Origin of the sequence: Streptomyces sp. NPDC006339, assembly GCF_040612775.1 — a bacterium.
GTDB lineage: Bacteria > Actinomycetota > Actinomycetes > Streptomycetales > Streptomycetaceae > Streptomyces.
The window spans coordinates 1-54,640 of the sequence record NZ_JBEXQW010000046.1 but is presented as its reverse complement, the minus strand read 5'-3'; the positions used below and the strand labels follow the sequence as shown (position 1 = coordinate 54,640).

General features: G+C 71.9%; 54 protein-coding genes, 1 tRNA gene and 1 riboswitch (1 of these 56 cut by a window edge). Of the genes, 23 read left to right on the top strand and 32 right to left on the bottom strand.

Going from position 1 to position 54,640, the window contains the following annotated elements:
• Together ABZ135_RS30330 and ABZ135_RS30325 are read right to left on the bottom strand one after the other, a co-directional pair.
• A protein-coding gene (locus ABZ135_RS30330; protein ID WP_356700115.1) for a hypothetical protein crosses the window boundary here: on the bottom strand, positions 1-463 show its 5' portion. It extends 38 nt beyond the left edge of the window; only the first 463 of its 501 coding nucleotides appear in the window; the start codon lies at positions 461-463; the stop codon falls past the left edge of the window.
• Positions 460-1,413 (bottom strand): LysR family transcriptional regulator, encoded by a 954-nt coding sequence (locus ABZ135_RS30325; protein WP_356700113.1) that lies wholly within the window; start codon positions 1,411-1,413, stop codon positions 460-462. Before ABZ135_RS30325 ends, ABZ135_RS30330 begins: the two co-directional genes overlap by 4 nt.
• Positions 1,414-1,597: 184 nt before the next feature.
• Here ABZ135_RS30325 and snpA point away from each other — a divergent pair, with 184 nt between their 5' ends.
• The gene (gene snpA, locus ABZ135_RS30320) at positions 1,598-2,236 is read left to right on the top strand and encodes a snapalysin (RefSeq protein WP_356700111.1); all 639 of its coding nucleotides are present in this window, start codon (positions 1,598-1,600) and stop codon (positions 2,234-2,236) included.
• Between the two features lie 50 nt (positions 2,237-2,286).
• Here the strand turns inward: snpA and ABZ135_RS30315 are convergent, their stop codons facing one another.
• The 4 genes from ABZ135_RS30315 to ABZ135_RS30300 all read right to left on the bottom strand — a co-directional run bounded on the left by ABZ135_RS30315 (position 2,287) and on the right by ABZ135_RS30300 (position 6,448).
• On the bottom strand, positions 2,287-2,706 hold the full coding sequence (locus ABZ135_RS30315; protein WP_356700110.1) for a DUF6304 family protein: 420 nt from the start codon (positions 2,704-2,706) through the stop codon (positions 2,287-2,289).
• Between the two features lie 440 nt (positions 2,707-3,146).
• Positions 3,147-3,734 carry a dihydrofolate reductase family protein gene (locus tag ABZ135_RS30310; protein ID WP_356700108.1) on the bottom strand — a complete coding sequence of 196 codons (588 nt, stop codon included), beginning with the start codon at positions 3,732-3,734 and terminating at the stop codon, positions 3,147-3,149.
• A gap of 103 nt (positions 3,735-3,837) precedes the next feature.
• The gene (locus tag ABZ135_RS30305) at positions 3,838-4,887 is read right to left on the bottom strand and encodes a family 2 encapsulin nanocompartment cargo protein polyprenyl transferase (RefSeq protein ID WP_356700106.1); all 1,050 of its coding nucleotides are present in this window, start codon (positions 4,885-4,887) and stop codon (positions 3,838-3,840) included.
• A gap of 145 nt (positions 4,888-5,032) precedes the next feature.
• Positions 5,033-6,448, bottom strand: coding sequence for a family 2B encapsulin nanocompartment shell protein (locus ABZ135_RS30300; protein WP_356700104.1), 1,416 nt, complete (start codon positions 6,446-6,448; stop codon positions 5,033-5,035).
• 273 nt (positions 6,449-6,721) lie between these two features.
• Here ABZ135_RS30300 and ABZ135_RS30295 point away from each other — a divergent pair, with 273 nt between their 5' ends.
• Both ABZ135_RS30295 and ABZ135_RS30290 read left to right on the top strand, forming a co-directional pair.
• Positions 6,722-7,312 (top strand): N-acetylmuramoyl-L-alanine amidase, encoded by a 591-nt coding sequence (locus tag ABZ135_RS30295; protein ID WP_356700102.1) that lies wholly within the window; start codon positions 6,722-6,724, stop codon positions 7,310-7,312.
• A 41-nt stretch (positions 7,313-7,353) separates the two neighbouring features.
• Positions 7,354-8,304, top strand: a complete 951-nt coding sequence (locus tag ABZ135_RS30290) for a pyridoxal-phosphate dependent enzyme (RefSeq protein WP_356700100.1) — start codon at positions 7,354-7,356, stop codon at positions 8,302-8,304.
• Here the strand turns inward: ABZ135_RS30290 and ABZ135_RS30285 are convergent.
• Positions 8,283-9,878, bottom strand: coding sequence for a Na+/H+ antiporter (locus ABZ135_RS30285; protein ID WP_356700098.1), 1,596 nt, complete (start codon positions 9,876-9,878; stop codon positions 8,283-8,285). The genes ABZ135_RS30290 and ABZ135_RS30285 overlap by 22 nt on opposite strands.
• A gap of 55 nt (positions 9,879-9,933) precedes the next feature.
• Between ABZ135_RS30285 and ABZ135_RS30280 the strand changes: the two genes are divergently transcribed.
• From ABZ135_RS30280 to ABZ135_RS30270, 3 genes are all read left to right on the top strand, one after another.
• Positions 9,934-10,194 (top strand): UBP-type zinc finger domain-containing protein, encoded by a 261-nt coding sequence (locus tag ABZ135_RS30280; protein ID WP_356700096.1) that lies wholly within the window; start codon positions 9,934-9,936, stop codon positions 10,192-10,194.
• 224 nt (positions 10,195-10,418) lie between these two features.
• The gene (locus ABZ135_RS30275) at positions 10,419-10,832 is read left to right on the top strand and encodes an anti-sigma regulatory factor (RefSeq protein WP_015036094.1); all 414 of its coding nucleotides are present in this window, start codon (positions 10,419-10,421) and stop codon (positions 10,830-10,832) included.
• Entirely contained in the window at positions 10,829-12,022 is a 1,194-nt protein-coding gene (locus tag ABZ135_RS30270; protein ID WP_356700094.1) for an RNA polymerase sigma factor SigF, read from the top strand. The genes ABZ135_RS30275 and ABZ135_RS30270 overlap by 4 nt, the downstream gene beginning before the upstream one ends.
• A 156-nt stretch (positions 12,023-12,178) precedes the next feature.
• Here ABZ135_RS30270 and ABZ135_RS30265 read toward each other — a convergent pair whose 3' ends face one another.
• Complete coding sequence (locus tag ABZ135_RS30265) at positions 12,179-12,619, bottom strand: hypothetical protein (RefSeq protein WP_356700092.1); 441 nt, start codon at positions 12,617-12,619, stop codon at positions 12,179-12,181.
• A 164-nt stretch (positions 12,620-12,783) separates the two neighbouring features.
• Here ABZ135_RS30265 and ABZ135_RS30260 point away from each other — a divergent pair, with 164 nt between their 5' ends.
• Both ABZ135_RS30260 and ABZ135_RS30255 read left to right on the top strand, forming a co-directional pair.
• The gene (locus ABZ135_RS30260) at positions 12,784-13,752 is read left to right on the top strand and encodes a diacylglycerol kinase family protein (protein WP_356700091.1); all 969 of its coding nucleotides are present in this window, start codon (positions 12,784-12,786) and stop codon (positions 13,750-13,752) included.
• 315 nt (positions 13,753-14,067) lie between these two features.
• Positions 14,068-14,325 (top strand): WhiB family transcriptional regulator, encoded by a 258-nt coding sequence (locus ABZ135_RS30255; protein WP_003953983.1) that lies wholly within the window; start codon positions 14,068-14,070, stop codon positions 14,323-14,325.
• Between the two features lie 202 nt (positions 14,326-14,527).
• Here the strand turns inward: ABZ135_RS30255 and ABZ135_RS30250 are convergent, their stop codons facing one another.
• Together ABZ135_RS30250 and ABZ135_RS30245 are read right to left on the bottom strand one after the other, a co-directional pair.
• The gene (locus ABZ135_RS30250) at positions 14,528-15,994 is read right to left on the bottom strand and encodes a PAS domain-containing sensor histidine kinase (protein WP_356700131.1); all 1,467 of its coding nucleotides are present in this window, start codon (positions 15,992-15,994) and stop codon (positions 14,528-14,530) included.
• A 330-nt stretch (positions 15,995-16,324) separates the two neighbouring features.
• On the bottom strand, positions 16,325-16,939 hold the full coding sequence (locus ABZ135_RS30245) for a TetR/AcrR family transcriptional regulator (RefSeq protein WP_356700089.1): 615 nt from the start codon (positions 16,937-16,939) through the stop codon (positions 16,325-16,327).
• A gap of 84 nt (positions 16,940-17,023) precedes the next feature.
• Here ABZ135_RS30245 and ABZ135_RS30240 point away from each other — a divergent pair, with 84 nt between their 5' ends.
• Together ABZ135_RS30240 and nagB are read left to right on the top strand one after the other, a co-directional pair.
• On the top strand, positions 17,024-17,776 hold the full coding sequence (locus tag ABZ135_RS30240; protein WP_356700087.1) for an SDR family oxidoreductase: 753 nt from the start codon (positions 17,024-17,026) through the stop codon (positions 17,774-17,776).
• Positions 17,777-17,969: 193 nt separating this feature from the next.
• Positions 17,970-18,755 (top strand): glucosamine-6-phosphate deaminase, encoded by a 786-nt coding sequence (gene nagB / locus ABZ135_RS30235; protein ID WP_356700085.1) that lies wholly within the window; start codon positions 17,970-17,972, stop codon positions 18,753-18,755.
• A 117-nt stretch (positions 18,756-18,872) separates the two neighbouring features.
• Here the strand turns inward: nagB and ABZ135_RS30230 are convergent, their stop codons facing one another.
• The 4 genes from ABZ135_RS30230 to ABZ135_RS30215 all read right to left on the bottom strand — a co-directional run bounded on the left by ABZ135_RS30230 (position 18,873) and on the right by ABZ135_RS30215 (position 23,615).
• On the bottom strand, positions 18,873-20,396 hold the full coding sequence (locus tag ABZ135_RS30230) for a glycoside hydrolase family 3 protein (RefSeq protein ID WP_356700083.1): 1,524 nt from the start codon (positions 20,394-20,396) through the stop codon (positions 18,873-18,875).
• Between the two features lie 10 nt (positions 20,397-20,406).
• The gene (locus ABZ135_RS30225) at positions 20,407-21,270 is read right to left on the bottom strand and encodes a carbohydrate ABC transporter permease (RefSeq protein ID WP_356700081.1); all 864 of its coding nucleotides are present in this window, start codon (positions 21,268-21,270) and stop codon (positions 20,407-20,409) included.
• Positions 21,267-22,259 (bottom strand): sugar ABC transporter permease, encoded by a 993-nt coding sequence (locus ABZ135_RS30220; RefSeq protein ID WP_356700079.1) that lies wholly within the window; start codon positions 22,257-22,259, stop codon positions 21,267-21,269. The genes ABZ135_RS30225 and ABZ135_RS30220 overlap by 4 nt, the downstream gene beginning before the upstream one ends.
• 75 nt (positions 22,260-22,334) lie before the next feature.
• Positions 22,335-23,615 carry an extracellular solute-binding protein gene (locus tag ABZ135_RS30215; RefSeq protein ID WP_356700077.1) on the bottom strand — a complete coding sequence of 427 codons (1,281 nt, stop codon included), beginning with the start codon at positions 23,613-23,615 and terminating at the stop codon, positions 22,335-22,337.
• A gap of 285 nt (positions 23,616-23,900) precedes the next feature.
• On the opposite strand from ABZ135_RS30215, the gene ABZ135_RS30210 reads away from it, so the two are divergent.
• Complete coding sequence (locus ABZ135_RS30210; RefSeq protein WP_345492086.1) at positions 23,901-24,665, top strand: GntR family transcriptional regulator; 765 nt, start codon at positions 23,901-23,903, stop codon at positions 24,663-24,665.
• 93 nt (positions 24,666-24,758) lie between these two features.
• Here the strand turns inward: ABZ135_RS30210 and ABZ135_RS30205 are convergent, their stop codons facing one another.
• The 6 genes from ABZ135_RS30205 to ABZ135_RS30180 are packed head-to-tail and all read right to left on the bottom strand — an operon-like array spanning position 24,759 to position 30,456.
• Entirely contained in the window at positions 24,759-24,965 is a 207-nt protein-coding gene (locus ABZ135_RS30205; RefSeq protein ID WP_356700076.1) for a hypothetical protein, read from the bottom strand.
• A 20-nt stretch (positions 24,966-24,985) separates the two neighbouring features.
• Positions 24,986-26,665, bottom strand: coding sequence for a monocarboxylate uptake permease MctP (mctP, locus tag ABZ135_RS30200; RefSeq protein ID WP_356700074.1), 1,680 nt, complete (start codon positions 26,663-26,665; stop codon positions 24,986-24,988).
• Positions 26,662-26,892: a DUF3311 domain-containing protein gene (locus ABZ135_RS30195; protein ID WP_356700072.1), complete on the bottom strand. Its 231-nt coding sequence runs from the start codon at positions 26,890-26,892 to the stop codon at positions 26,662-26,664. The genes mctP (ABZ135_RS30200) and ABZ135_RS30195 overlap by 4 nt, the downstream gene beginning before the upstream one ends.
• Before the next feature lie 21 nt (positions 26,893-26,913).
• Entirely contained in the window at positions 26,914-28,170 is a 1,257-nt protein-coding gene (locus ABZ135_RS30190) for an Nramp family divalent metal transporter (protein ID WP_356700070.1), read from the bottom strand.
• Entirely contained in the window at positions 28,167-29,156 is a 990-nt protein-coding gene (locus tag ABZ135_RS30185; protein WP_356700068.1) for an AEC family transporter, read from the bottom strand. The genes ABZ135_RS30190 and ABZ135_RS30185 overlap by 4 nt, the downstream gene beginning before the upstream one ends.
• Positions 29,157-29,163: 7 nt before the next feature.
• Positions 29,164-30,456 carry a hypothetical protein gene (locus ABZ135_RS30180; RefSeq protein ID WP_356700066.1) on the bottom strand — a complete coding sequence of 431 codons (1,293 nt, stop codon included), beginning with the start codon at positions 30,454-30,456 and terminating at the stop codon, positions 29,164-29,166.
• A 405-nt stretch (positions 30,457-30,861) separates the two neighbouring features.
• Here ABZ135_RS30180 and ABZ135_RS30175 point away from each other — a divergent pair, with 405 nt between their 5' ends.
• The 5 genes from ABZ135_RS30175 (at position 30,862) to ABZ135_RS30155 (ending at position 36,848) form a co-directional block, all read left to right on the top strand.
• Positions 30,862-31,077, top strand: a complete 216-nt coding sequence (locus tag ABZ135_RS30175) for a DUF3311 domain-containing protein (RefSeq protein ID WP_345485731.1) — start codon at positions 30,862-30,864, stop codon at positions 31,075-31,077.
• A complete protein-coding gene (gene mctP / locus ABZ135_RS30170; RefSeq protein WP_356700064.1) occupies positions 31,074-32,696 on the top strand; it encodes a monocarboxylate uptake permease MctP in 1,623 nt (540 codons plus the stop codon). Before ABZ135_RS30175 ends, mctP (ABZ135_RS30170) begins: the two co-directional genes overlap by 4 nt.
• 86 nt (positions 32,697-32,782) lie before the next feature.
• A riboswitch (cobalamin riboswitch) is annotated at positions 32,783-32,919 on the top strand.
• Positions 32,920-33,049: 130 nt separating this feature from the next.
• On the top strand, positions 33,050-35,419 hold the full coding sequence (locus tag ABZ135_RS30165) for a ribonucleoside-diphosphate reductase subunit alpha (RefSeq protein WP_356700062.1): 2,370 nt from the start codon (positions 33,050-33,052) through the stop codon (positions 35,417-35,419).
• On the top strand, positions 35,410-36,429 hold the full coding sequence (locus tag ABZ135_RS30160) for a ribonucleotide-diphosphate reductase subunit beta (protein WP_356700060.1): 1,020 nt from the start codon (positions 35,410-35,412) through the stop codon (positions 36,427-36,429). Before ABZ135_RS30165 ends, ABZ135_RS30160 begins: the two co-directional genes overlap by 10 nt.
• A 47-nt stretch (positions 36,430-36,476) precedes the next feature.
• Positions 36,477-36,848 carry a DUF2809 domain-containing protein gene (locus tag ABZ135_RS30155; protein ID WP_356700058.1) on the top strand — a complete coding sequence of 124 codons (372 nt, stop codon included), beginning with the start codon at positions 36,477-36,479 and terminating at the stop codon, positions 36,846-36,848.
• Here ABZ135_RS30155 and def read toward each other — a convergent pair.
• From def to ABZ135_RS30115, 8 genes are all read right to left on the bottom strand, one after another.
• Positions 36,824-37,453 carry a peptide deformylase gene (gene def / locus ABZ135_RS30150; RefSeq protein WP_345485737.1) on the bottom strand — a complete coding sequence of 210 codons (630 nt, stop codon included), beginning with the start codon at positions 37,451-37,453 and terminating at the stop codon, positions 36,824-36,826. The two genes, ABZ135_RS30155 and def, sit on opposite strands and share 25 nt — an antisense overlap.
• Positions 37,454-37,521: 68 nt before the next feature.
• Entirely contained in the window at positions 37,522-38,502 is a 981-nt protein-coding gene (locus ABZ135_RS30145) for a hypothetical protein (RefSeq protein ID WP_345485738.1), read from the bottom strand.
• 79 nt (positions 38,503-38,581) lie between these two features.
• Positions 38,582-39,781, bottom strand: coding sequence for an HD domain-containing protein (locus tag ABZ135_RS30140; protein WP_356700128.1), 1,200 nt, complete (start codon positions 39,779-39,781; stop codon positions 38,582-38,584).
• 44 nt (positions 39,782-39,825) lie between these two features.
• Positions 39,826-41,439: an HD domain-containing phosphohydrolase gene (locus tag ABZ135_RS30135; protein WP_356700056.1), complete on the bottom strand. Its 1,614-nt coding sequence runs from the start codon at positions 41,437-41,439 to the stop codon at positions 39,826-39,828.
• A 170-nt stretch (positions 41,440-41,609) separates the two neighbouring features.
• Positions 41,610-41,921 carry a mycothiol system anti-sigma-R factor gene (gene rsrA / locus ABZ135_RS30130; protein ID WP_356700054.1) on the bottom strand — a complete coding sequence of 104 codons (312 nt, stop codon included), beginning with the start codon at positions 41,919-41,921 and terminating at the stop codon, positions 41,610-41,612.
• Positions 41,918-42,574 (bottom strand): sigma-70 family RNA polymerase sigma factor, encoded by a 657-nt coding sequence (locus ABZ135_RS30125; protein WP_345485741.1) that lies wholly within the window; start codon positions 42,572-42,574, stop codon positions 41,918-41,920. Before ABZ135_RS30125 ends, rsrA begins: the two co-directional genes overlap by 4 nt.
• Before the next feature lie 253 nt (positions 42,575-42,827).
• Positions 42,828-43,460, bottom strand: coding sequence for an alpha/beta family hydrolase (locus ABZ135_RS30120; RefSeq protein WP_356700053.1), 633 nt, complete (start codon positions 43,458-43,460; stop codon positions 42,828-42,830).
• A 57-nt stretch (positions 43,461-43,517) separates the two neighbouring features.
• Complete coding sequence (locus tag ABZ135_RS30115) at positions 43,518-44,333, bottom strand: SOS response-associated peptidase (RefSeq protein ID WP_356700052.1); 816 nt, start codon at positions 44,331-44,333, stop codon at positions 43,518-43,520.
• Positions 44,334-44,383: 50 nt separating this feature from the next.
• Between ABZ135_RS30115 and ABZ135_RS30110 the strand changes: the two genes are divergently transcribed.
• The 4 genes from ABZ135_RS30110 (at position 44,384) to ABZ135_RS30095 (ending at position 47,908) form a co-directional block, all read left to right on the top strand.
• Positions 44,384-45,079 carry a M50 family metallopeptidase gene (locus tag ABZ135_RS30110; protein ID WP_356700050.1) on the top strand — a complete coding sequence of 232 codons (696 nt, stop codon included), beginning with the start codon at positions 44,384-44,386 and terminating at the stop codon, positions 45,077-45,079.
• 20 nt (positions 45,080-45,099) lie between these two features.
• Positions 45,100-46,428 (top strand): 3-phosphoshikimate 1-carboxyvinyltransferase, encoded by a 1,329-nt coding sequence (gene aroA, locus ABZ135_RS30105; protein WP_356700048.1) that lies wholly within the window; start codon positions 45,100-45,102, stop codon positions 46,426-46,428.
• A gap of 3 nt (positions 46,429-46,431) precedes the next feature.
• Positions 46,432-47,442, top strand: coding sequence for a ribosome small subunit-dependent GTPase A (gene rsgA, locus ABZ135_RS30100; RefSeq protein ID WP_356700046.1), 1,011 nt, complete (start codon positions 46,432-46,434; stop codon positions 47,440-47,442).
• Positions 47,443-47,584: 142 nt separating this feature from the next.
• Complete coding sequence (locus ABZ135_RS30095) at positions 47,585-47,908, top strand: multidrug efflux SMR transporter (RefSeq protein ID WP_356700044.1); 324 nt, start codon at positions 47,585-47,587, stop codon at positions 47,906-47,908.
• Here the strand turns inward: ABZ135_RS30095 and ABZ135_RS30090 are convergent.
• A complete protein-coding gene (locus tag ABZ135_RS30090) occupies positions 47,800-48,537 on the bottom strand; it encodes a TetR/AcrR family transcriptional regulator (protein ID WP_356700042.1) in 738 nt (245 codons plus the stop codon). The two genes, ABZ135_RS30095 and ABZ135_RS30090, sit on opposite strands and share 109 nt — an antisense overlap.
• Before the next feature lie 106 nt (positions 48,538-48,643).
• Here ABZ135_RS30090 and hisN point away from each other — a divergent pair, with 106 nt between their 5' ends.
• Both hisN and ABZ135_RS30080 read left to right on the top strand, forming a co-directional pair.
• Positions 48,644-49,456, top strand: a complete 813-nt coding sequence (hisN, locus tag ABZ135_RS30085; protein ID WP_356700040.1) for a histidinol-phosphatase — start codon at positions 48,644-48,646, stop codon at positions 49,454-49,456.
• A gap of 135 nt (positions 49,457-49,591) precedes the next feature.
• Positions 49,592-49,984, top strand: a complete 393-nt coding sequence (locus ABZ135_RS30080) for a CBS domain-containing protein (RefSeq protein ID WP_356700038.1) — start codon at positions 49,592-49,594, stop codon at positions 49,982-49,984.
• 78 nt (positions 49,985-50,062) lie between these two features.
• Here the strand turns inward: ABZ135_RS30080 and ABZ135_RS30075 are convergent, their stop codons facing one another.
• Positions 50,063-51,544 carry a catalase gene (locus ABZ135_RS30075; protein ID WP_356700036.1) on the bottom strand — a complete coding sequence of 494 codons (1,482 nt, stop codon included), beginning with the start codon at positions 51,542-51,544 and terminating at the stop codon, positions 50,063-50,065.
• A 123-nt stretch (positions 51,545-51,667) separates the two neighbouring features.
• On the opposite strand from ABZ135_RS30075, the gene ABZ135_RS30070 reads away from it, so the two are divergent.
• Complete coding sequence (locus ABZ135_RS30070) at positions 51,668-52,087, top strand: Fur family transcriptional regulator (protein WP_356700034.1); 420 nt, start codon at positions 51,668-51,670, stop codon at positions 52,085-52,087.
• A gap of 159 nt (positions 52,088-52,246) precedes the next feature.
• Here the strand turns inward: ABZ135_RS30070 and ABZ135_RS30065 are convergent.
• Positions 52,247-52,320: transfer RNA gene (locus tag ABZ135_RS30065), tRNA-Met, on the bottom strand.
• A gap of 116 nt (positions 52,321-52,436) precedes the next feature.
• On the bottom strand, positions 52,437-54,398 hold the full coding sequence (locus tag ABZ135_RS30060; RefSeq protein WP_356700032.1) for a tetratricopeptide repeat protein: 1,962 nt from the start codon (positions 54,396-54,398) through the stop codon (positions 52,437-52,439).
• Positions 54,399-54,640 lie beyond the last annotated feature (242 nt).

Genomic DNA, 54,640 nt, shown 5'->3' with positions numbered 1-54,640 from the left:
CGGCCAGGCGGTCGTCGGCCGGGCCCGTGCCGTCGAGGAGGTGGCGGACGAAGGCCCCGCGCTCGTGGGAGAGGACCGCGGCCTCCCAGACGCAGGGAGCGAGCCCGGCCCGGCCCGGGCGCAGGGCGTCGGGGCGGCCGGCCGGGCCGGTCCAGATGGCGAGGTCGGACATGTGGCCCTCGATCCAGGTGTGGACGAGGACGTAGTCACCGTCGCCGCCCGCGTGCACCAGCACCACCGCGAGGCCGAGCGAGCCCCGGTGGCGGCCGGCGGCGAGGTGGTCGGCGGCGAGCGCCAGCGCGGGGGCCGCGTCCGCCTCGCCGACCGTACGGCCGGGGGCCTCGATCCCGTACACCTTGACGTAGTGGCCCGCGAGTTCCCGCGCGCCGAACGGCCGTACCGTACGGGCGTGGTGGCCCTCCCCGAGCGCCATGACGGCGTCCCACTTCCCTTGGATCCTCATGCCGTCATCATGCACGGACCCGCCGTCCCGCCCGCACGCAGCCACCGGCGGTACGGAGCGGCGCTCAGGGCCGCCTCCCGGTACGCGGCGGCCAGGTCCGCGTACGGCCGGTCGAGCGGCACGCCCGGGGCGGCGTACAGCAGCAGCCGGACGGCCAGCGGGTCGCCGCGCAGGGGGCGGACGGCCATGTCGTCGCGCCCGCCGGAGGTGGGCTGGCAGGGGGCGACGGCCTCGCCGAGGACGATGAGGGAGGCGGCGGTGTGATAGTCCGCGTGCAGCATCGGCGGGTCGAGGCCCGCCGCGCCCAGGACCCGCCGCAGCCCGTCCCATTCGCCGTCGACGGCCGGGTCGACGGCCCACCGGTCGTGGGCGAGGTCGGCCAGGTCCACGACCTCGCGCGCCGCCGCCGGGTGGTCCCGGGCCATGGAGACGAACTGCGGCTCGCGTTCGACCAGGACGCGTCCCCGCAGTCCGTCCGGGACGCGCAGCGGGCAGCCCTCGACCTCGTGGACGAAGGCCACGTCGAGCTGCCCGGCGGCGACGGTGCGCAGCAGGGCGTGGGCGGAGACGTCGACGCGCAGCGCGATGTCGGTGTCGGGCCGGCTCTGGCGGAGGCGGCGCAGCCAGCCCGGCAGGGCCCGGCTGGCGGTGGAGCCCACGCGCAGCGCGGGCCCGCCGGTGCGCGCTGCGGCGGCCCGGGCCTCGCTGATCAGCGCGGTCATGCCGTCGACGAGCGGGCGGGCCCGGCTGAGGACGGACCGGCCGAGCGGGGTGGGGTGGCAGCCGGTGCGGCCGCGGGAGAAGAGTTCGGCGCCGAGGGCGTTCTCGATGCGGCGCAGTTGGGTGGTCAGGGAGGGCTGGCTGACGCCGAGTTGGCGGGCGGCCTTGTGCAGGCTGCCGGTGTCCGCGATGGCGCAGAGCGCCCGCAGGTGCCTCACCTCCAGCTCCATGGTCCGAGGTTAGGGCGGAGGCCGCCCACCGCACCAGACGGGCGGCGCGCCCCGAGCGGGACCGCATCGGCCCGCTCCGGGCGCCAACAGGGCGGTGATATCGCCGCGTTATCGGCGGATGGCATCATTCCCCACCCGCCCCGGCTCCCCCGACACTCTCCTCAACCCCACAGGAGGAGCCCCCATGAGACACCCGAAGATCCTCACGTCCTTACTGACCGCCACCCTCGGTGCCGGCCTCACCCTCTCCCTCGGAGCCGCTCCCGTCGCCGCGGCCCCCGCCCCCGCCCCCGCGGTGGCCTACGCGGGCTCCGCCGAGGAGGCCAAGGCCAACCAGGCGTTCTTCGAAGCCGTCGTCGCGTCGGTCGCGAAGAAACGGGCCGCCACGCCTGGTGCCACCGCGGTCACCGTGGTCTACAGCGCCGCCAACGCGCCCACCTTCCGCACCCAGATCTCGCGCTCGGCGCAGATATGGAACAGCTCCGTCGTCAACGTCCGCCTGGTGGAGGGGTCGAACCCCGACTTCCGCTACTACGAGGGCAACGACTCCCGGGGCTCGTACGCGAGCACGGACGGGCACGGCAACGGCTACATCTTCCTCGACTACCGGCAGAACCAGCAGTACAACTCCACTCGCGTCACCGCCCACGAGACCGGGCACGTGCTCGGCCTCCCCGACCACTACAGCGGCCCGTGCAGCGAGCTGATGTCCGGCGGCGGGCCCGGCACGTCCTGCACGAACGCCTACCCGAACTCCCAGGAGCGGGCGCGCGTCGACCAACTGTGGCGTTACGGGCTGGCGTCGGCGTTCAAGGTGGGCTGAGGGCGGTACGGGGGTGAGGGACGGAGCCGCTCCTCGCCCCCGTCATGTGGTCAGGCCGCCTGGGGCAGCCTCCGGCCGAACTCGGTGCCCGGCGGAAGCTGCCGCCGGACCCGGCTCAGGGCCTCCTCGAAGTCACCGCCGGCGATGCCGGACTCGAAGGCCGCACCCCCGTAGTGGAGGGTGAGGCTGAGGTCGGCCCGCTCGCCGAGGGTGAGCAGGCAACTGAGCGTGGCCTGCTGGGTGACGCCGTCCGCGAGGACGGGGAGCGGCAGGTCCCACTCCAGTACGCACCCGGTGAGGGCCTGCCCGCCCTCGCCCTCGGCGCGCAGGGCGTCGAAGCTCGCGCCCGTGTACTCGATTCCCCTGATGCGGGTGGCCACATGGCTCCCGTCGGCCGTGATGACGATCGCTTCGGCACCACGGCGGTCCCGGTACCAACCGGTCCAGACTTCTGTCGACTCCGATGACATGCGCGGACTGTAGCGGTATGACCGGCTCCTGCGCGCGGCCGGTCACCCAGGGGCCGGACTTCTCCCGGTCTCGCCGTTCTTGCCGGTCACGTGCGTGGTAGTGGCTTCCGCGCCGTCGCCGCCAGCGGGTCCGGCGCCCGGTCCCGTATCGGACGTCGTACCGGGTCGCGCACCCGGTCCGGCACCGCGCCGCGCGCCGGGTCGCGCCCGCGGCCCGGCCCCCGCTTCCAGGACCCCGTCGGGGGCCTCGTAGCGAGGGCATTCCGGATTGGCGCACGGCTGCACCTCCCACTCCGGAACCCAGGCCCCGAGGACCTTGTGCCGCTTGGCCAGCACCTGGAGGGGCTGTCCGCAGGCCGGGCACATGTGCTTGGCCTGCGGGTCCCTCGTCGTGTGCGGAAGGTCGCCGCTCATGCCTCCAGGGTAGGGCGCGGCCCCCGCTACCGCTTCCTGGTGTACGTCCGGACCAGGACGCCGTTGTCGAAGCTCCGCACGGCACCCAAGGTGAAGTCGCGCGGGGCGAAGTCGGCGCCGAACATCGGCATGCCGGAGCCGAAGACCTGCGGATAGGTCTTGATCACCAGCTCGTCGATCTCCTCGATGAGCTCGCCGGCGATGGTCGAGCCGCCGCAGAGCCAGATGTCGAGCGGGCTGTCCTCGGCCTTCAGCGCGCGGACGCGACCGACGAGGTCCTCGGCGATCAGCTCGACGTTGGGGTCGGGCGACTCCGTCAGCGAGCGGGTCGCGACGAGTTCCCGCAGGTGGGCGTACGGGCTGGTGAGGCCGACGTCCAGGCCGATGCGGTACGAGTTCAGGCCCTGGAGCACCGTGTCGTAGTGGCGGTGGGGCGTACCGGGCTCGATGCCGAGGACCGGCCACCCGGGGGCGGCGATCGTCTCGGGGTACTCCGCCTTCAGGAACTCCAGGTATTCCCCGGCCACGTACTGGTACGTGGACGTGGCATCGCCCTTCGGATCGCCGATGAAGCCGTCGATCGAGCAGGCGATGAAGTAGGTGAGCTTGCGCAAACCGGATCTCTTTCCGTAGGAGGCGTGGCCATGTTGACCACTGCGCCCATAGTGCTCCATTCGTAGTGGTTGCGCAAGCCCTTTTCGCACAGGGATGCGGTCGTCAGCGACTCCGCCGTGTCACGAACTCCGCGAGGGCCAGCAGATCCCCGGCCGCCGACAGGTCCGGCACCGCCCGCGCGAGCTGCTCCACCGCCCGCGCCATCCGCTCGGCCGCCTGGTTCTGCGCCCAGTCGCGGCCACCCGCCCGCTCCACCGCGTCGGCCGCGGCCCGTACCGCCTCGGCGTCGAGGACCGGGCGGGCGTACAGCGCGGCCAGCTCCTCCCCCGCCGGGGTCCCGGAGGCGAGGGCCGCCACGACGGGGAGCGACTTCTTGTGGGCGACGAGGTCGGCTCCGGCCGGCTTGCCGGTCCTGCCCGGGTCGCCCCAGATGCCGATCAGGTCGTCGATCAACTGGAACGCGAGACCGGCCTCCCGGCCGAACGCGTCCAGCGCCGCGACCGCCTCCTCGTCCGCCCCCGCGTACAGCGCGCCGAGGGCGCAGGCGCAGCCCAGCAGGGCGCCGGTCTTGGCGGTGGCCATCGCCACCACCTCGTCCAGGGAGACCTCGTACGGCCCGCGCTGCTCGAAGGCGCAGTCCGCCTGCTGGCCCGCGCACAGCTCGATGACGCAGGCGGCCAGGCGGGCCGACGCCTCGGTGGAGGCCGGGTGCGGGTCCTCGGCGAGCAGCCGCAGCGCGAGCGCGTTCATGGCGTCGCCGGCGAGCAGCGCGTCGGGGATGCCGAAGACCGCCCAGGCCGTCGGGCGGTGCCGGCGGGTCGGGTCCTCGTCGACGATGTCGTCGTGGAGCAGGGTGAAGTTGTGGGCCAGCTCCACCGCCGCCGCGGCCTTCACGGCCGGTGCCGGGTCCGCGCCGAGCGCGCGGGCCGCGGCGAGCACCAGGGCCGGCCGGATGGCCTTGCCGCTCTGCCCCGTCGCCGGGCTGCCGTCCGCGTGCTCCCAGCCGAAGTGGTACTTCGCGATGCGCCGTATGGAGCCCGGCAGGGATTCGACGGTCGTCCGCAACTGCGGGTCGACGACGCTGCGCGCCCGGTCCAGGAGCAGCACGGCGCCCTGTCCCGCGGTGGCGGCGTCCGGGTGGGTGGTGGTCATGGTTCGCAGGTCACTTTCTCGCGGCGGTGCGGTCGCGCGCCGACGGGCTGTAGGGCGGCTCTCCCTGGGGGGTGCTCCCCTGGGACGGGGATGAGGGGCCCGGGTGCGGGGCGGGGCACGGCCGCCCCGCACCCGGGCGGCCGGCTCACCGCCAGCGGCTGACCTCCACGTTCTCCAGGACGCCCAGCGCGTCGGGGACCAGAACGGCCGCCGAGTAGTAGGCGGTGACGAGGTAGGAGATGATCGCCTGCTCGTCGATGCCCATGAAGCGGCAGGACAGGCTGGGCTCGATCTCGTCCGGCAGGCCGGCCTGGTGCAAGCCGATCACGCCCTGCTCGGCCTCGCCCGTACGCATGCAGATGATGGACGTGGTGCGGGCGGCGGAGACCGGAATCTTGTTGCACGGGTAGATCGGCACCCCGCGCCAGGTCATGATCCGCGTGCCGCCGACGTCGATCGTCTCGGCGACCAGACCGCGCTTGTTGAGCTCGCGGCCGAAGGCCGCGATGGCCCGCGGGTGGGCCAGGAACATCTTGGAGCCGCGCCGGCGGGACAGCAGCTCGTCCATGTCGTCCGGTCCGGGCACGCCGTCGTGGGGCTGGAGGCGCTGCCCGTAGTCGCAGTTGGAGAGGAGACCGAACTCGCGGTTGTTGACGAGCTCGTGCTCCTGGCGCTCGCGCAGCGCCTCGACCGTGAGCCGGAGCTGCTGCTCGGTCTGGTTCATCGGCTGGTTGTACAGGTCGGCCACGCGCGTGTGGACCTTCAGCACGGTCTGGGCGACGCTCAGCTCGTACTCGCGCGGGGAGGCGTCGTAGTCCACGTACGTGTGCGGGACGACGGCCTCGCCGACATGGCCGGCGGAGAGGTCGATGGCCGCCTCGCCGTACTTGTTGGTGCGCTGGTGGGACAGCGCGGCGTACTCCGCGAGGTGGCCGGCGAGCGATCCGGCCCGCTCGGCGAGGTTGAGCACGTCGGACCGGCTGAGCTCCAGGACCGTACAGGCGGTGGCGGCGCGGGCGGTCCACTCCCAGGTGGCGTCCGCGCTGACGAGGGAGGCGTCGCCGAAGTGGGCGCCGTCGGCGAGGACGCCGAGGACGGCCTCGTCGCCGTAGGGTCCCTCGCCGACCTGCTCGACCTTTCCGTGGGCGAGCAGATGGACCCGGTCGGCGGTCTCGCCGCGGACGGCGATGACCTCGCCCGCCGCGTACTCGCGCTGGCGGCAGCGGGCCGCCAGCTCCGTGAGGGCCTCCTCGTCCTCGTAACCGCGCAGCGCCGGGAGCTCGCCGAGCTCGGCGGGGATGACCGCGACGCGCTCGCCGGTCTGCACGAAGGTGACGCGGCCGTCACCCACGGAGTAGCTGAGCCTCCGGTTCACCCGGTACGTACCACCCTGGACCTGCACCCACGGCAGCGTCCGCAGCAGCCAGCGGGAGGTGATCTCCTGCATCTGCGGGACCGACTTGGTGGTGGTCGCGAGGTTCCGCGCGGCGGCGGTCCCGAGACTCTGCTGCGGGGCCGCCCGGCCCGCGCGGACCTCGTCGCCAACCGAACCAACGGACATGGAACTCCCTCTCGATACGACAAACCTGCGAGGGGAAGCCTTTCAGCACGGAGCGTGTCCGCGCCATTACACAAAAGAGTGGGAGTTGGCGCCGTTCCCCTGGGCATGGCGCACGATTTTCCACGCGAACAGCGCACATCCGATCCCTCCGACCCCATCCGTTTCGCGGGTTCTGTCCGGATCGGCTCGCACACGGTCCGAACGGATGGCTGCGGAGTCGATCCCTCCGGTACTCCGGTGGAACAGCGATTCCCTGCCTGAAAGGAGCCGGTCATGGCCGCACCCATGTCCGCGAGCCGCTTCCTCGACGCGCTGCGCGACGAGGGTCTGACGGTCGTCGAGGTCGGCGACTGGCGGACCCACAACCGCAACCACAAGGGCCCCTGGGGCCCCGTGCACGGCGTGATGATCCACCACACCGTCACCCGGGGCACCAGCAACACCGTCCGCATCTGCCGGGACGGCCACAGCGGCCTGCCCGGCCCCCTGTGCCACGGCGTGATCGCCAAGGACGGCACCGTCCACCTGGTCGGCTACGGCAGGGCCAACCACGCGGGCCTCGGGGACGACGAGGTGCTGCGGGCGGTCATCGCCGAGAAGCGCCTGCCGCGCGACGACGAGGCCACCACGGACGGCAACCGCCACTTCTACGGCTTCGAGTGCGAGAACCTCGGCGACGGCGAGGACCCGTGGCCCAAGGTGCAGCTCGAGGCCATCGCGAAGGCCGCCGCGGCGGTGTGCCGCGTGCACGGCTGGACCCACCGCTCCGTCATCGGCCACCTGGAGTGGCAGCCGGGCAAGGTGGACCCGCGCGGCTTCACCATGGCGTCGATGCGCGGGCGGATCGCCGACCGGCTGCGCTGACCGGCTGCGCCGCCCCCCGGGGAGGCGGCGAGAATGGCCGGGTGAACGCGTTCGATCCCGCCCGCCTGCGCCCCCGGCTCCCGTCCCCCCTGGAGCCGGTCGAGGACGAGCGCTTCACCCGGCACGGCCTGACGCTGCTGCTCAAGCGGGACGACCTGATCCATCCCGACCTGCCCGGCAACAAGTGGCGCAAGCTCTCCCTCAACCTCCGCGAGGCCGCCGGGCGGCCCGTACTCACCTTCGGTGGCGCGTACTCCAACCACCTGCGGGCGACGGCCGCCGCCGGCCGGCTCCTCGGCTTCGCCACGATCGGCGTCGTGCGCGGCGACGAACTGGCCGGCCGGCCGCTCAACCCCTCGCTCGCGCGCTGCGCGGCGGACGGCATGCGGCTGGTGTACGCCGACCGCGCCACGTATCGCGCGAAGCACGAGCCCGAGGCCCTGTCCCGGCTCCTGGCGCTGGCCGACGCCCCCGAGGACGTGTACGTGGTCCCCGAGGGCGGCAGCAACGCGCTCGCCGTCCACGGCTGCGTGGAGCTCGGCCGGGAACTGGACGGGAAGGCCGACGTCGTCGCCGTCGCCTGCGGCACCGGCGGCACCCTCGCGGGCCTCGCGGCCGGCTTCGACGGCCGGACCCTGGGCGTCCCGGTCCTCAAGGGCGGCTTCCTCGCCCGCGAGGTCCGCGCCCTCCAGGAGGAGGCGTTCGGCGGGCCGCGCGGCGACTGGCGGCTCGACGAGCGCTTCCACTTCGGCGGCTACGCCCGTACGCCCCCGGAACTCGCCGCGTTCGCGCAGGAGTTCGGGACATGGCATGGATTCGCCATCGAGCGACTTTATGTCGCCAAAATGCTCTACGGGCTGACGGTCCTGGCCGGTGAGGGCGCCTTCGCCCCCGGCACCCGGATCGCCGCGGTCGTCACCGGCGCGCCGGAGCCGTCCGCGCCTCCCGAGCCGTACGCGCGCTCCGGACCTCAGCCGGTCTCCTCGCGGTAGGCCGCCGCCTCCTCCAGGTCGAGGCGGCGCAGCAGGGTGCGCATCATCTCGTCGTCGATGCGGCGGGCGTCGCGCAGCCGTACGAAGACCTCGCGCTCGGCGTCGATCATCTCCCGGGCGAGCCGTCGGTAGGTGTCGTCGGCGGTTTCCCCGGTGACCTGGTTGACCGCGCCGAGCCGCTCCCAGACGGCGTTGCGGCGCCGTTCCAGGACGGTGCGGAGCCGGTCGGCGAGGGGCTGGGGCAGGGCGTTGCGCTCGTCGGCGAGGAGGGCGTTCAGCCGTTCCTCGGCGGCCTGGGACGCCTCGCTCTGGGCCTGCGCCTCGGCGAGGGTCTCCTGGTGGCGGTCGCGTCCGGGCAGCTTCAGGACCCGGATGAGCGGCGGCAGGGTGAGGCCCTGGACGACGAGGGTGCCGATGACGGTGGTGAAGGTGAGGAAGAGGACCAGGTTGCGGGCCGGGAACGGCTCTCCGTGGGTGACGACGGGGATGGAGAAGGCGATGGCGAGCGAGACGACCCCGCGCATGCCGGCCCAGCCGACGATCAGCGGCGCCTTCCAGTCCACCCCGGGCTCCCGCTCCCTCACCCGGGCCGACATCCAGCGCGGCAGGAAGGTGGCGGGGTAGACCCAGACGAAGCGGACGACGACCACGGCCACGAAGACGCCGGCCGCGTACCAGGCGGCCTCCCCCACCCCGTACCGGCCGAGCCCCTGGACGACGTACGGGAGCTGGAGGCCGATCAGCGCGAAGACGGCGGACTCCAGGACGAAGGCGACCATCTTCCACACCGCCTCCTCCTGGAGCCGGGTGGCGAAGTCGACCTGCCAGTTCTTGTGGCCGAGGGCGAGGCCGACCACGACGACGGCGAGCACGCCGGAGGCGTGGACCTCCTCGGCGGCGGCGTAGGCGATGAAGGGGATGAGCAGGGAGAGGGTGTTCTGGAGCAGCGCCTCGCGCAGCCGGAGGCGGAGCCAGTGGATGGGGAGCATCAGGAGGAGGCCGACGCCGATGCCGCCGATCGCCGCGAGCGCGAACTCGCCGATGCCGCCCGACCAGCCGATGCCCTCGCCGACGGCGGCGGCGAGGGCGACCTTGTACGCGGTGATGGCGGTGGCGTCGTTCACCAGGGACTCGCCCTGGAGGATCGTGGTGATCCGGTTCGGCAGGCCGAGCTTGCGCGCGATGGCGGTGGCGGCGACCGCGTCCGGCGGGGCGACGACGGCGCCCAGGACCAGCGCGGCGGTCAGCGGCAGGTCGGGCACGAGGACGTACGCGAGCCAGCCCACCGCGACCGTCGCGAACAGCACGTAGCCGACGGAGAGCAGGGCGACGGGCCGGATGTTGGCGCGCAGGTCGAGGTACGAGGAGTCGACGGCGGCCGTGTAGAGCAGCGGGGGCAGGATCAGCGGCAGCACGATGTGCGGGTCGAGGGTGTAGTCGGGCACCCCGGGCACATAGGAAGCGGCGAGTCCTACGGCGACCAGGAGCAGCGGCGCCGGCACCGGGGTCCTGCGGGCGAAGCCCGCCACGGCGGCGCTCGCCGCGACCAGCGCCACCAGGTGCAGTGCGTCCATGACCGGCCCCGTCCTGTCCCGTACGTCACTCCCGTCGCAACGTAACCTGGCCATCATGAGCGAGTGTCCGCACGTTGCCGAAATGCCGCACCCAGAGCCCGCGCCGCTGCACGACACCTGTCCGGAGTGCCTGGCCGACGGGACGCACCCGGTCCAGCTCCGGCTGTGCCTCAGTTGCGGACACGTGGGCTGCTGCGACTCCTCGGCGGGGCGGCACGCGACGGCGCACTTCACCGCCACCGGACATCCGGTGATGCGGACCTTCGAACCGAACGAGCGCTGGCGCTGGTGCTTCGTGGACGGTTCGATCGTCTGACGGTTGGGTACGTCACCCCTCCGCGGGTTCGCCGCGGCCGCCGGGGTGTCCCTCGGGGCGTGTCCTTCGCGGCGGTCCTCGGGGGCGGTCCGTCCGGCCCCCGGCGACACGGCGGGACGGATCGCGATAGCGTCTCGGCGGACTGCGCAACCGACTGCGTACCGCCTGGTTCGGGGGCTTCCTCCTCGGACCCCGAAAGAGCTTGTGCCACCTTGGAGGTGAGGGTGTCCCAGATCGCAGGCGAGCCCGGGACCCAGGACTTCGTGGAAGTCCGGCTGCCCGCTGCGGGTGCCTACCTGTCCGTGCTGCGTACGGCCACGGCCGGTCTCGCGGCGCGTTTGGACTTCACCCTCGACGAGATCGAGGACCTGCGGATCGCCGTCGACGAGGCGTGCGCGATCCTGCTCCAGCAGGCCGTGCCGGGGTCGGTGCTGAGCTGCGTCTTCCGGCTGGTCGACGACTCGCTCGACGTCACGGTCTCCGCTCCGACGACGGACGGCCGGGCGCCCGAGCGGGACACCTTCGCCTGGACGGTGCTCTCGGCGCTGGCCGGGAAGGTGGAGTCGTCCGTGGCGGAGGACCGGACCGTCTCCATCAGCCTGTACAAACAGCGCGGCGCGGGGCCAGGCCCGGCGTGAGGAGCGGGGACGCGACGGCCGGCATCCCTGAGCAGCAGGCACGGCCGCATCCGGAGCCGGAGACCGGGGCGGTCCCGGTCGAGACCGGAGTCGAGGTCGCTACGGATCACGCGGAGCAGGCGGACCAGATGAGCGAGCACGAGCAGCACGAGGCGGTTCCCGTGACCCCTGCGGCCCACGGGGCCCCGGCGGGTCCGGCGGGTCAGGCCGCCCACGCCGGGCGGGACGTCCCCGGGGGCGCCGCGGTCCCCGAGACCGCCGACGCCGCCGAGGCCGCCGAGGTCGCCACGGCCACGGAGGGTGACGGGGCGCACGGGCCCTCCGGGGCGCATGAGGGCGACGGGGCGCATGAGGGCGATGAGGCTCCTGGGGCTCCGGAGGCCGCTGAGGCTCCTGAGGCGTCTGAGGTCTCTGAGGTTCCTGAGGTGCCCCACCCGCACGACCGCACCGGGGCGCGGGCGCTCTTCGTGGAGCTGCGCGGCCTTCCGGAGGGTTCGCCGGAGAAGGCGGCGCTGCGCGACCGGCTGGTGCGGATGCACCTGCCGCTGGTGGAGCACCTGGCCCGGCGCTTCCGAAACCGGGGCGAGCCGCTGGACGACCTGACGCAGGTGGCGACGATCGGCCTGATCAAGTCGGTGGACCGGTTCGACCCGGACCGCGGCGTGGAGTTCTCGACGTACGCGACCCCGACCGTGGTCGGCGAGATCAAGCGCCACTTCCGCGACAAGGGCTGGGCGGTGCGAGTGCCCCGCCGGCTCCAGGAGCTGCGGCTGTCGCTGACGACGGCGACGGCGGAGCTGTCGCAGCAGCACGGGCGCTCGCCGACGGTGCACGAGCTGGCGGAGCGGCTCGGGATCTCGGAGGAGGAGGTCCTGGAGGGCCTGGAGTCGGCGAACGCCTACTCGACGCTCTCCCTGGACGTGCCGGACACGGACGACGAGTCGCCCGCGGTCGCGGACACGCTGGGCGCGGAGGACGAGGCCCTGGAGGGGGTCGAGTACCGCGAGTCGCTCAAGCCGCTCCTGGAGGACCTGCCGCCGCGCGAGAAGCGGATCCTGCTGCTGCGCTTCTTCGGGAACATGACCCAGTCGCAGATCGCGCAGGAGGTCGGCATCTCCCAGATGCACGTCTCCCGGCTGCTGGCCCGGACCCTGGCCCAGCTCCGGGAGAAGCTCCTCGTCGAGGAGTAGCCACCGCGCGGGACGGGGGTCCGACCGGAAGGCACGGCATGGGGGTCCGGCCGCAAGGCCGGGGCCCGCCGAGCTCCCGGGGCGCCTGGCCCCCGGGGGCGCGGGGCGCCCGGCCCGCGCCCGGTCCGTGCGCCGCGCTCCCCCGCCCCGGTCCTTCTACGTGTCCTCGCCGGGGCGCCGGATGCCGAGCGCCTCGGTCGTCGACGGGCTGACCAGCAGGACCAGGCCGGTGACCGCGAGGGCCGCGAGGGCGATGCCGGCCGGGATCAGGACGCTGTTCGCCTGGAGCAGTTGCCAGGCCACCGGCAGCGCGAGGATCTGGGTGATGACCGCGGGGCCGCGACTCCAGGAGCGGCGCAGCCACAGGCCGCGGGCGGCGGCGAGGGGGATCAGGCCGAGGGCGACCAGGGTGGCGCCGCCCATGAGGCCGGAGGTCAGGTCGTCGGGGCGGTCGACGAGGACGCTCCCCAGCATGAAGAGGCCGCCCGCCACCAGGGCGAGGCCCTCGACGCCGGCCACCGCCGCCGCCGCGGTGAGCCGCCCGGGGCGCGGGGTCCGGTCCTCGGTCGTGGCGGGATCCTTACGCTCCGTGGCCACCGCACCCTCCGTACGCCCGCTCCCGCTCCTGTCCGCACTCCTCGCACTGCTCATGCAGGAAGGGTAGCCGGGGGCCGCCCGCCGACGGGTGGCCCGGGCCGGGCCAGGTCCGAGGCCAGGGCCGGGACTGGGCCGGGTACCCCCGGGTAGGTACCCTGGCGACCATGCGCGCGCTTCTCGTGGTCAACCCGGCAGCCACCACCACCAGTGCCCGCACCCGGGATGTGCTGATCCACGCGCTCGCCAGCGAGATGAAGCTGGAGGCGGTGACGACGGAGTACCGGGGCCACGCCCGTGACCTGGGGAGACGGGCCGCCGAGGCGGACGACGTCGATCTGGTGGTGGCGCTCGGCGGAGACGGCACCGTCAACGAGGTGGTCAACGGGCTGCTGCACGCGGGGCCCGATCCGGACCGGCTGCCGGGGCTCGCGGTGGTGCCGGGGGGCTCGACCAATGTGTTCGCGCGGGCGCTCGGGCTGCCGAACGACGCGGTGGAGGCGACGGGCGCGCTGCTCGACGCGCTGCGTGAGCGGCGGGCACGGACGGTGAGCCTGGGGCTCGCGTCCGGGACGCCGGGCACGGAGGACGAGGCCGTGCCGGAGCGCTGGTTCACCTTCTGCGCCGGATTCGGATTCGACGCGAGTGTGATCGGACGGGTCGAACAGCAGCGGGAGCGGGGCAAGCGTTCGACGCACGCCCTCTATCTCCGCCAGGTGGTGCGCCAGTTCCTGGGCGAGCCGAACCGGCGGCGCGGGACGATCACCCTGGAGCGGCCTGGTGAGGATCCTGTGGAGGATCTCGTCCTCTCCATAATCTGCAACACCTCTCCCTGGACCTACCTGGGGAATCGTCCGGTGTACGCGTCGCCGGAGGCGTCCTTCGAGACGGCCCTCGACGTGCTCGGACTGAGCCGGCTCTCGGCCCCCGCGGTGGCCCGGTACGCCACCCAGTTGCTCACCTCGACACCCGAACGCGGGCCGCACGGCAAGCACGCGCTGACCCTGCACGACCTGACCGACTTCACCTTGCATTCGAAGGTGCCGCTCCCTCTGCAGATGGACGGAGACCACCTGGGACTGCGAACGAGCGTGACGTTCACAGGCGTACGCCGTGCACTGCGTGTGATTGTGTGACCAGAAGGACCGAAAGTCCTTCCACTCGAACGTTTAGGCTGCCATCCACCCCCCAGAAGTACGGCTGTGACCGAGCCGACACCGAGGAATCAAAAAAAACTTTCCAGAAGGGGTTGTATCCGCTGCCGAGGTTTGCGAGTCTCTTCTTGGCGATCGGGACGGCCCGCAAGACCGGCCTCCACTGAGAGCCAGAACCCCTCCTCAAAACCCAGGACCACACCAGTTCACCTGGCAGTCGGCCCTTCCCTTGCGGGGGGATTCGTGAAAGCGTTCACATTCACAAGCACCTGCATGTAACCAAGAGAGGTAGCAGCCATGGACTGGCGTCACAACGCCGTTTGTCGTGAGGAAGACCCCGAGCTGTTCTTCCCCATCGGCAACACCGGTCCTGCGCTGCTGCAGATCGAGGAAGCCAAGGCCGTCTGCCGCCGCTGCCCCGTCATGGAGCAGTGCCTGCAGTGGGCGCTCGAGTCCGGCCAGGACTCCGGCGTCTGGGGTGGCCTCAGTGAGGACGAGCGCCGCGCGATGAAGCGCCGCGCCGCCCGCAACCGGGCGCGCAACGCCAGCGCCTGAGCCACCTGCACAGCCTGAGGCACGCGGCGCGTACATCGCGTACGCAATCACCGCTCCCCCCGAGCCGCAGCGCGCAGCAGTAACCCACAGCATTCGAGCCCCGGACCGATTCCCTTCGGTCCGGGGCTCGCTGCTGTGGAGCGGCTGTCGGAGCGGCCACGGCGCGGCTCTGGAGGGGAGGCGAACTCCCCTTGTTCTCCCCTTACTTCTGCGGGTGCACGGGGATGTCGAGGACGACCCGGGTGCCGCGCCCGGTGGCCGGCTGCATGTCGAAGCTGCCGCCGAGCTCGCCCTCGACGAGCGTCCGCACGATCTGCAGACCCAGGTTGCCGGCGCGCTGCGGGTCGAAGCCCTCGGGCAGTCCGCGGCCGTCGTCCTTGACGGTGATGAGCAGACGGGCGTCGGCGCGGGGTTCGCCGCGGACGGCGGTGACCTCGACCGTGCCCTGCTCGCCCGGCGCGAAGGCGTGCTCCAGCGCGTTCTGCAGGATCTCGGTGAGGACCATGGAGAGCGGGGTGGCGACCTCGGCGTCGAGGATGCCGAAGCGGCCGTTGCGCCGGCAGGTCACCTTGCCCGGTGAGATCTCCGCCACCATCGCGATCACCCGGTCGGCGATCTCGTCGAACTCGACCCGCTCGTCCAGGTTCTGGGACAGCGTCTCGTGCACGATGGCGATCGAACCGACGCGCCGCACCGCTTCGTTGAGGGCCTCGCGCCCCCGGTCGGAGTCCATCCGGCGGGCCTGGAGGCGCAACAGGGCGGCCACCGTCTGGAGGTTGTTCTTCACCCGGTGGTGGATCTCCCGGATGGTGGCGTCCTTGGTGATCAACTCGCGCTCGCGGCGTCGCAGTTCGGTGACGTCCCGGAGCAGGACGAGCGAACCGATGCGGGTGCCCTTGGGCTTGAGCGGGATGGCGCGGAGCTGGATCACGCCGCCGTTGCCCTCGACCTCGAACTCGCGCGGGGCGTAGCCGGAGGCCATCTTGGCCAGCGCCTCGTCCACCGGGCCGCGGGAGGGGGCGAGTTCGGCGGTGATCTGGCCGAGGTCCTGGCCGACCAGGTCGGCGGCGAGGCCGAGCCGGTGGTAGGCGGAGAGGGCGTTGGGCGAGGCGTACTGGACGACGCCGTCGGCGTCGAGCCGGATGAGTCCGTCGCCGGCCCGCGGCGAGGAGTCCATGTCCACCTGCTCCCCGGGGAAGGGGAAGGAGCCGGCGGCGATCATCTGCGCCAGGTCGGAGGCGGACTGGAGGTAGGTGAGCTCCAGGCGGGACGGGGTCCGCACGGTGAGCAGGTTGGTGTTGCGGGCGATGACGCCGAGGACGCGGCCCTCGCGGCGTACGGGGATGGACTCGACCCGGACCGGGACCTCCTCGCGCCACTCGGGATCGCCCTCGCGGACGATCCGGCCCTCGTCGAGGGCGGCGTCGAGGAGCGGGCGGCGGCCGCGCGGGACCAGGTGGCCGACCATGTCGTCCTGGTAGGAGGTGGGCCCGGTGTTCGGCCGCATCTGGGCGACGGAGACATAACGGGTGCCGTCCAGGGTGGGCACCCACAGGACGAGGTCGGCGAAGGAGAGGTCGGAGAGGAGCTGCCACTCCGACACCAGCATGTGGAGCCAGTCGAGGTCGGACTCGCTCAGGGCGGTGTGCTGGCGTACGAGGTCGTTCATGGAGGGCACGTGTGCGAGCGTACCCGCGGAATTAACGGGCGGTGAACCTGGATCTCCGGGCCTCCGTGTTGGAGGATGGGCCCGGTACGACCGCTGTCGCATGGATGGACAGACGAGAATGGTCTAGTCCACAATGCTTTCCATAGAGCCTCCATCCTCCCCGCACAGGAGGATGGAACGAGGTACCCGGCGCTCTCTGCCCTGACTGCGCCGAGACCTCCCACACGGCCGAGGGACCGCACACCCCCGGCCGGGCAACTCCGGGCTGCGGTGCCGGACGGGTTGAGGGTCCCGTCGGGCGCCGCGGCCCGCGGGTGTTTCCGGGGCCGCTCAGGCCCCGGACGGTGCTCCGACCCCGGGCCAGGCGCGCATCGCCGCCTCCGCCACGGCCGTCAGCTCCTCCTTCGTCGCCCCGTCGCGGGCCTGCTGGGACATGCCCTGGAGGACCGCGCCGCTGAAGCGGGCGAGGGCCCGGGGGTCGGTGCCGGCGGGGAGCTCGCCGGAGGCGACGTCCCGGCGGATGCGCTCCTCGAAGAAGGCCAGGTTCGCGTTGCGCCGGTCCCGCAGGGCGTCCTCGACCTCGGGGGTCGAGCAGTTCAGCGCGGCGGCGATCACCAGGCAGCCGCGGGGGTGGGCCGGGTCGGTGTACTCCCCCGCCGCCTCGCGGAGCATCCGGCCGACGGCGGCGCGGGCGGTCGGCTCCTCATCGAAGGCGCGCCGGCCGAAGGCTCCGTACGTCTCCACATAGCCCGCGACGACCTCGTCGAACAGCGTCTTCTTGTCACCGAAGGCCGCGTAGAGGCTGGGTGCGCTGATGCCCATGGCGCGGGTGAGGTCGGAGACCGAGGTGGTCTCGTACCCGTGCTCCCAGAAGGCCATCATCGCCTGCTCCAGGGCCGTCGGGCGGTCGAAGGAGCGGGGGCGGCCGCGCTGCTTGGTGGTCATGCCGCCAATTCTATAGCGCGCGCTACGAAAGCTTGGTACGGTTCTTTTCGTAACGACCGCTACACAAGTGAGGGGGGCGTCGTCATGGGCGTGCTCAAGGGGAAGACGGCACTGGTCACGGGCGGCAGCCGGGGCATCGGGCGGGGGATCGCCGAGCGCCTGGGCCGGGACGGCGCGCGGGTCGCCGTGCACTACGGGACCAACGAGGCGGCGGCGAAGGAGACGGTCGCCGCGATCGAGGCGGCGGGCGGCGAGGCGTTCGCGCTCGGGCAGGAGCTGGGGGTGCCGGGGGACGTGGAGGCGCTGTGGGCGGCCTTCGACGCCCACGCCGACGGCCTGGACATCCTCGTGAACAACGCGGGGATCGCGGCCACGGCCCCCTTCGCCACGATCGGCGAGGAGGAGTACGAGCGGATCTTCGCGGTCAACACCAAGGCGCCGTTCTTCCTGGCCCAGCGGGGTGCGGAGCGGCTGCGCGACGGGGGCCGGATCGTGAACGTGTCGACCGGGCTCACGCACGCGGCGGCGATGCCGGACCTCATCGCGTACGCGATGTCGAAGAGCGCGCTCGACGTGTTCACGCGCTATCTGTCGAAGGTGCTGGGCCCCCGCGGGATCACGGTCAACGCGGTGGCGCCGGGCATCGTGGACACGGACATCAACGCGGGCTGGCTACGGGGGAACGAGGAGGCGTGGGCCGGGGCGGCGGCGATGTCGGCCCTGGGGAGGGTCGGCGCCCCGGAGGACATAGCCGACGTGGTGGCCTTCCTGGCCTCCCATGACGGGCGCTGGGTGACCGGGCAGTGGATCGACGCGTCGGGCGGTTCGCTGGACTGACGAAGGGGCGCCACGGCGCGGTGCCGATGGGGTTCGAGTGGCTGGGGAGGCGGGTGCGGCCGACGATGGGAGGGGCCCGTCCCGCGGGGCGGAAGGGCATGGGCGGACGGCCCTCGCTCTGCTAGATTTGAGTCTCGATTGGTCTATACCACCAGGCTCCTTTCCAGCCCCTCACCAGATCGGCAGGCACAGCGTGGAAGTTGTCATCGTCAAGGACGCCAAGGCGGGCGGCGAGCTCATCGCGGACGGCATCGCCGACCTCCTGCGCCGCAAGCCGGACGCGCTGCTCGGCGTGGCCACCGGATCGACCCCGCTGCCCATCTACGACGCCCTGATCGCCCGGGTCGAGGCCGGCTCCGTGGACGCCTCGCGCGCCCGCATCGCCCAGCTCGACGAGTACGTGGGCCTGCCCGCCGGGCACCCCGAGTCCTACCGCTCGACGGTGCTGCGCCAGGTCGTCGAGCCGCTCGGGCTCTCCCAGGACGCCTTCATGGGCCCCGACGGCTCGGCCGAGGACGTCCAGGCGGCCTGCGATGCCTACGACAAGGCGCTGGCCGAGGCCGGCGGCGTGGACCTCCAGATCCTGGGCATCGGCACCGACGGCCACATCGGCTTCAACGAGCCCTGCTCCTCCCTCGCCTCCCGCACCCGGATCAAGACGCTCACCGAACAGACCCGCGTGGACAACGCTCGCTTCTTCGACAACGACATAGAGCAGGTGCCGCACCACGTCATCACCCAGGGCATCGGCACCATCCTGGAGGCGCGCCACCTCGTCCTGCTCGCCACCGGCGAGGGCAAGGCCGAGGCCGTGGCGCAGACCGTCGAGGGCCCGGTGGCCGCGCTCGTGCCGGCCTCGGCGCTCCAGTTGCACCCGCACGCGACGGTGGTCGTCGACGAGGCCGCCGCGTCCAAGCTGAAGCTCGCGGACTACTTCCGCCACACCTTCGCGAACAAGCCCGCCTGGCAGGGCATCTGAGCTCCGCCCGTGGAGCCGCCCGCACGGGGCGCACGCGAAGGGCCCGGCACCTGGTTCAGGTGCCGGGCCCCTCTCGCACAGCGGGCGGGACTCAGCGGGCGTGGCTCAGCGAACGGCTCAGCGGGCGCCCGCGATGACCTCGGCGGCGGCCCGGCCGCAGACCCGGGCGGCGCCGTGGGTGGCGATGTGCAGGGCCCCGCGGGGCGAGGACTCGTTGAGGCCCATCTCCACCACCACGGTGTCCGGGCGGGCCGCGAGGAGGGCGTCCAGGGCCCCGGTCATCCACGGGTGCCGGTGGGCGTCGCGGACGACGGCGACCACGCGCCGCTCCCCGGCGGCGGCCAGGACGTCGGCGGCCGTGGCGTCCGCCCCGTACGCGCCGGTGGTGGTGCCCGGGAGCAGGCGCTCCAGTTCGGCGGCGATGCCCCACGGCGTCTCGTCGCCGACCGCGAAATTGGCGACGGGGGTGAAGGAGGCCACGTAGGGCGCGCCGGTCATCGGCGGGTACGGCCGCTCGCCCGGGGTCACCGCCAGGGCCCGGCGGGCGGCGACGAGTCCGACCTCGGTGCCGGGCGCGGTCCCCTCCTGTGACGCCGCGCCCGGCCCCGATACAGCCCCCCTGACCCGGTGCGCCTGGGTCCAGGACGCCAGCGCGCGGACGCGCGCCGCGGCGTCGGCCAGCCGCTCCTCGGGCAGTTCACCGGTCCGTACCGCGTTCACCAGCGCGTCGCGCAGGCGCAGTACGGTGTCCTCGTCGGCCAGCCCGCCGCCGACGCAGATGGCGTCGGCGCCCGCGGCGATCGCGAGGACGGATCCGCGCTCGATGCCGTACGTCGACGAGATGGCCTGCATCTCCATCCCGTCGGTGACGATCAGGCCCTCGAAGCCCAGCTCCCGGCGCAGCAGACCGGTGAGGATCTGCGGGCTGAGGGTGGCCGGACGGTCGGGGTCGAGTGCGGAGAGCAGGATATGCGCGCTCATGACGGCTTTGGAACCCGCGGCGATGGCGGCGCGGAAAGGTGCCAGCTCACGGGCGTGCAGTGTGGCGAGGTCCACATCGATCCGGGGCAGCGCGTGGTGCGAGTCCACGTTGGTGTCGCCGTGCCCGGGGAAGTGCTTGGTGCAGGCGGCGACGCCCACCGCCTGGAGCCCGTCGACGTAGGCCACGGTGTGCCGGGCGACCAGGTCGGGGTCGGCGCCGAAGGAGCGGACGCCGATGACCGGGTTGTCGGGGTTGGAGTTGACGTCGGCGGACGGCGCCCAGTTGAGGTCGACTCCGCAGGCGGCGAGCCGGCGGCCGAGCTCGCGGGCGACGGCCCGGGTGAGTTCGACGTCGTCGACGCTGCCGAGGGCGTAGTTGCCGGGGAAGGAGGAGCCCTCGTTGACTTCGAGGCGGGTGACGTCGCCGCCCTCCTCGTCGATGGCGACCAGGACGTCGTCCCGTTCGGCGCGCAGCCGTGCGGTGAGGGCGGCGAGCTGCTCGGGGGCCACGATGTTGCGGCCGAAGAGGCCGACGGAGGACAGCCCCTCGCCGATCCGGCGGAGCAGCCAGTCGGGGGCGGTGGTGCCGACGAAGCCGGGCTGGAGGACGGTGAGCGCGTCTCGCGTCAGGGTGTCCGAGCCGGTTGCGAGTGTGGTCATGGGGCGGTCGTCATCCCTTCACTGCGCCGGCCGTCAGACCCGCGGCCATCTTGCGCTGGACGAGGAGGAAGAGGATCACGATGGGGACGGCCATCATGGTCGAGCCGGCCATCATCGGGGCGTACTCGGTGCCGTTCTTGGTGATGAAGTTGGACAGCCAGACGGTGGCCGTCTGGTTCTGCTGGCTCATCAGCATCAGGGCGTACAGGTACTCGTTCCAGGCTTGGATGAAGCCGTAGACCGAGGTGGCGACCATGCCCGGGGCGAGCAGCGGGAAGACGACCCGGATGAAGGCGCCGGTGGGGGTGCAGCCGTCGACCTGGGCGGCCTCCTCCAGCTCCTTGGGGATGTTGACGATGAAGCCGCGCAGCGTCCACACCGTGAAGGGCAGGATGAAGGTCAGGTAGGTGATGATCAGGCCGGTGAGCTTGTCGTACTGCCCGAGGTCGTTGAGGAGCAGGAAGACCGGGATGATCATCGCGACCAGCGGGACCATCTGGACGGCGAGGATGCCGACGATGACGATCTTGCGGCCGCGGAAGGCGAAGCGGGAGATCGCGAGCGCGGCGAGCAGGCCGACCGCGATGCCGATGACGACCACGACGGCCGAGACGACGAGGCTGCGGGTGACCGGGCCCCAGAAGTCCGCGATGTCCAGGGCGCGCCCGAAGTTCTCGAGCGTGAAGGTGGACGGGAAGAAGTGCGGGTTCGGGTCGATCGCGTCCTTGGCCGGCTTGAAGGCCGTGTTGAGCATCCAGTAGACCGGGAAGCCGGCGGTGACGACGACCAGCAGACCGAGCAGGTTCCAGCCGAGCTTGGACGTGCGCGGCTTGCGCGGTTTGCGCGGCTGCGGGCGGGAGGTGACGGCGCTCACTCCACATCTCCGATCTTGAGCATCTGGCGCATGTAGACCGCGACGACGCCGAGCAGCAGCAGGACCGTGACGAGCGCGATCGCGGAGCCGGTGCCGTAGTCGTTGACGACGAACGCCTTGTCGAAGGAGTACGTGGTGAGCAGTTGGAACTCGGCCTCGGGGTGGCCGTTGCGCATCACGTAGACCTGCGGGAAGACACCCATGTCCCAGATCACCGAGAGCGTCGTCAGCATGACGATGATCGGCTTGAGGATGGGCAGGGTGACGTAGCGGAAGACGCCCCAGGCTCCGGCGCCGTCGAGGCGGGCGGCCTCTTCGAGCTCCTTGGGGACCTGGGTGAGGCCGGCGCTCAGGGTGATGACCACGAAGGGCACGGCGCCCCAGACCACCAAGAGCATGATCACGGCCAGGCCCTGGGGGCCGCTGGCGAACCAGTTGTGGCCGATCATGTCGACGCCGGGGAGGCGGCTGAGCAGCCAGTTGAGCACGCCGTAGTCGGCGTCGAAGATCCACTTGAAGATGGCGGTGGCGACGATGATGGGCATGCCCCAGCTCGCCACGAGCACGATGCTGATCAGCACCTTGACCCAGGTCGAGACGCGCTGGAGGAGCAGCGCGATCGCCATGCCGAGCACCATGGTGACGATCACGGCGCCGGCCGCGAAGAGCACGGTCCGCAGGACGACGGTCCAGAACTCCGCGTCGCCGAGGATCCTGGTGAAGTTCTCCAGGCCGGCCGACTCGGGCTCCTGGAAGCCCCAGAGCTGCGGCTGGCCGAACTTCTGGAACGAGAGGGCGACCAGGCGTACGAACGGATAGCCGAGCACCAGCAGGAGCACGAGCAGGCAGGGCGCGAGGAGCAGCCATGGGAGCCCGGCCCCGCCCTTGGACTTCCCGCTGCGTGGCGCGGGCGTACCGGCTCCGGAGCCGGGTGGTGGCGATTGCCGCACCGGCGGCACCTTCGCGGTGGTTGTGTCTGCGGCACTCATCCCGTGCTCCTCAGCGGTCCCTCTCGTGGTACGGGCCGCGGGGCCCCGTCAGGTGACGGGGCCCCGCGCGTCAGGTCACTTGGTGTTGATGACCTTGTCGATCGCGGCGTCGGCGTCCTTGGCCGCCTGCTCGACCGACTTCTTGCCGTTGGCGATCTCGATGAGCATCGTCTTGAGGATCTGGGCCTTCTCGACCTGGCCCCAGCCGGGGGCGGTCGGGACGAACCAGCTCGACTCGGCCGCGGTCGCCGGGACGGCGGTGGACGGGTCGTTCTTCAGCGGGGCGAGGTCCGCCTTGTTGTTGGGCAGGTTGCCCTTGGCGACGAGGCCCTTCTGGCCCTCGGCGCCGGTGAAGGCGGCGATCCACTCGGCGGCGACGCCCTGCGCCTTGGACTTGACCGGGATGGCCAGGTCCGAGCCGCCGAGGAAGACCGGGAGGTTCTTGCCGGACGGGCCGGGCATGACGAAGTTCTCGAGCTTGTCCTTGAGCCCGCCGACCTTGTCGGTCTTCGGGTCGGCGGCGGTGGCGCCCTCCCAGCCGGCGGCGAACATCGTCGCGGAGTTGCCCTGGCCGAAGACGACGGGACGGTCGGACTCGTCCTTCGTCTTGTCGCCGTGCATGTACTTGTCGAGGATGGTCTTGTACGCGGTGAGGCCCTTGAGGGACTCGGGCGAGGAGAGGTTGGCCTTCCAGGTCTCGCCGTCCTGCTTGGCGATCGAGCCGCCCGCGTCGAAGACGAAGGACATCGCGGCGTACCAGTCCGGCGACGGCTGGTACCAGGCGCTGAACTTGTCGCCCTTCTTCTTCTGGATGGCGTCGAGCGCGGCGGTCAGCTCGGCCCAGGTCTTCGGGGCGGCCTTGACGCCCGCCTCGGCGGCGATGTCCTTGCGCCAGGTGCCCACGCGGCCACCGGCGTAGTAGGGGACGCCGTAGGTCTTGCCGTTGTAGGTGACCGAGTCCTTGAGGGCGTCGAGCCACTTGTCGGAGTTCTCGAACTTCGACGGGTCGACCTCGGCGAAGGCGCCCTTGGCCATGTAGCTGATCATCTCGGAGTTGCCCATCTCGACAACGTCCGGGGCCTTGTCGGTCGCGAGCACCGCGTCGAGCTTGGTGTTCTTGTCCGGCCAGCCGTAGTACTCGTGCTTGATCTTGATGCCCGGGTGCTTCTTGGCGACCGCGTCGTCGGCGGCCTTGACCAGCTCGGGCCAGTTGTTCTGGGCGTCGACCGTCAGCCAGACGGTGAGCTCCTTGGCCTCGCCGCCGGCGTTGTCGCCGCCCTTGTCGGAGCCCCCGCACGCCGCGATCGAAACCATCATGCCCGCGACGCCGATCGCCGCGATGAGCTTGCGCTTCACGCCACCCTCCTCAGGGATGCCTGCTCCCCCTGCCCACCGCGCGAAGACATACGTCGAGTAGTGCTCGTGGGGCTGGGACCTGGCCTTTAATGGTGTAGACCAGTACCGGGAGCTTGGCCTAGACCTTTAGGGGTGTCAAGGGTGTATAAGAAGGGCAGTCGGGTCCGTTATCGGACCGACACCTGAGGGAGGGCGACGACCCGTGACCGGTCCGTGCCACCATGTGAGCCGCGACAGACGGAGGAGCCGGTGACGGCAGCAGCACAGGAGTCGGGAAGGCAGGCCATGGCCACGGACGCGGGCAGCACGGAGACAGAGGGCGGCGCAGCCACCCGTACCGCGCGCGTGCCCAAGTACTACCGACTGAAGCGGCACTTGCTCGACATGACGGAGACCCTGCCGCCCGGCACGCCGGTCCCGCCCGAGCGCACCCTCGCCGCCGAGTTCGACACCTCGCGCACCACCGTGCGCCAGGCCCTGCAGGAACTGGTCGTCGAGGGCCGCCTGGAGCGGATCCAGGGCAAGGGCACCTTCGTGGCCAAGCCCAAGGTCTCCCAGGCCCTCCAGCTCACCTCGTACACCGAGGACATGCGGGCCCAGGGCCTGGAGCCGACCTCGCAACTGCTCGACATCGGCTACGTCACCGCCGACGACACCCTCGCCGGGCTGCTCGACATCTCCCCCGGCGGGCGGGTGCTGCGCATCGAGCGGCTGCGTCTGGCCAGCGGCGAGCCGATGGCCATCGAGACCACCCACCTGTCCGCCAAGCGCTTCCCGGCGCTGCGGCGTTCGCTGGTGAAGTACACCTCGCTCTACACCGCGCTCGCCGAGGTGTACGACGTCCATCTCGCCGAGGCCGAGGAGACCATCGAGACCTCGCTCGCCACCCCGCGCGAGGCCGGCCTGCTCGGCACGGACGTGGGCCTGCCGATGCTGATGCTCTCCCGGCACTCGCTCGACGCCCAGGGCGAACCGGTCGAATGGGTGCGTTCGGTCTACCGCGGCGACCGCTACAAGTTCGTGGCCCGCCTCCAGCGCCCCAACGGCTGACGTCGCGGCGTCCGGAGCGGCCGCGGCCGGCCGCCGAGAACGGCCGCGAGGGCCCGGCACCCGCCGGGAAGGGCGAGGTGCCGGGCCCTCGTGTCAGCGCCGCGCGCGCCGACGGCGCACGGCGAGGACCGTCGCGCCGAGCACGGCCAGCGGTGTCCACGCCATCACCAGCGGCGCGGGCGCGCGGCCCGCGACCAGCTCGGCGACGATGCCGAGAGCGCCGACCACCGCGTAGAACACGAGGATCCACTGCAGGCGGCGCACCGCGCGTCGCTTCAGCCGGTCCCTGCTCATGCTCATCGGTCGGTCACGCCCTCCGGTCACCTCGCGCCGACTGCGGTGCCCTCGTCCGTCGGCGGCGGCGCCGCCTCGGTGCCGGCCGGTGCGGTGCCGCCCGGTGCGGCTGCGGCCTCGGCCGCCTTGGACGGTCCGTCCCCGTCGACGTAGTAGTCGGCGGTGAGGGTGCCGTCGATCCCGTCGGCGACCCGCGCCGCGCGCAGCAGCCAGGTGGCGGCCACCGCGACGACGATGTTGACGGCCACCGCGAGCAGTCCCGCGTAGACGGTGTACGAGGTGGACAGGCCCAGCTTCTCCAGCGGGAAGGCGGAGCCGGCGAAGTGCTTCTTGCCGGTGGCCGGGTTGGAGATGTTGTAGAGCATCGTCAGACCGGCGACGAGTCCGGCCAGCAGGCCCGCGGTGAGCGCGTGCCGGTGGAACCAGCGCGTGTACAGGCCGAGGCCCACGGCGGGCAGCGTCTGCAGGATCAGCACACCGCCAATGAGCTGGAGGTCGACGGAGAACTGCGGGTCCAGGAAGACGATGACCACGACCGCGCCGACCTTCACGAGCAGCGAGACGATCTTGGAGACGCGCGCCTCGTCGGCGTCCGTGGCCCCCGGCTTGAAGAACTCCCGGTAGATGTTGCGGGTGAAGAGATTGCCGGCCGCGATGGACATGATGGCCGCGGGCACCAGAGCGCCGATGCCGATGGCGGCGTACGCCACACCCGCGAACCAGTCCGGGAAGACGGTGTCGAACAACTGGGGCACGACGGTGTTCGCGTTGGGCTTGCCGTTCTCGCCCGTCAGCGGCGTCACCCCGGCCGCGATCGCCATGTAGCCGAGCAGCGCGATCAGTCCGAGCAGCAGGCTGTAGACCGGCAGCGCGGCCATGTTCTTCTTGATCGCCTTGCGGCCCTGCGAGGCGAGGATGCCGGTCACCATGTGCGGATAGAGGAACAGCGCGAGCGCCGATCCCAGCGCGATCGTCATGTACTGGAGCTGGCCGCCGCCGGAGAGCAGCAGACCGTCGGCGGGGTTGGGCGATTCCCCGAACTTCTCCTCCGCCGCACCGAAGATGCTCCCCCATCCGCCGAGCTTGGGCGGGATGTAGATCACCGCGACGATGATGACCAGGTACGTCAGGATGTCCTTGACGAACGCGATCAGCGCCGGGGCCCGCAGACCGGAGTGGTACGTGTAGGCGGCGAGCACGAGGAAGGCCACCGTGATCGGCCAGTGCCCGGCGATGCCCATCGAGCGCAGCACCGCCTCGATGCCCACCAACTGGAGGGCGATGTACGGCATGGTGGCGACGATGCCGGTGATCGCGACGAGCAGCGCGAGCAGCCGCGAGCCGTGCCGGACGCGTACGAAGTCGGCCGGCGTGACCAGGCCGTGCCGGTGGGAGACCGACCACAGGCGCAGTAGCACCAGGAAGACCAGCGGGTAGACGACGACCGTGTAGGGCAGGGCGAAGAAGCCCACGGCCCCGGCGCCGAACAGCAGGGCCGGGATGGCGACGAAGGTGTACGCCGTGTACAGGTCGCCGCCGATCAGGAACCAGGTGATCCAGGGGCCGAAGCTGCGGCCGCCCAGGCCCCACTCGTCCAGCGAGGCCAGCTCCTTGGGCCTGCGCCACCGGGAGGCGGCGAAGCCCATGACGCTCACCAGGAGGAACAGCGAGACGAAGACGGTGATCTCGGTGATGTGCTCGCTCATCTCTTCCCCTTGGTGAGCTGGTAGACGGCGGTGGTCGCCGCCATGCTCAGCACGCCGAAGACGAGCTGGATCCAGTAGAAGGCGGGGAAGCCGAACAGACGCGGCTCATCGAAGTTGTACAGGAACGGGATCAGCGGAACCACGACGGCGACCAGCAGGATCCAGTGCCACCGACTGCGCTCCGACGGGGGCGCGACGGTCGTGTCTTCCTTTTCCGGCGTTGACAAGAACTCTTCCTCTCCACGACTTCATCCCACGACGACCAGTGCGATGAGAGCCAGGTTCAATACCGTGATCACCACGGTGGCCCCGTACGCGGCCACCGTGGTGATCCGGCGGTTGACCAACTCCCCCATGAGGTCGGCCCGACGCGCGAAGCCGGCCAGCGGCCACAGCGCGAACGGGATGCCGAAGCTGAGGACCACTTGGGAGAGTACGAGTGCGAAGCCGGGCTCGACCCCGGTGGCGAGCACCGCGAAGGCGGGCACCAGAGTGACCCCGCGACGGACCATGACCGAGGTACGGCGGCCCAGGAAGCCCTCGAAGATGACCGCGCCCGCGTAGTTGCCCACGGCCGTGGAGGCGAACCCCGAGGCGAGCAGCGCCAGGGCGAAGATCACCGCCAGGGGCGTGCCCAGTTCGCGGGCGAAGCCGTCGTAGGCGCCCTGCAGGCTCTCCGCGTCCTTGGGCGTCAGCGTGGCGGCCGCGGCCACCAGCATCGACAGGTTGACGAGTCCGGCGAGCCCCATGGCGATGACGATGTCGAGCCGGGTGGCGCTCACCAGGGAGCGCCGCCGCGCGGGGTCCCGGAGCGCGGCGCCGTGGCGGTCGCGTACCAGGGCACCGTGCAGGTATATCGCGTGCGGCATCACGGTGGCGCCCAGGATGCCGACGGCGAGCAGCAGGGTGTCGGTGCCGGCCAGGCGCGGGACGACACCGGCCGCCAGTGCGCCGAGGTCGGGTCCGGACACGATCGCGCTGTAGCAGAACCCGCCGACGACCACGAGCAGCATCCCCGCGATCACGGCCTGGAAGCGCTGGTAGCCGCCGCGTTGCTGGAGGGCCAGGACGATCCACGAGACCAGGCCGGTGACCGCGCCGCCCAGGATCAGCGGCATGTCGAAGAGCAGGCCGAGGGCGACCGCGCCACCGATCAGCTCCGCGAGATCGGTGGCGACGGCGACCAGTTCCGCCTGGGCCCACAGGCCGAGGGCCACGGGGCGGCGGAACCGTGTTCTGCACAGCTCCGCGAGGGTGGCGCCGGTGGCGATGGTGACCTTCGCCGCGAGGTACTGCACGAGCATCGCGATGACGTTCGCCACCACCACGACCCAGACGAGCAGGTAGGCGTAGCGGCCGCCCGACGTCACGTTCGTGGCGACGTTCCCCGGGTCGACGTAGGCCACGGCCGCGACGAAGGCGGGCCCGAGCAGCAGCAGCGGCGAGGGGGCCCCCGGCGTGCGGGGCCGGGCGGCCTCCCCGACCGACTCACCCTTGTGCCTCATGGTTTGACGACACCGATCCAGAGCGCCAGCGTGACGACGGCCACGGCGGTGGAGACGACGACCGCGGCCGCTGCCTCCTGCACGTAGGTACGGGCCTGCTGGGCCAGCACATAGGCCGTCGCCGCGTTGGGCATGGCGGCGAGGATGACGCTCGCGGCGGCCCACAGCGGAGGCATCGGGAACACCACGGTGACGAGGAACAGCGCCAGCAGGGGCATGCCCACGGTCTTGACGGCGACCGCGAAGCCCACCTCGGCCACGCCGACCGACCCGTCCCGCATCCCGCTCACCGCCTTGCGCAGCGTCAGGCCCACCGCGAACAGGGCGCCCGGCGCGGCCGCGCCGCCCAGCAGATCGATCGTGTCGTGCACCGGCCGGGCCAGGCCCAGGCCCGAGAGCGAGAAGGCGAGTCCCGCGACCACCGACAGGAAGACGGGGTTGAGCAGGACCTTCTTGGCGATCTCCCGCCCGATGGCGGGCCGGTCGGTGCTCAGCATGGCGCCCGGGCCGTCCTTGCGCGGCGCCTTGGCGTCGAGCAGGGTGTGGACGGCCGGATAGCAGACCATGTTGAACATGTTGTGGATCAACTGGCCGATGGCGGCGGGGAGTGCCGCCTGCGGCCCGAGGGCCGCGAGCAGCAGGGGCACTCCCATGTACGCGACGTTCCCGTAGCCCGCCATCAGCCCGAGGGTGAAGGCGACCTTGGTGTCCCGCCGGAAGATCCCGCGGGCACCCGCCATGGCGACGAGATAGGACACCACGATCGACACCAGCGCCACCGCGACGAACTGCCAGGGGACGCCCTCGGACAGGTCCGCCTTCGCCACCGCGAGGAAGAGCAGGGCCGGCAGGGCGATCCAGTAGACGAAGTCGTTGACCGCCTGTGCCGTGTTTCCTTGGAACACCCTGAACGCGCTCGCGCCGTAGCCGATCGCCACGATGGCGAACAGCGGCACGATCGCGTTCAGGATCGCGCTCAGTTCCACTGGGTCATCAGCCCTCGGACCTGACCACGGCCTTGGCGCGGGCCGTCGCCACGTCGGTGGCGGAGCCCTGCTCCTGGAGGACCTCGAGGGCGGTGGTCTGGACGTCGTCGAGCCGGACGAAGTCCGCGTAGAACTCGTGGACCTGGCGGACGAGTTCCTCGAACTGGGCGCGCTTGCGCTCGTAGAGGTCCTTCTCCATGTAGCCCTTGATCCGGTCGCAGACCGCGGCGAGGAATTTCTCGTCCGTGACGATCTCCTCGGGCATTCCGGCGTTCCCGAGGATCTGTCCGACGGTCACCGGGAAGAGGCCGATCGGGTTGAGGAAGTACTCGACCTCGCGGGTCACGCCGAGATAGTCGGGCACGTTGACGATGCCGGCGTTCTCGGTCTGGGTGAGGAGACCGCTGATCGGACGGTAGACGTTGGGCAGGGCCATGAAGACCCGCTCCGCCAGGTGCGCGACCTCGGAGAGCTTCTTGCTGTCGAGGGTGCGGCCGCCGACGGTGATCCGGCGGTCGGCGAAGATGTGGCTCATCACCTCGACGTTGGCGAGGCCGGCCCGGTTGCCGAAGCCCGCGACGCCGCCCTCGACCATGCTGAAGCCGTTGAAGACGGAGGCGAGGGAATTGGCGAGGCCGAGGCCGATGTCGTCGTGGGCGTGGAGGTAGAAGGTCACGTCCGGGTTGTCGCGGACCAGGTTGGCCGCGAGGATTCCGGTGGCGTGCGGCAGCAGCGTGCCGATGGAGTCGTTGACGCGCACCAGGTTGATGCCGAGCCGGCGCACCCGCTCGATCTGCTCGTTGATGAACGCATAGCGCTCTTCGTCGATCTCGTGCGAGAAGGCGTTGAGAATGCTGGACCGGAAAGAGCCGACGCCGATGCTGGTCAGCTTCTCGTGAGCACGCTCGAGGAGTCGCTCCTCCTGCTTGTACTCGACCATTCCGAGTGAGACCTGGATGCGCGAGAGGTATTCACGCGGCACGACCTTGAGCGCCTCGGAGAGCGGCTCCCAGGTCTTGAGGGTCAGATTGAAGACGAACTGGGTGTCCTCCGGTATGCGCCCGAGGAGGTACTTCGAATCGAGAACGCGTCGCAGAAAGGCCGGCTCGGTGAGTCCGGAGCCCAGGTCGATATCGCGGATTCCCGCGTTCGCCAGCGCCTCGATCAACTGTAACTTGAGGTCGTCGTCAGCACCGAAGAGAGCCCTTTCGCCGCCCTCTCGCATGGTTTCGTCGGAAAGTCCCGTGAGGTTGAAGTCGGAGTATCGCGGCTGGTGGTCGGCGGGCATCTGCAGAGCCATGAACGAGGTTCCCCTTCGTGAGGTCGCGCTGCGTTTCCATCCACTGAGCTGAGCCTTCGGAACCGGCCCGGCACCGAAGGTTTTCCGCCATACAGATCTCACTTTTTGTCCGGCGAAGTTCTCGCCGCCGATGGAAGCTAACGATCCCGCTCTCGGCCAGTCAACCCCCTTCCCGGCATGCGAACGACCCTCACGGAAAACCCTCTTGACAAACCTCGCCCCCTACGTAAAGGGCCGAAGTCGCAGGCAGTGCGGGCGGACAAAGTGATCATTCGGTGTGAGCGCTTGCGCTACGCACCGGTAACCTGCCAAATTTCGTCCACCTGTACGCACATCACAGAGAGAATTGGAGCCGCGGAAATGTCCGCTCCGCCCGAAAACGGAAATCCGGCACCCACGTTCACGGTGAGACGTCTCTTGGCCATCTTCTGCCTGGCCGCCCCGTTCGCCGGGATCCTCTGGGTGAGTTCGTACGCGCGCATCACGCCGACCCTGCTCGGCATCCCGTTCTTCTACTGGTATCAGATGCTCTGGATTCCGGTCGCCGCCGGGCTCACCGCACTCGCCCTCGTCCTGCTGCGCCGTGACCGGCGGACCGACAGCGAAGGAACGCCGCGATGAACCAAGGCATCAACGGAGTCGCCCTCGCCGTTTTCGGATTGCTCTTCGCTCTCGTAACGGTCATGGGTTTCCTGGCGGCCCGCTGGCGCCGCGTGGAGAACGCGAACAACCTCGACGAGTGGGGCCTGGGCGGGCGGAGCTTCGGCACCTGGATCACCTGGTTCCTGCTCGGCGGCGACCTCTACACCGCGTACACCTTCGTCGCCATTCCGGCGGCCATCTACGCGGCCGGGGCGGCCGGCTTCTTCGCCATCCCGTACTCGATCCTCGCCTTCCCGGTGGCCTTCGTCTTCCTGCCGCGCCTGTGGTCCGTCTCCCACCGCAAGGGCTATGTGACCGCGTCCGACTTCGTGCGCGGGCGCTTCGGCTCCAAGGGCCTCTCGCTGGCCGTCGCGCTCACCGGCATCCTCGCCACGATGCCGTACGTCGCCCTCCAGTTGGTGGGCATCCAGGCGGTCCTGGACGTCATGGGCGTCGGCGGCGACGCGCACACCCACTGGTTCGTCAAGGACCTGCCCCTGCTGATCGCCTTCGGCGTGCTGGCCGCCTACACCTACTCGTCCGGGCTTCGCGCGCCGGCACTGATCGCCTTCGTGAAGGACGTGCTCATCTACGTCGTCATCGTGGTCGCGGTCATCTACATCCCCATCAAGCTCGGCGGCTTCGCCGAGATCTTCGACAAGGCGGAGGCCGCCTTCAGCCAGCCCAACCCCGCGACCGGCAAGCCCCGCGGCCAGTTGGTGACCGCACCGCAGAGCCAGTGGGCCTACGCCACCCTGGCGCTGGGCTCGGCGCTCGCGCTGTTCATGTATCCGCACTCCATCACGGCCACCCTCTCTTCGCGCGGGCGCGAGGTGATCCGCCGCAACGCCACCATCCTGCCGCTGTACTCGGTGCTCCTCGGCTTCCTCGCCCTGCTCGGCTTCATGGCGATCGCCGCCGGCGTCAGCGTGACCAACCCCCAGCTCGCGATCCCCCAGCTCTTCGAGGACATGTTCCCCGGCTGGTTCGCCGGCCTGGCCTTCGCCGCCATCGGCATCGGCGCCCTGGTCCCGGCCGCCATCATGTCCATCGGCGCGGCGAACCTGTTCACGCGCAACGTCTACAAGGACTTCCTCAAGCCGGACGCCACCCCCGAGCAGGAGCACAAGGTCTCCAAGATCGCCTCGCTCCTGGTGAAGGTCGGCGCCCTGGTCTTCATCCTCACCATGGACAAGTCCGTCGCGATCAACTTCCAGCTCCTCGGCGGGATCTGGATGCTCCAGACCATGCCCGCACTCGTGCTCGGCCTGTTCACCCGCTGGTTCCACCGCTGGGCGCTGGTGGCGGGCTGGGCCGCCGGCATGATCTACGGCACGGTGGCGGCGTACGGAGTCGCCAGCCCGACCCAGAAGCACTTCGGCGGCTCCTCCGCCGCGATCCCGGGCATCGGCGAGATCGGCTACATCGGCCTCACCGCCTTCGTCCTCAACCTCCTCGTCACCGTCGTCCTCACCGTCGTCCTCAAGGCCGTCAAGGCCCCCGAGGGCGTCGACGAGACGGAGCCCGGGGACTACACCGCCGACGCGGGCGACAAGGGCGTCGTGACCGAGCTGCCGAAGGTGGGCGCCGGACACTGACCGGAGCGCACGGCCGGGCCGTACGACACAAGTCGTCACAACAGTTGGGTCGTACGACACAACATGTGGGGGGTGCCACGAGCGGCGCCCCCCACATGTATGCTCGTGCTCGCTGTCGCCGCAGGGGAATCCGGTGGAAATCCGGAACTGTCCCGCAACGGTGTACTTCGTGCGCTTCCGTACGAGGCGAGTCCGAATACCTGCCGACAGTGCGCCCGGTCCTTCCGTCCGGGTGCCACAGACGTCCGGGCCTCGCGGAGTGGGCCGGTGGACGCGTGCCGCCGTGCCCACGGCCGCCCGCCTTCCGCCCTCCCCCCGTCCTGGCCCCGAGCCGAGCGAGGGAGAGCCCCCACGTGACCATCGCGCCCGCCGATCCGGCCTCAGCCACCCCGTCCGAGACGGCGAACGACGGCCCCGGGACCGCGCTGCTGCGCACCCTGACCGATCTCACCGCCGACCTCCCGGACACCGACCCCGGCCGGGTCGCCGCCGCCGCCCTGCGCGGCCGGCACGCCGGCTCGGACGAGGCGGAGCTGCGCGAGCTGGCCACCGAGGCCGCCGCCGGACTGATCGCGGAGGACCCCGCGTACTCCCGGCTGGCCGCCCGGCTGCTCACCCTCACCATCGCCGAAGAGGCCGCCGGCCAGGGCGCGGTGTCCTTCTCCGCCTCCGTCGCCGTCGGCCACCGCGAGGGCCTGATCGCCGACCGCACCGCCGGCTTCGTCACCCTGCACGCCGCCCGGCTCGACGGCACGATCGACCCGGCCGCCGACGACCGCTTCGGCTACTTCGGCCTGCGCACCCTCTACTCCCGCTACCTGCTGCGCCACCCCCTCACCCGCAAGGTGATCGAGACCCCGCAGCACTTCATGCTCCGCGTCGCCTGCGGCCTCGCCGAGGACGACAGCGTGCGGGCCCTGGACGAAGTGGCGGCGCTCTACGGGCTGATGAGCCGGCTCGACTACCTGCCCTCCTCGCCCACCCTCTTCAACTCCGGCACCCGCCACCCGCAGATGTCCTCCTGCTATCTGCTGGACTCCCCGCTGGACGAGCTGGACTCCATCTACGACCGCTACCACCAGGTGGCGCGCCTGTCGAAGCACGCCGGCGGCATCGGGCTCTCCTACTCCCGCATCCGGGCCCGCGGTTCGCTGATCCGCGGCACCAACGGCCACTCCAACGGCATCGTCCCCTTCCTGAAGACGCTGGACGCCTCCGTCGCCGCCGTGAACCAGGGCGGCCGCCGCAAGGGCGCCGCCGCGGTCTACCTGGAGACCTGGCACGCGGACATCGAGGAGTTCCTGGAGCTCCGCGACAACACCGGCGAGGACGCCCGCCGCACCCACAACCTCAACCTGGCGCACTGGATCCCGGACGAGTTCATGCGCCGGGTCAACGCGGACGCCGAGTGGTCGCTGTTCTCCCCGGCCGACGTGCCCGAGCTGGTCGACCTGTACGGCGAGGAGTTCGACACCGCCTACCGCAAGGCCGAGGCGGCGGGCCTGGCCCGCAAGACCATGCCGGCCCGCGACCTGTACGGCCGGATGATGCGCACCCTCGCGCAGACCGGCAACGGCTGGATGACCTTCAAGGACGCCTCCAACCGGACCGCGAACCAGACCGCCGAGCCCGGCACCGTCGTGCACTCCTCGAACCTCTGCACCGAGATCATCGAGGTCACGAACGACGGCGAGACGGCCGTGTGCAACCTCGGCTCGGTCAACCTGGGCGCCTTCGTCGACACCGCCACCGGCGACCTCGACTGGGAGCGGCTCGACGAGACCGTCCGTACGGCCGTCACCTTCCTCGACCGGGTCGTCGACATCAACTTCTACCCGACCGAGCAGGCCGGCCGCTCCAACGCCCGCTGGCGCCCGGTGGGCCTGGGCGCGATGGGCCTCCAGGACGTCTTCTTCAAGCTGAAGCTGCCCTTCGACTCGGCCCCGGCCCGCGCGCTGTCCACCAGGATCGCCGAGCGGATCATGCTGGCCGCGTACGAGGCGTCCGCCGACCTCGCCGAGCGCAACGGCCCGCTGCCCGCCTGGGAGCAGACCCGCACCGCCCGCGGCGTGCTGCACCCCGACCACTACGACGTCGAGCTGAACTGGCCGGAGCGATGGGCCGCGCTGCGCGAGCGGATCGCCGCCGTCGGCATGCGCAACAGCCTGCTGCTCGCCATCGCCCCGACCGCGACGATCGCCTCGATCGCGGGTGTCTACGAGTGCATCGAGCCGCAGGTCTCCAACCTGTTCAAGCGCGAGACGCTGTCCGGCGAGTTCCTCCAGGTCAACTCCTACCTGGTCGACGAGCTGAAGCGGCTCGGCGTGTGGGACGCGCAGACCCGCGAGGCGCTGCGCGAGGCCAACGGCTCGGTGCAGGGCTTCGGCTGGGTGCCGGCGGAGGTCCGCGAGCTGTACCGCACGGCCTGGGAGATCCCGCAGCGCGGCCTGATCGACATGGCGGCGGCCCGCACCCCGTTCCTCGACCAGTCGCAGTCCCTGAACCTGTTCCTGGAGACGCCGACCATCGGCAAGCTGTCGTCGATGTACGCGTACGCCTGGAAGCAGGGCCTGAAGACCACCTACTACCTGCGCTCGCGCCCGGCGACCCGGATCGCCCGCGCCGCCCAGGCCGCCACCGTCCCCCTCCAGCAGGCGACGCCGGACGCCGACGCCCTCGCCTGCTCCCTTGAGAACCCCGAGTCCTGCGAGGCATGCCAGTAATGACCGTGGAGAAGAACCTGCTCGACCCGGGCTTCGAGCTGACCCTGCGTCCGATGCGCTACCCGGACTTCTACGAGCGCTACCGCGACGCGATCAAGAACACCTGGACCGTGGAGGAGGTCGACCTCCACTCGGACGTCGCCGATCTCGCCAAGCTGACGCCGGGCGAGCAGCACATGATCGGCCGCCTTGTCGCGTTCTTCGCGACCGGCGACTCGATCGTGGCGAACAACCTGGTGCTGACGCTCTACAAGCACATCAACTCCCCGGAGGCGCGCCTCTACCTCTCGCGCCAGCTCTTCGAGGAGGCCGTGCACGTCCAGTTCTATCTGACGCTGCTCGACACCTACCTCCCCGACCCGGACGACCGCGCCGCCGCGTTCGCCGCCGTCGAGAACATCCCCTCCATCCGCGAGAAGGCGCAGTTCTGCTTCAAGTGGATGGACTCGGTCGAGAAGATCGACCGCCTGGAGACCCAGGCCGACCGCCGGCGCTTCCTGCTCAACCTGATCTGCTTCGCCGCCTGCATCGAGGGCCTGTTCTTCTACGGCGCCTTCGCCTACGTGTACTGGTTCCGCTCCCGCGGTCTGCTGCACGGTCTGGCCACCGGCACCAACTGGGTGTTCCGCGACGAGACGATGCACATGAACTTCGCCTTCGAGGTCGTGGACACCGTCCGCAAGGAGGAGCCGGAGCTCTTCGACGACGAGCTGCGGCAGCAGGTCACCGACATGCTGAAGGAGGCCGTCGAGGCGGAGCTCCAGTTCGGCCGCGACCTGTGCGGCGACGGCCTGCCGGGCATGAACACCGAGTCCATGCGCGAGTACCTCCAGTGCGTCGCCGACCAGCGCCTGACCCGCCTGGGCTTCGCCCCGGTGTACGGCTCGGAGAACCCGTTCGGCTTCATGGAGCTCCAGGGCGTCCAGGAGCTGACCAACTTCTTCGAGCGCCGGCCGTCCGCCTACCAGGTGGCGGTGGAGGGTTCGGTCGACCTCGACGAGGACTTCTGAGCGGCTCGGGGGCGCTGCCCACCCGGCTCGCGGCCGGTGCCGCCGCCGTGCTGACCGTCGCCGCGGGCCTGGGTGCCAGGTCCGCGGCGGCGGGCGGCGCCGCCGCGTACGCCGGGGACGCGCTCTACACCGTGCTGGTCGTCGCCCTGGTGGTGCTGGTCGCGCCGCGGCTGCGGCCGGTGGCGGCGGCCGGGGTCGCCCTCGGACTGTCCTGGGCGGTCGAGCTGTTCCAGCTCACGGGTGTGCCGGCCGCGCTGGCCGCGCACAGCAGGATCGCGCCCCTCGTCCTCGGGACGTCGTTCAACGCCCCGGACCTCTTCTGGTACGCGGTCGGGGCGGCGGTCGGCTGGGCGGTGTACGCCGCGTCGCGCCGCCTCGCCCGGCGGTCGCGCGATCAGTCGTTCGGGACGACCGGGTAGCGCGGGGTGCCCTCGGACATCTGGCGGAGGGCGTCCTTGCGGTCGCGCTTGGACAGCTTGTCGATGTAGAGGAAGCCGTACAGGTGGTCCGTCTCGTGCTGGAGGCAGCGGGCGAAGTAGCCGGTGCCGCGGACCTTGATGTCGTTGCCGTGCATGTCCTTGCCGTGCACCTCGGCGTAGTCCGGGCGGGCCAGCGAGGCGTACGCGGTCGGCACCGACAGGCAGCCCTCGTTGGAGTCGTCGAGGTGCCGGCGGTCGGCCGGCAGGTCCTGGAGGACCGGGTTGACGACGTGGCCGACGTGCCGGACGCCCTCGTCGTCCATGCAGTCGTAGACGAAGACCTTCAGGTCCACACCGATCTGGTTCGCGGCGAGGCCGACGCCCTCGGCGGTGCGCTGGCTGGCGAACATGTCGTCGATGAGCTGGGCGAGCTTCTCGTCGAACTCGGTGACGTCCTTGCACTCCCGGTGGAGCACGGGGTTGCCGACCACCGTGATCGGACGCGACGTGCCCCGCTCGCGGTGGGCGAGCTCACGCGCCTCGCAGTCCTCCGTGTCCACGACGAAGCCGTCGTTGATCTGCTCGTCCGTCTCCTGCTGCGCCATGTCCGGCTTGGCCTTCCTGAAAACCCGATTCCGTCGGAGGACAGCCTACGGGCCCGAACCCACCCGGCTCAGCAGACCTCTTCGAGATCACGCCACTCACGGCTGTCCGGGCTGTCCGCGACCCAGCCGTCGAGCAGACCGCGGACCAGGCCCGCGGGCGCGGCGATGCCGCACTCGCGCTCCGGCACCCACAGCTCGCCGGGCGAGCGGTGGCCGAGCGGCCCGGGGTGGCCCGGCTCACTGTGGTCGTGCGGGTCCAGGTGCTCGCCCTCGCCCTCGGCGCTGGGCATCGTCGACTCGGAGCAGGCCCGGCACAGCAGCCGTACGGAGGACGACCAGTCCTCGGCGGCGAAGCCGGCGTCGGCGGCGAGCTGCTCCAGGGCGTCCCGGTCCGCCTCGGTGGCGGCCTCCAGGAGGACCACCCAGGTCGGCACCGGCGAGGGCGCCCACAGCTCGATCTCGTCGAAGACGGGATAGGAGGGGCCCGCGCTGGTGGTGCGCTCGCCGTTGGGCACGCCGTCGTGGAGGACGACCTCGCCCCAGCGGCGGCCCGAGGACGGCAGCGGAATGGACAGCACCTCGATCCGGGCCGGGTCGAGCCGGCGGCCCCACACGACCTCGGCCTCGCCCTCCGGAGAGAGCCGCACGGCCGCGCTGCCCAGCTCCATGCCGGCCGGCTCGCCGGTGCCGGAGGCGGCCCCGGGGACCTTGAGCCCGTACGCCTGCCAGGCGCGGCGGGCCAGCGGCCAGTCCTGGAGCGCGGTGGCGGCGATGCCGACGTTCCACCAGTCGGGGGCGCCGGTCTCCTTGTCGAGCAGGGCGACGGCGCGCAGCCCGGCGGCCCTGGCCTGCTCCCAGTCGTGCCGGAACTTGTGCAGCAGGGCCAGGTTGAACCAGGACTCCGAGAGCCAGGGCTCCAGGTCCGCCGCGCGCGTCAGCAGCGCACCCGCGTCCTCGTACCGGCCGTCGCCGATCAGCGTGAACGCGCGGTCGGTGGCCTGCCGCCACGAGGCGGAGGGCCGATGCCGTACCTTCCCGAAGATCCTCACGATTCCCGCCTGCCGGTCGCTTCACCCTCTTGTTCGCATCCAACCATGCCCGGTCGGACACGCGCTCATTACCCATGGGTTACCCCGGAGGAGCAGGGGCGACGCCGCCTCGGGCCAGAACGCGGGCGAGTGTTTCCACGACGTCGGGGTGGTAGTCGCGCGCGGTGCCGAGGCGGAGCCGTTCGAGCGCGCCCAGACCGCCGCCCGCGGTGGCGGCGGCGAGGTCGTCGTAGGCGTTCACGGCCCGGACGATCCGGGCGGGCAGGGGCTGCTCGCGGTACGGGTCGGCCTGCCGCTCCACGACGACGGCGACGGCCGCCGGGACGCCCGTCTGACGGACCACGGCGCCGCCGAGCAGGGCGATCCTGCGCTGCTCCTCGGCGGGCAGCAGGGCGGTGGCGCCGCCGGCGACGGGGTCGACCAGCGAGAGCTGTCCGATGTCGTGCATGAGCGCCGCGTATTCGAGGACGGTGAGCGCGTGCCCGGACAGGCCGAGCTCGCGGCCCACGGCCCGGCTGAGCGCGGCGACCCTGCGGGCGTGGCCCGGCGGGGTGCAGCCGGCGACCTCGGTGGCCCGGGCGAGGGAGGCGATGGTCTCCCGGTTGACCGTCCGCACGGCCGCGTATCGCCGGAAGGAGACCTGGGCCAGGAGCAGCGGTACGGCGAAGACGGGCAGGGCCCACAGCCCGGCGGCGGCCACGCCGAGGGCCATGACCGTGCCGGTGGCGCAGACGGCGGAGCCGATGCCGAGCAGGGCGCGCAGTTCGTCGCGGAGCAGCGGGCCGTAGGCGAGGCCGTCGCGGGCGTGGTGCAGCAGGGCGGCGAGGACGGCGTCGCACAGGGCGGTGAGGAGCAGCAGGACGAGCAGGAAGAGGGCGTAGGAGGGGCCTTGCGGGAGGAGGGCGGTGAGGGTGCCGGCGTTGTAGAGGGGCTGGAAGCAGAGGGCGGCGAAGGCGACGGTGAGGATGCGCCGGGCCATGTGGTCGAGGTCGGGTCCGCGGCCGCGGGCCACGTGGGGCACGGTCCCGGCGAGGCGGGCCGCGACGACGACGGCGAGGGTCTGGAGGACGCCGTGGGTGGTGGCCTCTCCCCCGCTCTCGCCCAGGAGGGCGTAGGCGAGGGAGCCGGCGGTGGCGAGCGGGGCGGGTTCCCGGTCGTCCGGCGGGGCGCCCCGGCGGGTGAGCTCGCCGAGGGCGATGAGGAGACCGAAGGCGAGGGCGTTGCCGGGTTCGTCGAGGCCGTGCCAGAGGGTGGTGGCGAGGGCGGTGAGGGTGAGCAGCAGGGCGGTCGCGTGGACGGCGCGGACGGCGGCGCGCCCGGCGCTCACGTGCGCTCCTGCGGCCGGGGCGCCACGGGGTGGGGCGCGACGGGGTGCGGCTGGGGGTGGGGTTGTGGTGGGGCTTGCGGCTCGGACGGGGCGCGGGACTGAGCCGGGGCTTGGACTGGGGCTTGGGACCGGGCCTCAGGCCGAGCCTGGGCCGGGCCTTGGGCCGTGGTCGGGGCCTGAGCCCGGTTCGGGGCCTGAGCCCGGTCCTGGGCTCGGGACCGGGGCCCCGGTTCGGGCCGGGGCGGGTGACCGGGTTCCCGGCGGGCGGGCGGGGTACGCGGGGCCGGGACGGCGGGCTCGTCGGCGGTGACCTCGGTCTGCCAGCCGTGCCGGTGCAGCGCCCGGCCGAGCGCGGCCACCATCCGCGGGTCGAACTGGCTGCCGGCGCACCGCTCCAGTTCGGCGAGGGCGGTCTCGACGGGCCGGGCCCGGCTGTAGGAGCGGGTGGAGGTCATGGCGTCGAAGGCGTCGGCGACGGCGACCACGCGCGCGTACTCGGGGATCTGGTGGCCCTTGAGGCCGTACGGGTAGCCGCTGCCGTCCATGCGTTCGTGGTGGTGGAGGATCGCGGTGCGGGCCTCGCCGAGGAAGGCGATGCCGCGGACCATCTCGTGCCCGTACTCGGGGTGGAGCTCGATGATCCGGCGCTCCTCGGGGGTGAGCGGCCCGTCCTTGCGGAGCACCCGGGTCGGCACGCCCAGCTTGCCGACGTCGTGGAGGATCCCGGCGAAGCGGACGACCTCCAGGCGGGGCTCGTCCATGCCGAGCTCGCGGGCGATCAGGACGGAGGCGCGGCCGACGCGCTCGCTGTGCCCGCGCGTGTAGCGGTCCTTGATGTCGACGGCCTGGACGAGGGCCCGGATGGTGGCCTGGTGGGCGGCGCGTTCGCGGTGGTACTGGGCGAAGCCCCAGCAGGAGATGTACATGGGCAGCAGGACGAAGAGCGCGGCGACCGGTCCGTGGGTGCTGCGCCACAGCACGGCCGTCATCAGACCGGCGAGCCCGTGCACGGCGTGCGGGGCGAGGGAGCGGCCGAGCAGTCCGCGCCACGCGGTCCGCGGGGAGCGCCGTTCGGCGGTGGCGCGGATGCCGCCCTCAAGCACGGTGAGCACGAGGCAGAAGGTGAGGGCGGTGGCGCCGGTCGGCAGCAGCACGTACGGGAAGTCCGGGGTGTCGGGTCCGCGGCCGAGGGCGCCGGGGCACTGGAGGGCCTGTCCGACGTGGGCGGCGGCCCAGACGGCGAGGGCGAGCTGGGCGGCCCGCCAGGCGCGGCGCGGCGCGGCGGGCGGCTGCTCGACGGGGGCGAGCACGGCCCCGGGCAGGGCGGTGAGCGCGGCGGCGGAGGGCGGCAGGAGCAGCGCGGCGGCGAGCAGGACCGCGAAGAAGGAGCCCGTGCCGGGGCCCGGGCCCTCGGCGGGGCCGCCGCCGAGGGCGCGGGCGGCCGGCGGCCAGCGGCCGGGCAGTTCGCAGACCGCGTAGACGGCGGCGAGCAGCAGGACGGCGTGCCAGGGGGTGTGCGCGCCGGGGCGTAAGGCGGGCAGGACGCTCGCGGCGGCGACGAGCAGGGCACAGCCGATCAGAACGCGTGCCGATCGCGGGACCACCATCACGGGACCACGCTAGCGATCCGGGGGCGGCGGGACGGCCGGGCGCGGCCGATTCGCACCATCGGGTGATACAAGCCGATAGGCAGACCGGCGGCGCGAAAGCCGGAGCCGGGCGGGCCACCCTCCTGGGTGTCCCGCCCGGCTCCCGGTTCGCGTGGCGCGCCGTGTGCCGGCTACTGCTCCTGCGGGGTCGCGGGAGCGGCGGCGACGTCCTGCTCGGACACCGTGTGTCCGGAGCGGATCAGCTCGATCCGGCCCATCACCTTGGCGCGCAGGTCGACGGGGACGTCGTCACTGCCGCAGCAGCGCTTGACGAGCTTCTTCACGGCCTGTTCGAGGCCGTACTTCTCCAGGCACGGGGAGCACTCCTCGAAGTGCACCTCGAACTTGGTGCATTCGCCGTCGGGCATCTCTCGGTCGAGGAACTCGTAGAGATGGTCCAGGACCTCAGAGCAGTCCGTCTCGTGCGGGTCTCCGCAGCTCATGAGCCCGAGCCTTTCAGATCGTGCGTCGACTCTCCGGCGCCCGCCGGCACCAGCCCGCGCTCACGGGCGTAGTCCTCGAGCATGCCGCGCAACTGGCGGCGTCCCCGGTGCAGTCGGGACATCACCGTACCGATGGGTGTCCCCATGATGTCCGCGATCTCCTTGTACGCAAAGCCCTCGACGTCCGCGAGATAGACGGCGATGCGGAACTCCTCGGGAATCGCCTGCAGCGCTTCCTTCACGTCCGAGTCCGGCAGGTGGTCGAGGGCCTGGGACTCGGCCGAGCGCAGTCCGGTCGACATGTGCGACTCGGCGCGGGCGAGCTGCCAGTCCTCGATCTCCTCGGCAGCGGAGCGCTGGGGCTCGCGCTGCTTCTTGCGGTACGAGTTGATGAAGGTGTTCGTGAGGATGCGGTACAGCCACGCCTTGAGGTTCGTGCCCTCGCGGAACTGGTGGAAGGAGCCGTACGCCTTGGCGTAGGTCTCCTGCACCAGGTCCTCCGCGTCCGCGGGGTTGCGCGTCATGCGCAGCGCGGCCGAGTACATCTGGTCGAGGTAGCCGAGGGCGTCCCGCTCGAAGCGCGCGTTGCGCTCCTCGGTCGTCTCCTCGGGGCCGTCGTCGGTCCCTGTGTCGGTCCCAGTGACCGGACCCACCTCCTCCAGCGCTGCGGCGAATCCGAACGCGGACCCGCTCGCTTCGGAGGATAGACGAGGAACCGCACCGCCCGCCGCCCGAATAGGGGTGGCCTTGGGCCCGGGCAGCACCGTCCAGTCGAGGTCAGCGGCCTGCGGGCGCTCCGGGCAGATGGTCGATCCCATGCGACGGACTCCCTCTTCCTTGCTCTCAAGCACCGATGTCCGTCACAACAGCGGTCCGCCGCCCCGCATTCCCGGGGCGGCGGACCGGTCAGCGAAGGGCCGCGAGCCACCCCGTGACCGCGCGCACGATCGTCTCCACGGCCTCGTCCTGGGTGAGCGGGGCGCGCCTGGGCACGGCGAAGCCGTGGTCGCCGTACGGGACCTCGGCGAGCGTGTAGGGGCCGGCCGGGAACTCGTCGGGCCTGCCGAAGGGGTCGTTGCCGCCCTGCACGACGAGGGTCGGGACGCCCGCGCCGAGGAGCTCGTCGGCCCGGGACTTCTCCGGCCGGCCCGGCGGGTGCAGCGGGAAGCTCAACGCGAGCACGGCGCTCGCGCCGAGCTCGCGGGCGGTGCGGCAGGCGACCCGGGCGCCGGCGCTGCGGCCGCCGGCGATCACCGGCAGGCCCGGGGCCGCGAGCGCGGGCCACAATCCGCGCCAGCCGGTGTCCAGGGTCTTCGGCGCGGGGGCGACCTTCTTGCCGGCGACCCGCCAGGGCTGCTCGACCAGGGCCACGCTCACCCCTTCGGCGGGCAGCGCGCCGGCCAGGGCCCGCAGATCACGGGCCTCGATGCCGCCGCCGGCGCCGTGGCTCACGGCGAGCACCGTCCACGGCTTCCTCGCGGCGTGCCAGGTGATCCGGGCGTCCCCGACGTCGGTCGGAACGATCTCGCTCTTCGTCACGTCCCCATCCTGCCAAGGAGCCGAGGACGGGCCGGGGAAACCCGCCCGGCAGGGCCCTCAGAACAGCGTCGCCTCCTCCGGTCCCTCCAGTTCCTTCAGGAGCTCGGGCCCGTTGTTCCGTACGTTGCTGACCGCCGTCGCCACCGGATAGGCCCGCATCAGGCCGCCCGGCGGCGGGGCGAGCAGTGAGCGCAGCTCGTCCGGGTCGGTGCGGGCCGGGTCCAGCCAGGCGTCCCAGCGGTCCGGGGTGAGCATCAGGGGCATCCGGGGGTGGATGTCCGCGAGCGAGCGCGGCCCCTCGGCGGGGGCGACGCCCAGCGGGGCGGTCTCGGCCTCCGTGGTCACCACCGAGCACGTCACCCACCATGCCTGCGGGTGGTCGTCGGGCAGGGTCCGGTCCCGCCAGAACTCGTAGAGCCCGGCCATGGCGAAGACGGAGCCGTCGGCGGGGGTCACGAAGTACGGCTGCTTGCGGGGCCGCTTCCGCTTGCCCTCGACCTCCAGTTCCCGCTCGTCGCTGCCGGTCACCCACTCGTAATAGCCGTCGGCGGGCAGAATGCAGCGGCGGGTCGCGAAGGCCCGCTTGAAGGAGGGCTTCTCGTGGACGGTCTCCGCCCGCGCGTTGATCATCCGGGCCGCGCCCTCCGGGCTCTTCGCCCAGGACGGCACGAGTCCCCACTTCAGCGTGCGCATCTGGCGAACCGGCCGCCGTGATTCCGCGTCTTTGAGAGGACGCTCCAGGATCACGTGGACCTCTTTGGTGGGTGCCACGTTCCAGTCGGGGGCCAGGGTCTCCTCGGGCTCCCACTTCTCGACCTCGAAGGCGTCCACGAGGTCCTCGGGCCGCCGGCTCGCTGCATACCGTCCGCACATGAGTGCCACACTGCCAGGTCCTGACCGCTACCGAGGAGCCCGTCCGCACCATGAGCCGCCCACTCGACGTCCTCGGCACCCAGCCCGCGCCCGACCTGTGGATCGTGATCGCCACGGCGGTCGCCGCGCTCGCCGCGGTCCTGCCCCGCCCGCTCTGGCGGCTGTCCCGCAACGCGATCACCATCGCGCACGAGGGCGGCCACGGCCTGATCGCCCTCGTGACCGGCCGCCGGCTCCAGTCGATCCGGCTGCACTCCGACACCAGCGGCCTCACCGTCTCGCGGGGCCGCCCCACCGGCATCGGCATGATCCTGACGGCCGCGGCCGGCTACACCGCGGCCCCGCTGCTCGGCCTCGGCGGCGCCGCCCTGCTCGCCTCGCACCACGTCACGCTGCTGCTGTGGCTGGCCACGGCGCTGCTCCTGGCGATGCTGGTGATGGTCCGCAACGCGTACGGGATCTTCACGGTCCTGCTCACCGGCGCGCTGTTCCTCCTGGTGTCCTGGCTGACCGATCCGGACGTGCAGTCCGTCTTCGCGTACGCGGTGGTCTGGTTCCTGCTGCTCGGCGGGGTGCGGCCGGTGTTCGAGCTCCAGGCGAAGCGGCGCCACGGCGGGGCCGGCGACTCCGACGCCGACCAGCTCTCGCGGCTCACCCATGTGCCGGCGGCGCTGTGGCTGTTCTTCTTCCACACGGTGTCCCTCTCGGCCCTGATCGGCGGCTTCCGCTGGCTCGTGCGGTGGTGACACCCCCGTAAAGTGAGGGCATGACCGATAGCTCCGCTCAGCCCGATGTGCTCACCGGCCTCTGGCCCGCCCCGTACGCGGGCGGCGCCGTCGACGCGACCGTCACCGTGCCCGGATCCAAGTCGGTCACCAACCGCGCGCTGGTGCTCGCGGCGCTGGCCGCCGAGCCGGGCTGGGTGCGCCGGCCGCTGCGCTCGCGCGACACCCTGCTGATGGCTGAGGCGCTGCGCACCCTCGGCGTGAAGATCGAGGAGGGCGTGGGACCGGACGGCACCGGTGAGGCGTGGCGGGTCATCCCGGCCGGGCTGCGCGGCCCGGCGACCGTCGACGTCGGCAACGCCGGTACGGTCATGCGCTTCCTGCCGCCGGTCGCGGCCCTCGCCGACGGCCCGGTCCGCTTCGACGGCGACCCGCGCTCCCACGAGCGCCCGCTGCACGGCGTGATCGACGCGCTGCGCGCGCTGGGCGCCCGGATCGACGACGACGGGCGCGGCGCGCTGCCGATGACCGTGCACGGCGGCGGCGGTGTGGAGGGCGGTGTCGTGGAGATCGACGCCTCCTCGTCGTCCCAGTTCGTCAGCGCCCTGCTGCTGTCGGGCGCCCGTTTCAACCACGGTGTGGAGGTGCGGCACGTCGGCGACCGGCTGCCCTCGCTCCCGCACATCCGGATGACGGTCGACATGCTGCGGGCCGTCGGCGCGCAGGTGGACGAGCCGGAGCACGGCGGCCGGCCCGACGTGTGGCGGGTGGCGCCGTCCGCGCTGCTCGGCCGCGACCTGGTCGTGGAGCCCGACCTGTCGAACGCGCAGCCGTTCCTGGCGGCCGCGCTGGTCACCGGCGGCCGGGTCACCGTGCCGGACTGGCCGGCCAGGACCACCCAGCCCGGTGACGCGCTGCGGGAGATCTTCACCGAGATGGGTGGCTCCTGCGAGCTGACCGAGCAGGGCCTGACCTTCACCGGCACCGGCCGGATCCACGGCATCGACGTGGACCTCGGCGAGGTCGGCGAGCTGACCCCCGGCATCGCGGCCGTGGCGGCCCTGGCCGACTCCCCCTCCACCCTGCGCGGCGTCGCCCATCTGCGGCTTCACGAGACCGACCGCCTCGCCGCCCTGACCAAGGAGATCAACGGTCTCGGCGGGGACGTCACGGAGACCGAGGACGGCCTCCACATCCGCCCGCGCCCGCTGCGCGGCGGCGTCTTCCACACGTACCACGACCACCGGATGGCGACCGCGGGCGCGATCATCGGCCTGGCTGTCGAGGGTGTGGAGATCGAGAACGTGAAGACGACCGAGAAGACCTTGCCGGACTTCCCGAGGATGTGGACCGAAATGCTCGGAGTCTGAGCCATGCGGCGTTACGGGAAGCACACCGACGAGGACGACATCCGCCAGCGGCCCAACCGCAAGGGCAACCGTCCCCGTACGACCATCCGTCCCAAGCACGAGGACGCCGTCGAGGGCATGGTCCTCACCGTGGACCGCGGCCGGCTGACCTGCCTGGTGGACGACCGGGTCGTGATGGCGATGAAGGCGCGCGAGCTGGGCCGCAAGGCCGCCGTGGTCGGCGACCGGGTCTCCCTGGTGGGCGACCTGTCCGGGGAGAAGGACACGCTGGCGCGGATCGTGCGGATCGGCGAGCGCAGTTCGGTGCTGCGGCGCACGGCCGACGACGACGACCCGTACGAGCGGGTGGTGGTCGCCAACGCCGACCAGCTCGCGATCGTCACCGCGCTCGCCGACCCCGAGCCGCGTCCGCGCCTGATCGACCGCTGTCTGGTCGCGGCCTTCGACGGCGGGCTCACGCCCTTCCTGGTGCTGACGAAGTCGGACCTGGCGCCGCCGGAGAAGATCCTGGAGCTGTACGGCGCGCTGGACATCCCGTACGTGGTGGTGAACCGCGAGGAGCTGTACGACGGCGGCGCGGCCGACCGGGTGCGGGAGCACCTGGGCGACCGGGTGACCGCGTTCGTGGGGCACTCCGGTGTGGGCAAGACGACGCTGGTGAACGCGCTGGTGCCGGAGGAGCGGCGGCGGAGCACCGGTCTTGTGAACGCGGTGACCGGCCGCGGCCGGCACACCACGACCTCGGCGCTCGCGCTGCCGCTGGACAAGGCGGACGGCTGGGTGATCGACACCCCCGGCGTGCGCTCCTTCGGCCTGCACCACGTCGACCCGTCCCGGGTCATCCACGCCTTCCCGGACCTGGAGTCGGGTACGGAGAACTGCCCGCGCGCGTGCAGCCACGACGAGCCCGACTGCGCTCTCGACGCCTGGGTCGCGGAGGGCCACGCGGATCCCGCCCGGCTGTACTCCCTGCGCCGGCTGCTGGCGACACGCGAGCGCCGCGAGGGCGACTGACCGGGGACTGCCACGGTCTGACCGGGGTCTGAGCGGGGACGCGCCACCCGGATCGCGCACGTTTGCGGGCCGCGACGCCTGGTAAGTGCATAATCGCACCAAGCGACACGAAGCAGTCACGACGGCGTGGGAGGCACTGACGATGGCGTGGCTGCTGGTGGTGGTCGCCGGACTGCTCGAGACCGGCTTCGCGGTCTGTCTGAAGCTCTCCCACGGTTTCACCCGCCTGTGGCCCACGATCGCGTTCGCGTGTTTCGCCCTCGGCAGCTTCGGTCTGCTGACGCTGGCCCTGCGCAAGCTCGACGTCGGTCCCGCGTACGCGGTGTGGACCGGCATCGGGGCGGCGGGGACGGCGATCTACGGGATGGTGTTCCTCGGCGACCTGGTGTCCACGCTCAAGATCGTCTCGATCACGCTGGTGATCGTGGGGGTCATCGGCCTCCAACTGTCGGGCTCCGCGCACTGATCCGGCCGCCGGCCCGGCCCGCGCCGATCCTCGTGTGCGGGGTTCCGCGGCGTCGTCTGCGCCGAGGCCACGACGTACGACAGGGCGAGACGGAGCGCGAGTTCGCAGGAGCGGGCGGCGGCCCGCGGGTCCTCGGCGAGCAGCGCGGCCGCCCGGTCCCGCGCCTGCACCAGCAGCTCCGCCGGTGACGGCACTCCGGCGTCGGCGCGCCGCTGGTCGGGGACGGCGGCGGTGCGGCTCCCGGTGCGCGCGGGCCGCGGGGCGGGCAGCCGGTCGCCCCAGGCGCCGGTGAGCAGGGCGCGCAGCACGGGCCGGGCGGCGGCCGCGGCGACGGTCCACTCGGCGACGGCGACCAGGCGGCGGGCGGGCGGCGCGGGTTCGGCGAGGGCGGTCTCGACGCCCCGCAGATAGAGGTCGGCCTCGCGGCGCACCAGGGCGCGGGCGAGCCCCTCCTTGCTGCCGAACTCGTTGTAGAGGGTCTGCCGGGAGACCCGCGCGGCGGTGGCCACGTCGACCATCCGCACGGCGGACCAGGGCAGCGTGGCGAGGGCCGCGAGGGCCGCGTCGAGCAGGGCCTCGCGCGCGCCCGGCCCCTTCGGCGTCCTCGGCGTCCTCGGGACAGTCGGCATCGTCGCCTCCCGGCCGGATCGGTTCTGCGCACAGCGTTGACGGACGGCCACGCACTGTCAAGGGTCGGCGCGGGCCGACGCGTCTTCGGGGGATAGAGTTTCGACCATGGCCGATTACCACGACGATCTGCGTCTCGCCCACGTCCTCGCGGATGCCGCGGACGCGGCCACGATGGACCGGTTCCAGGCGCTGGACCTGAAGGTCGAGACGAAGCCCGACATGACTCCGGTGAGCGAGGCCGACAAGGCTGCGGAGGAGCTGATCCGCGGCCAGTTGCAGCGTGCCAGGCCCCGGGACGCGATCCTCGGCGAGGAGTACGGCGTGGAGGGCACGGGCCCGCGCCGCTGGGTGATCGACCCGATCGACGGCACCAAGAACTACGTGCGCGGGGTGCCCGTGTGGGCGACCCTGATCGCGCTGATGGAGGCCGGCGAGACCGGTTTCCAGCCGGTGGTGGGCGTGGTCTCGGCGCCCGCGCTCGGCCGCCGCTGGTGGGCGGCGAAGGGGCTCGGCGCGTACACGGGCCGCAGCCTGGCGTCGGCGACCCGGATCGGGGTGTCGAAGGTCGGCCGCCTGGAGGACGCCTCGTTCGCGTACTCGAGCCTGAGCGGCTGGGAGGAGCGCGGCCGGCTCGACGGCTTCCTCGACCTCACGCGCGCGTGCTGGCGGACCCGGGCGTACGGCGACTTCTGGCCGTACATGATGGTCGCCGAGGGCTCGGTGGACATCTGCGCGGAGCCGGAGCTGTCGCTGTGGGACATGGCGGCCACGGCGATCGTGGTGCAGGAGGCCGGCGGCACCTTCACCGGGCTCGACGGCCGGCACGGGCCGCACAGCGGGAACGCGGCCGCGTCGAACGGCCTGCTCCACGGCGAGCTGCTCGCCTACCTCAACCAGCAGGCCGCCACGGAGGGCTGACCGCCCCTCAGCGCTCCCGGGGAAGCTTCGCGCGCCCCCTTGTCGACCCTCCACCCCGGTGCCACTCTGAGAATCCCCCCTTTGTGAACTTGTGAAAGAGTTCTCGAAGTCACCGATTCGGAGGTGGTTCCCTCCATGCTCGTCCGCGACGCCATGAGCACCGTCATCCTCACCATCGGCCCTGCCCACACCCTCCGCCAGGCGGCGCGACTGATGTCGGCGCGCCGCGTCGGCGCGGCCGTCGTCCAGGACGGCGATGCCGGCGGCTTCGGCATCCTCACCGAGCGCGACGTCCTCAACGCGCTCGGATCGGACCGGAATCCCGACCTGGAGACCGCCGACGCCCACACCACCCGGGACGTCGTCTTCGCCGCCCCGACCTGGACCCTGGAGGAGGCCGCGGAGGCGATGACCCGCGGCGGCTTCCGCCACCTGGTCGTCCTCGACGACCACGGGCCGGTCGGCATCGTGTCCGTGCGCGACATCATCCGCTGCTGGCTCCCGGTGCACAGCGCCGCGGCCGCCTGACGCCGGTCGACGGCAGAGGGCCGGACTCCCGTACGGATACGGGAAGTCCGGCCCTCTTCTCCCTACGGCAGGCGGCCGTCAGCCACGGAGGGCCTGGACCGCGGCGTCGAGCCGCTTGCCGAAGTCTTCGTCCGCGTTGCGGAAGTTGCCGATCGCGCGCTCGGCGATGTCGTCGCGCGACACCTTGGCGATGAAGCCGGCCAGGTTCTCGATCAGCCGGCCCTTCTCGTCCTCCGACATCAGGCGGTAGAGGTCGCCCGCCTGCCGGAAGTCGTCGTCCTCGGCGTGCACGGGGGCGGCGTGGTCACCGGTGACGCCGGTGACCGGGACGGGCTGCCACAGCGGGCGGCCGGTCTGCCGCGGGCCGCCGAAGCTGTTGGGCTCGTAGTTCTTCGCGGCGCCGTGCCGGCCGTCGTAGAGGAAGCCGTCACGGGAGTTCGTGCGGGCCTCGGTGGCGTGCGGGCGGTTCACCGGCAGGTGGTCGGCGTTGATGCCGACCCGGTAGCGGTGGGCGTCGCCGTAGGCGAAGAGGCGGCCCTGGAGCATCTTGTCCGGGGACGGGCCGATGCCGGGCACGAAGTGGGCCGGGCTGAAGATCGACTGCTCGACCTCGGCGAAGACGTTCCGCGGGTTGCGGTTGAGCTCCAGCTTGCCGATCTCGATCGGCGGGTAGTCCGCGTGCGGCCACACCTTGGTGAGGTCGAACGGGTTGAAGCGGTACGTCGCCGCGTCGGCCGCCGGCATGATCTGCACCTGCACGGTCCAGGACGGGAAGGCACCGCGCTCGATCGCCTCGCGCAGGTCGCGCTGGTGCGAGTCGGGGTCCTCGCCGGCCAGTCGGTTCGCCTCCGCCTGGGTGAGGTTCCTGATGCCCTGGTCGGTCTTGAAGTGGTACTTGACCCAGAAGACCTCGCCGGCCTCGTTGTTCCACTGGTAGGTGTGCGAGCCGTAGCCGTTCATGTGGCGGTACGAGGCGGGGATGCCGCGGTCGCCGAACAGCCAGGTCACCTGGTGGGTGGACTCGGGGCTCAGCCCCCAGAAGTCCCAGACGTTGTCCGCCTCCTGCGAGCCGGTGTACGGGTCGCGCTTCTGGGTGTGGATGAAGTCGGGGAACTTGATGGCGTCCCGGATGAAGAACACGGGCGTGTTGTTGCCGACGAGGTCGTAATTGCCCTCTTCGGTGTAGAACTTCAGCGCCCAGCCGCGCGGGTCGCGCACGGCGTCGGCCGCGCCCAGGCTGCCCGCGACGGTGGAGAAGCGCAGGAAGGTCTCGGTCCGCTTGCCGACCTCGGAGAGGAAGGCGGCCCTGGTGTACGGGGTGACGTCGGCGGTCACCGTGAAGGTGCCGTAGGCGCCGGCGCCGCGGGCGTGCACCACGCGCTCCGGGATGCGCTCGCGGTTGAAGTGGGCCAGCTTCTCCAGGAGGAGCTGGTCCTGCACGAGGACCGGCCCGCCGGCGCCCGCCGTCTCGCTGTTCTGGTTGTCCGCGACCGGCGCGCCGGCCTCGGTGGTGAGCGGTCCCCGCGTCGGTCCCTGCGTCACGTGCGCCTCCTGCTGCATGGTTCTGCCGCAGACCTGTCCTGCCTGCCGTACTCGATCCTACGCTGGACAATGTCTAAGTCAAGTGAGCATCCAAAGTCACACCGGTTCGGGATTCTGGGCCCGGCTGTTAGGCTGGCTCCCATGAGTGACCTGTTGGAACGACTGCGCGGCCGTGGCTGGCGGATGACCGCGCAGCGACGCGTCGTGGCCGAAGTGCTCGACGGGGATCATGTGCATCTGACCGCCGACGAGGTCCACGCGCGCGCCGTCGAGCGCCTGCCCGAGATCTCGCGCGCCACCGTCTACAACACGCTGGGCGAGATGGTCACGCTCGGCGAGGTGATGGAGGTCGCGACGGACGGCCGCGCCAAGCGGTACGACCCGAACGCCCACCGCCCGCACCAGCACCTGGTCTGCGGCCGCTGCGGCGCGATCCGGGACGTCCACCCGGCGGGCAACCCGCTGGCCGACCTTCCCGACTCGGAGCGCTTCGGCTTCACGATCTCGGACGTCGAGGTCACCTACCGGGGAATCTGCCCGAACTGCGCGACGACCGCCTGACGGCGTCCCCCGTTCGGCACAGAAGGCCCCCGCCCCTCAGGGCGGGGGCCTTCTGCGTGCGGTGGTGGCCTGTGGGCCTCGCGGGATCCGACGAACGACGAACGACGATCGACGAAGGCCCGGATCCGTCAGACGGATCCGGGCCTTCGTGCTACTGAGTAGCGGGGACAGGATTTGAACCTGCGACCTCTGGGTTATGAGCCCAGCGAGCTACCGAGCTGCTCCACCCCGCGTCGGTGAACCCAACCTTACGGGACCGTTCGGACCAGAGCAAATCGATAGGTCGAGCGAACCGTGTGACCCGCGTGACACGGGCCGCGTCGCGTGCGGCGCGCCGCGTGAGCCGCCGTCACGCCGTGAGCTCCTGGTGCAGCGCCTCGCTGAGCCGCGCCGCCCGCTCCGCGACCTCGGCCGGGCCGAGCTCGACCGCGCGGGCGCACCAGCGGCGTCCCTCGGTCAGCTCACCGCGGCGGGCGGCGAGCAGGGCGAGCCGGAGCGCGGCCCGGCCGTGACCGGCGTGGGCGGCACGCGTCCACCACAGGGCCGCCTCCCGCTCGCCGCCCTCACGGGCAAGCAGCAGCCCCAGGTTGAAGGCCCCGTTGCGGGACCCGGCCTCGGCCGCCTCCCGGTACCAGCGGGCGGCCTGCGCCACGTCGCCTCGGGCGGCGGCGAGCATGCCGACCCGGACCTGGGCACGGCGGTGCCCCTGCTCGGCGGCGCGCTCGTACCACTCCTCGCACTCGCTCTTCTCCTCGCGCGAGGCGCCGAGGGCCGGAGGACCGGGCGCCGGGCGCCGGGCGTCGAGGACCGTGGCCAGCCGGAAGGCCGCCTCGGCGCTGCCGCCGCCCGCCGCGCACCGCAGGTAGCGCTCGGCGGCCTGCTCGTCGCCGTCGCGCAGGCAGGCGATGCCGACCTGGAGGGCGGCCTCGGTGTGCCCGGCGGCGGCCGCCCGCTCGTACCAGACGAGGGCGGTGCGGTCGTCGTCACGGCCGGCGTGCAGGATGCCGAGGTTGAAGGCGGCGTCGACGCTGCCGGCCTCGGCGGCCTTGGAGAACCAGGGCTCGGCACCGTTGGCGTCGCCGGCCTGGAGCAGCAGGACGGCCAGCGCGTTCGCGGCCTCCCGGTGCCCGGCGTAGGCGGCGCGGCGGTACCACTGCTCGGCCTGCGCGGTCCGCTCCTGGGCGGCGCACAGCAGCCCGAGGTTGTAGGCGCCGTTCACGTCGCCCGCGTCCATGGCGGCCCGGTACCAGCGCTCGGCGGTCTGGTGCTCGCCCCGGGCGGCGTGCAGGGCGCCGAGCGCGTTGGCGGCGTTGCCGTCGCCGTCCTGGGCGGCCCGCAGCCACCACACGGCGGCGCTCTCCTCGTCGCCCGCGTCGCGCAGCAGGAAGCCGAGCGCGCAGGCGGCCTTGGCCTCGCCGTCCTTGGCGGAGGTCAGGTACCAGCGGCCGGCCTCCTTGAGCTCGCCGCGCTTCTCCAGGATCGCGCCCAGGTGCAGGGCGGCACGGCGGTGGCCGCGCGCGGCGGCCTGCCGGAACCACTGCTCGGCCTCCGCGAGGGAGTCCTTGGGCGCCGTCGGCGCCTTCTTGCGGCCGGCGGTGTCGCCCGGGGCGCCGGCGGTGGCGTCGGGCGCGGCCGCGGTGCGCAGCCCCGTGCCCGTGTCGTAGGCGTGCGGGCCGCGGGTCGGTGCCGTCGCCCGCCGCTCCAGGGCGAGGGCGAGCCGGTAGGCCGCCTCGCGGTGGCCCTGCTCGGCGGCGGCGCGCAGCCAGCGCTCTGCGCCGACGTCGCTGCGGTGCTCCAGGAGGTCGGCGAGGGCGTACGCGCCGAGGGCGTGGCCCTGCTCGGCGGACTGGCGCAGCCAGTACTCGGCGGCGGGCTCGTCGCCGCGCTCGCGGTGGTGGCGGCCGAGGGCGTGCGCGGCCGGCGCGGAACCGGCGACGGCGGCGATGCGCCACCAGCCGGCGGCCTCGTCCGGGTAGCCCCGCTGGTGCAGCAGGACACCCAGGTTGTTGGCGGCGGCGCGGTCGCCCTGGGCGGTGGCGCCGCGGAGATACGGCTCGGCGCCGTCCAGGTCGCCGCGGCGCAGCAGCAGGGCGCCGAGGGCGCTCATCGCGGCGGCGTCGCCCTGCTCGGCGGCGCGCCGGTGGCGGGCCTCGGTCTCGGCTTCGGTCTCGGTCTCGGCGGTGGTGGCGTCGACGGCAGCGGCGACGGCGGCTGCCGCGGCCTCGATGATCTCGTCTGCGGCGTTTCCGGCATACCGCTGCACAAACCGCCCTGTCTCCAACAGAGTTGCCCTGTCCCCCATAAATACCATCGTCGCACCACCTGCAACCCGCGTACACCTGGTATACCGCAGCCAGTGAGGTCACTTCAGCGTTTTGTCGACATGCCCACAGAGTGACAAGTCAAACACGTCTCACGCCAACTCGCCCCCTCCGAACCGCCGTTCAGGACATGACGAGGGCCCGGATCCTGATGGATCCGGGCCCTCGTCTTCAGTAGCGGGGACAGGATTTGAACCTGCGACCAGATCGGAAGAGCGGCGTGGAGGGAAAG

Excerpts from the sequence above, each read along its gene's own strand:
- ABZ135_RS30325 (WP_356700113.1), bottom strand. The coding sequence starts at position 1,413 with ATGGAGCTGGAGGTGAGGCACCTGCGGGCGCTCTGCGCCATCGCGGAC.
- snpA (WP_356700111.1), top strand. The coding sequence starts at position 1,598 with ATGAGACACCCGAAGATCCTCACGTCCTTACTGACCGCCACCCTCGGT.
- ABZ135_RS30315 (WP_356700110.1), bottom strand. The coding sequence starts at position 2,706 with ATGTCATCGGAGTCGACAGAAGTCTGGACCGGTTGGTACCGGGACCGC.
- ABZ135_RS30305 (WP_356700106.1), bottom strand. The coding sequence starts at position 4,887 with ATGACCACCACCCACCCGGACGCCGCCACCGCGGGACAGGGCGCCGTG.
- ABZ135_RS30300 (WP_356700104.1), bottom strand. The coding sequence starts at position 6,448 with ATGTCCGTTGGTTCGGTTGGCGACGAGGTCCGCGCGGGCCGGGCGGCC.
- ABZ135_RS30295 (WP_356700102.1), top strand. The coding sequence starts at position 6,722 with ATGGCCGCACCCATGTCCGCGAGCCGCTTCCTCGACGCGCTGCGCGAC.
- ABZ135_RS30285 (WP_356700098.1), bottom strand. The coding sequence starts at position 9,878 with ATGGACGCACTGCACCTGGTGGCGCTGGTCGCGGCGAGCGCCGCCGTG.
- ABZ135_RS30280 (WP_356700096.1), top strand. The coding sequence starts at position 9,934 with ATGAGCGAGTGTCCGCACGTTGCCGAAATGCCGCACCCAGAGCCCGCG.
- ABZ135_RS30260 (WP_356700091.1), top strand. The coding sequence starts at position 12,784 with ATGCGCGCGCTTCTCGTGGTCAACCCGGCAGCCACCACCACCAGTGCC.
- ABZ135_RS30255 (WP_003953983.1), top strand. The coding sequence starts at position 14,068 with ATGGACTGGCGTCACAACGCCGTTTGTCGTGAGGAAGACCCCGAGCTG.
- ABZ135_RS30250 (WP_356700131.1), bottom strand. The coding sequence starts at position 15,994 with ATGAACGACCTCGTACGCCAGCACACCGCCCTGAGCGAGTCCGACCTC.
- ABZ135_RS30245 (WP_356700089.1), bottom strand. The coding sequence starts at position 16,939 with ATGACCACCAAGCAGCGCGGCCGCCCCCGCTCCTTCGACCGCCCGACG.
- ABZ135_RS30240 (WP_356700087.1), top strand. The coding sequence starts at position 17,024 with ATGGGCGTGCTCAAGGGGAAGACGGCACTGGTCACGGGCGGCAGCCGG.
- ABZ135_RS30230 (WP_356700083.1), bottom strand. The coding sequence starts at position 20,396 with ATGACCACACTCGCAACCGGCTCGGACACCCTGACGCGAGACGCGCTC.
- ABZ135_RS30220 (WP_356700079.1), bottom strand. The coding sequence starts at position 22,259 with ATGAGTGCCGCAGACACAACCACCGCGAAGGTGCCGCCGGTGCGGCAA.
- ABZ135_RS30210 (WP_345492086.1), top strand. The coding sequence starts at position 23,901 with ATGGCCACGGACGCGGGCAGCACGGAGACAGAGGGCGGCGCAGCCACC.
- ABZ135_RS30205 (WP_356700076.1), bottom strand. The coding sequence starts at position 24,965 with ATGAGCATGAGCAGGGACCGGCTGAAGCGACGCGCGGTGCGCCGCCTG.
- mctP (WP_356700074.1), bottom strand. The coding sequence starts at position 26,665 with ATGAGCGAGCACATCACCGAGATCACCGTCTTCGTCTCGCTGTTCCTC.
- ABZ135_RS30190 (WP_356700070.1), bottom strand. The coding sequence starts at position 28,170 with ATGAGGCACAAGGGTGAGTCGGTCGGGGAGGCCGCCCGGCCCCGCACG.
- ABZ135_RS30180 (WP_356700066.1), bottom strand. The coding sequence starts at position 30,456 with ATGGCTCTGCAGATGCCCGCCGACCACCAGCCGCGATACTCCGACTTC.
- mctP (WP_356700064.1), top strand. The coding sequence starts at position 31,074 with ATGAACCAAGGCATCAACGGAGTCGCCCTCGCCGTTTTCGGATTGCTC.
- ABZ135_RS30160 (WP_356700060.1), top strand. The coding sequence starts at position 35,410 with ATGCCAGTAATGACCGTGGAGAAGAACCTGCTCGACCCGGGCTTCGAG.
- def (WP_345485737.1), bottom strand. The coding sequence starts at position 37,453 with ATGGCGCAGCAGGAGACGGACGAGCAGATCAACGACGGCTTCGTCGTG.
- rsrA (WP_356700054.1), bottom strand. The coding sequence starts at position 41,921 with ATGAGCTGCGGAGACCCGCACGAGACGGACTGCTCTGAGGTCCTGGAC.
- ABZ135_RS30115 (WP_356700052.1), bottom strand. The coding sequence starts at position 44,333 with ATGTGCGGACGGTATGCAGCGAGCCGGCGGCCCGAGGACCTCGTGGAC.
- ABZ135_RS30110 (WP_356700050.1), top strand. The coding sequence starts at position 44,384 with ATGAGCCGCCCACTCGACGTCCTCGGCACCCAGCCCGCGCCCGACCTG.
- aroA (WP_356700048.1), top strand. The coding sequence starts at position 45,100 with ATGACCGATAGCTCCGCTCAGCCCGATGTGCTCACCGGCCTCTGGCCC.
- rsgA (WP_356700046.1), top strand. The coding sequence starts at position 46,432 with ATGCGGCGTTACGGGAAGCACACCGACGAGGACGACATCCGCCAGCGG.
- ABZ135_RS30095 (WP_356700044.1), top strand. The coding sequence starts at position 47,585 with ATGGCGTGGCTGCTGGTGGTGGTCGCCGGACTGCTCGAGACCGGCTTC.
- ABZ135_RS30090 (WP_356700042.1), bottom strand. The coding sequence starts at position 48,537 with ATGCCGACTGTCCCGAGGACGCCGAGGACGCCGAAGGGGCCGGGCGCG.
- hisN (WP_356700040.1), top strand. The coding sequence starts at position 48,644 with ATGGCCGATTACCACGACGATCTGCGTCTCGCCCACGTCCTCGCGGAT.
- ABZ135_RS30080 (WP_356700038.1), top strand. The coding sequence starts at position 49,592 with ATGCTCGTCCGCGACGCCATGAGCACCGTCATCCTCACCATCGGCCCT.
- ABZ135_RS30075 (WP_356700036.1), bottom strand. The coding sequence starts at position 51,544 with ATGCAGCAGGAGGCGCACGTGACGCAGGGACCGACGCGGGGACCGCTC.
- ABZ135_RS30070 (WP_356700034.1), top strand. The coding sequence starts at position 51,668 with ATGAGTGACCTGTTGGAACGACTGCGCGGCCGTGGCTGGCGGATGACC.
- ABZ135_RS30060 (WP_356700032.1), bottom strand. The coding sequence starts at position 54,398 with ATGGTATTTATGGGGGACAGGGCAACTCTGTTGGAGACAGGGCGGTTT.